Origin of the sequence: Kribbella sancticallisti (assembly GCF_039530625.1) — a bacterium.
GTDB lineage: Bacteria > Actinomycetota > Actinomycetes > Propionibacteriales > Kribbellaceae > Kribbella > Kribbella sancticallisti.
This window is the reverse complement of the sequence record NZ_BAAAOS010000056.1, coordinates 170,296-227,505: the sequence shown is the minus strand read 5'-3', so window position 1 is coordinate 227,505 and position 57,210 is coordinate 170,296. Positions and strand designations below refer to the sequence as shown.

Genomic DNA, 57,210 nt, shown 5'->3' with positions numbered 1-57,210 from the left:
TCCGTTCCGGTCGTCTCGGCGGGCTTGTCAGCGGCCTTCTCAGCAGCGACGGCGTCGGCCTTGGGGGCCTCGGCCTTCGCGGCCTGCGCGCCACCGTCACGACGGTCGTCGCGACGACCGCCACGGTCACCGCCACGGCCACCACGGTCACCGCGGTCGCCACCACCGTCACGGCGGGCCGGACGGCCACGCTGCTGCGTGGCGGCGCGGGCAGCTGCCTGCGCCTCCCGCTCGGCGCGGGTACCGGCGACGTCGCCCTTGTAGATCCAGACCTTCACGCCGATCCGGCCGAAGGTCGTACGGGCCTCGTAGAAGCCGTAGTCGATGTCGGCGCGGAGCGTGTGCAGCGGCACCCGGCCCTCGCGGTAGAACTCCGACCGCGACATCTCGGCGCCACCCAGACGACCGGAGCACTGGATCCGGATGCCCAGGGCGCCGCCACGCATGGTGGTCTGCATCGCCTTGCGCATCGCGCGGCGGAACGCCACGCGGCCGGACAGCTGCTCGGCCACGCCCTGGGCGACCAGCTGCGCGTCGACCTCGGCGTTCTTGACCTCGAGGATGTTCAGCTGCACCTGCTTGCCGGTGAGCTCCTCGAGGCTGCCACGGATCCGGTCCGCCTCGGCGCCGCGGCGACCGATGACGATGCCCGGACGGGCGGTGTGGATGTCTACCCGGACGCGGTCACGGGTGCGCTCGATCTCCACGCGGGAGATGCCGGCGCGCTCCATGCCCTTGCCCAGCAGGCGACGGATCTTGACGTCCTCGCCGACGTAGTCCTTGTAGAGCTTGTCGGCGTACCAACGGCTCTTGTGGTCCGTGCTGATGCCGAGTCGGAACCCGTGCGGGTTAACCTTCTGGCCCACTATCGGGTCTCCTTCTTCTCAGCCTTGTCGGCGGTCGCCTTCTTGGCCGGCGCCTTCTTGGCGGTGGCCTTCTTGGCCCCACCCTTCTTGGCGTCCGCCTTCTTGGCGTCGGCCTTCTTCGCCGGCTGCTCGGCCTCGACCTTCGGGCCAACCACGACGGTGATGTGGCTGGTCCGCTTGTCGATCCGGGTGGCCCGGCCCTGTGCACGCGGGCGGTGACGCTTCAGCGTCGGACCCTCGTCCACGTAGGCCTTCACCACGACCAGGTCGGTCCGGCTCAGGTGCTCGGTGCCCTCGGCGTTCGCCGCGGCGCTGTCGACGACCTTGTACACGGTCGCGGCAGCGGCCTGCGGGGCGAACTTCAGAGTGGCGAGTGCGTCGTCGACGCCCATGCCGCGCACCAGATCGACCACGCGACGCGCCTTCATCGGCGTCACGCGGACGAAGCGCGCGACCGCGAAGGCCCCGGGCTCGTCGCCCAGCAGGCTCTCGCGACGGGCACTGACGGCCCTACGCTCTTGAACGCTCATGATGTTCGAATCTCTCCGTAGGTTTCTGCTCTGCGCTTCGTCGTGACCGAGGTCAGCGACGCCGTGCCTTGCGGTCGTCCTTCTCGTGGCCCTTGAACGTCCGGGTCGGGGCGAACTCGCCGAGCTTGTGCCCGACCATCGCGTCCGTCACGAACACCGGGACGTGCTTGCGGCCGTCGTGCACCGCGAGCGTGTGGCCGATCATGTCCGGAATGATCATCGATCGGCGCGACCAGGTCTTGATGACGTTCTTGGTGCCCTTCTCGTTCTGCACCTCCACCTTCTTGAGCAGGTGGTGGTCGACGAACGGGCCCTTCTTGAGGCTGCGTGGCATTCTGTCCGGCTCCTATCAGCGCTTCTTGCCGGCCTTGCGGCGCCGGACGATCATGCGGTCGCTTTCCTTGCGGGTGCGAGTGCGACCCTCGGGCTGGCCCCACGGGGACACCGGGTGACGTCCACCCGAGGTCTTACCCTCACCACCACCGTGCGGGTGGTCGACCGGGTTCATGGCCACACCGCGGACGGTCGGGCGCTTGCCCTTCCAGCGCATCCGGCCGGCCTTGCCCCAGTTGATGTTCGACTGCTCGCCGTTGCCGACCTCACCGAGGGTGGCGCGGCAGCGCACGTCGACCATCCGGACCTCGCCCGACGGCATCCGCAGGGTGGCCATCCGGCCCTCCTTGGCGACCAGCTGAACGCTGGCACCGGCGGAGCGGGCCATCTTGGCGCCACCGCCCGGACGCAACTCGACGGCGTGCACCGTGGAGCCGACCGGGATGTTGCGCAGCGGCAGGTTGTTGCCCACCTTGATGTCGGCCGCGGGGCCGTTCTCGATGATGGTGCCCTGCTTCAGGTTGGCCGGGGCGAGGATGTAGCGCTTCTCGCCGTCGACGTAGTGCAGCAGTGCGATCCGGGCGGTGCGGTTCGGGTCGTACTCGATCTCCGCGACCTTGGCCGGCACGCCGTCCTTGTCGTACCGCTTGAAGTCGATCAGGCGGTACGCCCGCTTGTGACCGCCACCGTGGTGCCGAGTGGTGATCTTGCCGGAGTTGTTCCGGCCACCCTTCTTCGGCAGCGGGCGGAGCAGGGACTTCTCAGGGGTCGAACGGGTGAGCTCGACGAAGTCGGCCACGCTCGAGCCACGGCGGCCCGGCGTCGTCGGCTTGTATTTGCGGATACCCATTACGACTGGCCTCCGAAGATGTCGATGCGGTCGTCGCCGGACAGGCTGACGATCGCTCGCTTGGTGTCAGGACGCTTGCCCCAGCCCGTACGGGTGCGGCGACGCTTGCCCTTGCGGTTGATCGTGTTGACGGACGTGACGCGAACCTTGAACACCTTCTCGACCGCGAGCTTGATCTCGGTCTTGTTGGCGTCCGGCGCGACCTCGAACGTGTACTTCTGCTCGTCCAGCAGGCCGTAGCTCTTCTCGCTCACGACCGGCCGGATCAGCACGTCCCGCGGGTCCTTGTTGACTCCGTGGCTCATGCTTCTACCTCCTGCTCGGCTTCGGTCGACGTGGCGACAGCCTTGACGGACTTGCCCTTCGGCGTACCGGCGACGAAGGCGTCCAGCGACGCGCTGGTGAAGATCACCGCGTCGTTGCACAGCACGTCGTACGCGTTCAGCTGGTCGGCCGCGATCAGGTGCACGGTCGGCACGTTGCGCAGGCTGAGCAGCGACACGTCGTCGGTGCGCTCGACCACGATGAGCACCTTGGAGTACTCGGTGACCTCGGCGAGAACCTTCAGCGCGGACTTGGTGGACGGCGTGTCACCCTCGACGAACTTCTCGACGACGTGGACGCGACCGTCGCGGGCCCGGTCGGAGAGCGCACCGCGGAGCGCGGCGGCGATCATCTTCTTCGGGGTCCGCTGGCTGTAGTCACGCGGCGTGGGGCCGTGGACGACGCCACCACCGGTGAACTGCGGCGCGCGGGTCGAGCCCTGGCGGGCGCGGCCGGTGCCCTTCTGGCGGTAGGGCTTGGCGCCACCGCCGGACACCTCGCCGCGGCGCTTGACCTTGTGCGTGCCCTGACGGGCAGCGGCCAGCTGGGCCACGACGACCTGGTGGATCAACGGGATGTTGACCTGTACGTCGAACAACTCGGCGGGGAGCTCCGCGGAGCCCTTCTTGCTGACCTTGTCGCCCTTCACGACGACGACGTCAACGGTGCTCATTTGGTAGCTCCCTTCGCGGCGTTGCGGATCAGCACGAGGCCGCCCTTCGGACCGGGGACCGCGCCCTTGAGCAGGATCAGGCCGCGCTCGGTGTCGATCGCGTGGACCGTCACGTTCTGCGTGGTGACCTTCTCGTGGCCCATCCGGCCCGACATCTTCATTCCCTTGAAGACGCGGCCGGGGGTCGCGCAGCCGCCGATGGAACCCGGCGAGCGGTGCTTCTTGTGCACACCGTGCGTGGCGCGGAGGCCGTGGAAGCCGTGCCGCTTCATCACACCGGCGAAGCCCTTGCCCTTGCTGGTGGCGGACACGTCGACGATCTCGCCCGCGGCGAACGCCTCGGCCTTGATCTCCTGGCCGAGCGTGTACTCGCTGGCGTCGGCGGTCCGCAGCTCGAGCAGGTGGCGACGCGGGGTCACACCGGCCTTCTCGAAGTGGCCGCGCATCGGCGAGGTCACCTTGCGGGGGTCGATGTCACCGAAGGCGATCTGGACACCGTCGTAGCCGTCGCCGGCCGAGGTGCGAACCCCGGTGACGACGCACGGGCCGGCCTGGATCACGGTGACGGGGACGACTCGGTTGTTCTCGTCCCAGGTCTGGGTCATGCCGAGCTTGGTGCCCAGCAGACCGCGCGTGTTCTTGTGATTGCTCATTGGTTTCGCGTTTCCCTCAGAGCTTGATCTCGATGTCGACACCGGCCGGCAGGTCGAGACGCATCAGCGAGTCGACGGTCTTCGGCGTGGGGTCGATGATGTCGATGAGCCGCTTGTGGGTGCGCATCTCGAAGTGCTCGCGGCTGTCCTTGTACTTGTGCGGCGAGCGGATGACGCAGAACACGTTCTTTTCCGTCGGCAACGGCACCGGGCCAGCAACCTTCGCACCAGTACGCGTCACCGTGTCGACAATCTTGCGCGCCGAACTGTCGATGACCTCGTGGTCGTAGGCCTTCAGCCGGATGCGGATCTTCTGTCCCGCCATCGCTTCGCTTCGTCCTTCTCTTCGTCTTCGCTTCGTTGCTCCGACCCCCGAGGTCGGGTGTGTCGCGGACGCGGCACGCGCGTCACCACACACTTTCAACCCTGGGATGGTGATCGGGGTTCGGTCTCGGACCGGAACCTCGGCATGGCCTCCGGTCCGGCGCACCGGCCAGAAAACCTCTCTGGGGCGCGCCCCGGCAACCTCGCCTGAGCAACCTGAATATTGTGCCAGAGATCGGCATCGGAATGCCAATCGAGGTGGCTCCACGCTCGATCCGGGACCGTTCCGGAGTCACCGACCCCGACTTGCCCCGGATCTCGCGTAAAGCAGAGGTCCGCGGGGCTCAGCGTGCGAGCCCTCGCGGACCTCGTGAAATCACTTGTTGATCTTGGTGACCCGGCCGGCGCCGACGGTGCGGCCACCTTCACGGATCGCGAACTTCAGGCCCTCTTCCATGGCGATCGGCTGGATCAGCTCGACCGACATGTCGGTGTTGTCGCCCGGCATGACCATCTCGGTGCCCTCGGGCAGCGTGACGACGCCGGTGACGTCCGTGGTGCGGAAGTAGAACTGCGGGCGGTAGTTCTGGAAGAACGGCGTGTGACGGCCGCCCTCCTCCTTCGACAGGATGTAGACCGAAGCGTCGAAGTTGGTGTGCGGGGTGGTGGTGCCCGGCTTGATCACGACCATGCCGCGCTCGACGTCCTCGCGCTTGGTGCCACGAAGCAGCAGCCCGACGTTCTCGCCGGCCTCGCCGGTGTCGAGCAGCTTGCGGAACATCTCGATGCCGGTGACCGTGGTGGTCTGCTTCTCGGCACGGATGCCGATCAGGTCGACGGTCTCGTTGACCTTGACCACGCCGCGCTCGATCCGGCCGGTGATGACCGTACCGCGACCCGTGATGGTGAAGACGTCCTCCACCGGCATCAGGAACGGCTTGTCGATCTCGCGAACCGGCTGCGGGATGTAGGAGTCGACCGCGTCCATCAGCTCGATGATCGACTCGCCCCACTTGGCGTCACCCTGCAGAGCCGGGTGGGCCGCGACCTTCACGACCGGCGCGTTGTCACCGTCGAACTCCTGCTCGGAGAGCAGCTCGCGGACCTCGAGCTCGACGAGCTCCAGGATCTCCTCGTCGTCGACCATGTCGCACTTGTTCAGGGCGACGACCATCGCCGGCACGCCGACCTGACGGGCGAGCAGCACGTGCTCACGGGTCTGCGGCATCGGGCCGTCGGTGGCGGCGACGACCAGGATCGCACCGTCCATCTGGGCCGCACCGGTGATCATGTTCTTGATGTAGTCCGCGTGACCCGGGCAGTCGACGTGGGCGTAGTGCCGGGCCTCGGTCTGGTACTCGACGTGCGCGATGGAGATGGTGATACCGCGCTGACGCTCTTCCGGCGCCTTGTCGATCTGATCGAAGGCCGACGCCTCGTTGAGGTTCGGGTACTTGTCGTGCAGCACCTTGGTGATCGCCGCGGTAAGAGTGGTCTTACCGTGGTCGATGTGACCGATGGTGCCGATGTTGACGTGCGGCTTAGTCCGCTCGAACTTCGCCTTAGCCACTGGGGCCCTCCTGGGAAAATGTTGACTTACGCCGTACGCCGACGCGCTGTGGGTTGGTTGGTCCGGGGCGAGATTACTCGCCGCGGGCCTTCTTGATGATCTCTTCCGCCACGTTCTTCGGAACCTCGGCGTAGGAATCGAACTGCATCGAGTACGACGCGCGGCCCTGGGTCTTGGACCGCAGGTCACCGACATACCCGAACATCTCGGACAACGGCACCAGGGCCTTCACGGCCCGGCTGCCACCGGGGCCTTCGTCCATCGACTGGATCTGGCCGCGGCGTGAGTTGAGGTCGCCGATCACTTCACCCATGTAGTCCTCGGGCGTGATGACCTCGACCGCGAACATCGGCTCCAGGATGACCGGAGTCGCCCGGCGGGCGGCGTCCTTGAAGGCCATCGAACCGGCGATCTTGAAGGCGAGCTCGGACGAGTCGACGTCGTGGTAGGCGCCGTCTGTCAGCGTCACCTTGACGTCCACCATCGGGTAGCCGGCCAGGACGCCGAACTCCATCGCCTCCTGGGCACCCTCGTCCACCGACGGGATGTACTCCCGGGGGATGCGGCCACCGGTGACGGCGTTGACGAACTCGTAGCCACCCTCGCCGCCGGCCTCGACCGCGGTCGGCTCGATGCTGATGATCACACGCGCGAACTGACCCGAACCACCGGTCTGCTTCTTGTGCGTGTAGTCGACCTTCTCGACCTTCTTCTTGATCGTCTCGCGGTAGGCCACCTGCGGCTTGCCGACGTTGGCCTCGACGCGGAACTCGCGCTTCATCCGGTCGACCAGGATCTCCAGGTGGAGCTCACCCATACCGGCGATGATCGTCTGGCCGGTGTCCTCGTCGGTCCGGACCTGGAAGGTCGGGTCCTCGTCGGCCAGGCGCTGGATCGCGACGCCGAGCTTCTCCTGGTCGGCCTTCGACTTCGGCTCGATGGCGACCGAGATCACCGGTGCCGGGAACTGCATCGACTCGAGCACGACCGGCTTGGCCGGGTCGCACAGGGTCTCACCGGTGGTGGTGTCCTTGAGGCCCATCACGGCGACGATGTGGCCGGCGCCGACCGACGCGATCTCCTCACGCTTGTTCGCGTGCATCCGGTAGATCTTGCCGATCCGCTCCTTGCGCCCCTTGGTGGGGTTCAGGACCTGGGTGCCGGTCTCGAGCTTGCCCGAGTACACCCGGATGAAGGTCAGCTTGCCCAGGTGCGGGTCCGCGGCGATCTTGTACGCCAGCGCCGCGAACGGCTCGGACTCGTCGGGCTTGCGGGTGACGACGACCTCGGAGTCCTTGACGTCGTGGCCCTCGATGTCGGGCACGTCGAGCGGGCTCGGCAGGAAGGCGTTGATCGCGTCGAGCAGGGGCTGGACGCCCTTGTTCTTGAACGCGGTACCGGTCAGCACCGGGGTCAGCTTGCTGGCGATGGTCGCCCGCCGGATGCCCGCGACGATCTGCTCCTGGGACGGCTCCTCGCCCTCCAGGTACATCTCCATGATCTCGTCGTCGGCCTCGGCCAGCGTCTCGATCAGCTTGTCGCGCCACTCGGCGGCGATCTCGGTGTGGGTGGCCGGGATCTCCTCGACGGTGTAGTCCTCACCCATCGTGGTCTCGCCGCGCCAGGTCAGCGCGCGCATCCCGATCAGGTCGACGACGCCGATGAAGTCGGCCTCGGCCCCGATCGGCAGCTGCAGCACCAGCGGCACCGCGGCCAGCCGGTCGACGATCATGTCGACGCAGCGCATGAACTCCGCGCCGGTCCGGTCCAGCTTGTTGACGAAGCAGATCCGCGGTACGCCGTACCGGTCCGCCTGGCGCCACACGGTCTCGGACTGCGGCTCGACACCGGCGACACCGTCGAACACCGCGACGGCACCGTCGAGGACGCGCAGCGAGCGCTCCACCTCGACGGTGAAGTCGACGTGCCCGGGGGTGTCGATGATGTTGATGGTGTGGTCTTTCCAGGTGCAGGTCGTCGCGGCGGACGTGATGGTGATGCCGCGCTCCTGCTCCTGCTCCATCCAGTCCATCGTGGCGGCGCCGTCGTGGACCTCACCGATCTTGTAAGTGATACCGGTGTAGAAGAGGATCCGCTCGGTCGTCGTCGTCTTGCCGGCGTCGATGTGGGCCATGATGCCGATGTTGCGCACCATGCTCAGGTCGGTGGTGATTTGTACGGCCACCTCGGTGGTCTACCTCTCGCTTCTGTCTAGCTTCAAATAAGTGAACGCGGGGGCCCGGCTCGGGCCCCGGCTCACCAGCGGTAGTGGGCGAAAGCCTTGTTGGCTTCGGCCATCTTGTGCGTGTCCTCGCGGCGCTTCACCGACGCACCGAGACCGTTGGACGCGTCCAGGATCTCGTTCATCAGGCGCTCGGACATGGTCTTCTCGCGACGCGCACGGGAGTACGACGTGAGCCAGCGCAGGGCGAGCGTGGTCGAGCGACCGGGCTTGACCTCGATCGGCACCTGGTAGGTGGCGCCACCGACGCGGCGGCTCTTCACCTCGATGCTGGGCTTCACGTTGTCCAGGGCACGCTTCAGCGTGATCACCGGATCGGTGCCGGTCTTCGTCCGGGTGCCTTCGAGCGCCGTGTAGACGATGCTCTGGGCGATCTGCTTCTTGCCGTCCACCAGGATCTTGGAGATCAACTGGGTGACCAGCGGCGAACTGTAGACCGGGTCGATGATGACCGGCCGCTTCGGGGCGGGACCCTTGCGCGGCATTAGCTCTTCTCCTTCTTCGCGCCGTACCGGCTGCGAGCCTGCTTCCGGTTCTTCACACCCTGGGTGTCGAGCGAACCGCGGATGATCTTGTACCGGACACCCGGGAGGTCCTTCACACGACCGCCACGCACGAGCACGATCGAGTGCTCCTGCAGGTTGTGGCCGACGCCGGGGATGTAGGCGGTGACCTCGATGCCGCTGGTGAGGCGGACGCGAGCGACCTTGCGAAGCGCCGAGTTCGGCTTCTTCGGGGTGGTCGTGTAGACGCGCGTGCACACACCACGACGCTGAGGGGAACCCTTCAGGGCCGGCGTCTTGTTCTTGGACACCTTGTCCTGGCGGCCCTTGCGGACCAACTGCTGGATGGTGGGCACCGCGTAGGTCTCTTTCTGTCGTCCGGTCGGTTGCTGCGCGCCTGACCCCCGCGGTCGGGTGTGTCGCGTGGGCAAGGGCACGCCGGAGTCATAAACTTTCTGACTGTCGGCAGAAGTCCCGTGCCACGCGCGCTGTCCCGTATTACGAGGGGCACGCATGACGGGCCCAGGATGACCCGGGCACGATCGTTAAGACTAGCGGCTGCCTCAAGCACGGTCAAAACAGCCGACCATGCGCGCAGTGGGATGCAGCCGCATTGTCAGTCTACCGGATCCGCCGCGTGCTTCGAGCCGCCCCCGGTCCCGGCCGCCACCGCGATGACGGATCCGAATGTCTGATCGGTGTAAAAGTCCGCCCTGGTTCGCCTCGGCGCCGCGAAAGTGCGGCATAGTCACGCCAATCGGGTGTAACGACCCGGTAACGGGGACCGTGCCGCAACCGCCTTGCGCCCCCTGGAGCATGCATGGAGAACGACAAGCCGACGCCCGGTCCTGCCGCCCCGAGGACTACGTCGCCGGTGGCCCGCCGCGCGGCCATCGGAGCCGTCGCCGGCACCCTGGCCGCCGGCGGGCTGGCAGCCGAAGTACTGGTTCGGCCGGACTCCCTGCGCAACCGGGTCCTCGCCGCCTCCGGCGAACCCTCCCCAGCCGGTACTGCGGCCGCCCGGGCGCGGGTAGCTCAGCAGCCGAGCCTCGCGAGCTCCGGGGAGGACAGGGACTCCAGCTTCGTCGCCGGGAAGGGAACGAAGCCCACCCGGCAGCCCGGCAAACCCAAGGAGTTCGCGGGCTTCGCCGCCGCGGCCAAGGCGGGACAGGCCAGCCCTGGTCTCCTGGTGAGCAAGGCCGGGCCGTTGACGGATGCGCAGGCTCAGCGCCACCTGCTGAACCGGGTGACGTTCGGCCCTCGCCCCACCGATGTGAAGAACCTGCAGAAGCTGGGGATCGACCGCTGGCTCGCAGCCCAGTTGTCACCTACGGCCAAGGACCCCGCGGGTGATCAGGCCTGGCGCGCGCTCAAGCTGGCCGGCGCCGACCCCGCGACCATCCGGGGCTCGATCAACGAGTACTCGTGGGAGGCCATGTTCCACACGGGCATCGCGACGCTCGGCCGTCAGGTGTTCGGCAGCAGGCAGTTGTTCGAGGTGGTCGTGGACGTGTTCGCCAACCACCTGCACGTCGCGACACCGTCGGACCGGGGCTGGGACGTCGCGCCGCAGTACGCGGTGTCGGTGATCCGGCGGCACGCGTTCGGCAAGTACTCCGACATGCTGCAGGCCGCGATGCGGCACCCGGCGATGCTGCGGTACCTCGACAACGACGCCTCGACCCGCGACAGCGTGAACGAGAACCTCGGCCGCGAACTGCTCGAACTGCACACGGTCGGTGTCTCCTCCGGCTATACAGAGAAGGACGTGCGGGCCAGTGCCTATGTACTGAGTGGCCGCGGCTCGACCCGGGAGGGCAAGTTCGAGTACCTGCCTGACCGGCACCGGACCGGCAAGGTGAAGGTGCTGAGCTGGAGCGCGTCCAACAGTTCTGCCAAGGCTGGACTGGCTACTGGCGACCGCTACCTCGACTACCTGGCCAAGCACCCCGCGACGGCCAAGACCATCGCCCGCAAGCTCGTCGTGCGCTTCGTGGACGACTCTCCCCCGGCTGCGCTCGTCGACCGGCTGGCGCAGGTCTACCTCAAGAACAACACAGCGATCCTGCCGGTACTGACTGCGCTGTTCCGCAGCGGGGAGTTCTGGGACTCGCTGGGCAATAAGACCAAGCGTCCGCTGGAGGACGTGGTCAGCAGTGCACGTGCTCTGGACCTGCCGTTCGGCCCGGCGACAGCCAAGGGTCTGGAAGGTGCCTACTGGCAGCTCAACACCTTGGGCCACGCTCCCCTGGCCTGGCCGTCGCCCAACGGGTATCCGGACGTTGCCCCCGCCTGGTCCTCTGCGGGCCAGATGCTGGAGCGCTGGTCGACCCACCGCGCGCTGGCCCATGGCTGGTGGGAGGGGCTGAAGCACTCGAAGCTGCCGGCCGAGCTGCGGCCCCGCAAGGGCGACACCTACCGGGTGTGGTTCGACCGTCTCGGGGAGAGGCTGATCGGGCAGCGGCCCAACAGCCGGCAGCGCGATGCCTTGGCGACGTTCGTCGGCGCCAAGTCCACCTCCCGGGTCGACCAGGGCCGGATGGAGTGGCAGGCCGGGCACGTCGTCGCTTTGGTCCTCGACTCCCCGCAGTTCCTGGCCCGCTGAGCCCTGCTCACCTCGTTTCCTTCGTTCCGCCTTCGATCCGAACCTCGTTTTCTGGCAGGAGTTCCCCGCGATCATGAGCCGCTCCGACCAAGACATCCTCGCTACCCTGCACCCCGACTGCCCGGACTGGCGCCGACTCGGCCCGACACCTGCCGATGCCGCTCTGCGCGCTCAAGCAGCAGCTGTGACGGCTCACGCCGAGGAACGGGACGAAAGCTGGAGCCACGGATTCACCCGGCGCCGGTTGCTCGCCGGCGGGTTGGGCGTCGGCGTGGCCGCGGTATCCAACCAGTTGGTTACAACCCGGATCTCGTGGGCCGCCCCGGGCGCGGATCCCGGCGGGACGTTGATCGTGGTGTTCCTGCGGGGCGGGATGGACGGGCTGTCGGTCCTGGTGCCGGCTGACGATCCAGAGTTGCTCAAGGCTCGGCCGGACATCGCAGTACGGGCTGCGTCGCTGATCAACCTGCAGCGCGGCTTCGGGCTCCACCCGTCGCTGGCGCCGTTGCAGCCCCTGATCACCTCGGGGCGGCTGGCCGCAGTACCGGCTGTGTCTACTCCTGATCTGACTCGCAGCCACTTCCAGGCCCAGGACTGCCTGGAGCGCGGCGGAGCAGCCCGGTCGTCAGTGCAGTCAGGCTGGCTCGACCGCGTCCTCCAACAACTAGGCCCCGGTACCACGTTCCGCGGGCTGGGCATCGGCGCCCGGATGAGCCGTTCGCTGTTGGGCGGTTCCAACCCGATCATGCTGACGTCGCTGAAGAACTTCACCGTCAAGGGGATCGACGGGGTCGCGCCGCAGACTCTGGCGGCACTGACCAAGCTGTACACCGGGATCGACCATCCGCTGGGGGTCCAGGGGCTCGATGCGCTGCAGGCGTCGGCGCAGGCCCAGAGCTACGCCAAACTGGAGAAGCCGGGCAAGGAACGCGGATATCCGGATGGCGATTTCGGAGCCGCGCTCGCGACGCTGGCGCAGCTGATCAAGTCCAAGGCTGGGGTGCGAGTCGCGACGGTGGATCTGGGCGGCTGGGACATGCACACCGGCCTCGGCACGGTCGACGGCGGCGATATGACGAACTCGCTGAAGACCGTCGGAGCCGCGCTGGCCGCGTTCACGGCGGATCTCGGACCTGAGCTCGACAACACCACCCTGGTCACGATGAGCGAGTTCGGCCGCCGCGTCGGCCAGAACGCGAACAGCGGCACCGACCACGGCCACGGCGGGGTCGCGCTCGTCCTGGGCGGTGGTGTGAAGGGCGGCGTCCACGGCCGTTGGGAGGGTCTGTCCCAGAAGGTCCTCGACCAGGGCGACGTCCCCGGCACGAACGACTACCGAGACCTACTCTCCGAAGTGGTCATGCGCCGCCTCGGCCTCTCCCAGGCCCAGGCCGAGAAGGTCTTCCCCAGCTGGAAACCCACACCCCTCGGCGTGATGGCGTAGCCGGCCGGCCAGGCACCGCGGCGGCTTGAAGATGGCCGCCGCGGTGCGCTGGTGTTGCTGGTCAGGCGAGGAAGCGAACCTCGGAAATCAGACCGTCCTGAACCCGGTAGAGGGCGACCATCATGGTCTGGCCCTGGTCGGACTCGTGGGAGAACTGCTGGTCGACCACCCACTCGCCCACCAGCATCCGCTGAACGAGGGTGGTCTTGCACTGGCCGGAATCGAAGCGTGGGCGGTAGTACTCGCGCAGGGACCGGCGGCCGCGCATCACCGTGCCGTCAGCCAGTTGGAGCTGAGCGGTCGGCGAGTACAACGCCAGGAAAGCCTCGAGGTCGTGCGCCTCGTAGGCAGCGTGCTCCCGCCCGATCACCCGGGAAGCAGGCGTCTCTGCCGGAGCCGGAGCCGGTGCGGGCGCCGGGGCTGCGGTCTCGGTCGGCGTCGCCGGCTGGCTGGCGGGCACAGCCGGCGTCACCGCCTCGACAGCGGCCTCGGCAGCCGCGACGACCTCGGCAGCCACCGAGCTCACCCCAGCAGAGTTGGTAGTGGAGGCGGGGGTCGTGGATGGCTTGGTGGAGGCGGCCGCCCTCTTCGCCGGCTGACGGGGCGGGGCCGGGATGGTGGTGGCGGGGATCGGGTCGGTGGTCGTGGTGGCTGCGGGGATCGGAAGTTGGCCGGCGGGGTCCTCGCCCAGGTGGGCGATGGCCCAGTCCAGGGCCTTGGTCACCGCGGCGCGGGACTCTTCGTCGTGGTCGAGCATGTCGAAGCCGTGTTGCCCTTTCGGTACGTCGATGATGTCCAGCGCGGTGCCACCGGCGGAGACGAACTCCGCCACCGGTCCGGCGAGCTCTGCGCGCTCCCGGCCGACCCTCGTCAGCAGCACCGGCAGGTCCTTGTGTTTGCCGATCACTTCGGCGGCGGAAACCAGTTCGTCGACACCGGGCGGGGTGGCGAGGTAGGGGTAGGTCAGGGCGATGCAGCGCAGCCAGTCGGGGCGGCTGTCCAGCCACTCCCCGGCCAGCAGCCCGGCACCGGAGAAGAACCACAGCGCGACCCGGTCCGGATCGATCTGCGGGTCGGCTCGCAGCAGGCCGACAGCGGCCTCCACCTCGTCCGCCGCGGCGGTCAGTTGGTCGAACCCGCGGATGAGGCTGTGGTCGACCGTGACGGCCACCAGGCCCCGCTGAGCGACCGCTGTGGCATAGCCCCGGTAGACCGGCCAGTCCCGAGGCCGCACCTCGAGGTCGGCAGGTCCCGGACCCCCGTGGATGAAGAGGATCGCGCCCGTCCGCGCCGTGCTCGCCGGCCGGTGGAAGTCCACGTGACCGACCCGGTCGACATGCTGCTCAGCGTCCTGCTCGACGTCCAGCACGAACGGCTGCAGGTAGGGCGGGAGATCCGGCATAGGCGTCATCTTCGCGCATCCCGCCGACACTTGTCCGGCGACCCCTCGCAACACTCCGCAGCGACTCGACCACTCTGGGCGTGTCGTTCGTCGAGCGGACCTCACAACCCCTACGAGGCCGTCGATCCGGCCTCCCGCACCCTCGTTGCTGCAGGCAACAAGGGAGTGATCGGAGCGGATTCGGGCCCGGGACGGGCGGGTGAGGGCGGCTCTTGTCAGGCGGAGCGGGACGCGGCGATCGACCGGCTCAGGAGCTCGGCCAGTGCCTCGCGGTCGACGTCCGCGAGGCGCTTCAGGTAGAGACACGAGACGGCGGTCCGGTGCGGACCGAGGCGAGCCAGCAGCTCGTCGTACCCGTCGAAGCCCTCACCGACGTACAGCGTCAACGACTGCTTGCGGGGCGAGTAGCCGATGTCGAACCAGTCCAGTTCGCGGCCGCTCTCGTAGACCAGGTGGCGTTCGCCGAAGCCGACGATCGACGGGCCCCACATCGCCGGTTCGCAGCCGGCCAGCTCGGTCAGCAGCGTGTTCAGCTCGCGGGCGTCCGACTGCCGCGGTTCGGGGACCGAGGCGAGGAACTCCTCGACGGAGGCGTCGGTCCGGGTGGTCTTGTTCTCGGGCATGGGCTCATCGTGCCCGCAAAGCCGCGAGGGCGGCACCCCCTGGTGGGAGTGCCGCCCTCGGCGGGTTGGTGCGGACTTCAGTTCTTGTACGAACCCAGGTCGAAGTCGTCGAGCGGGACCGACTGACCCGCGGACGGGCCGAAGTCGTAGTCGTACGACTCGTAGCCGACCATCGAGTACATCGCGGCCTTCGCCTCCTCGGTGGGCTCCACCCGGATGTTGCGGTACCGGTCCATGCCGGTACCCGCCGGGATCAGCTTTCCGATGATGACGTTCTCCTTCAGGCCCACCAGCGAGTCGCTCTTGCCGTGGATCGCGGCCTCGGTGAGGACGCGGGTCGTCTCCTGGAAGGAGGCGGCCGACAGCCACGACTCGGTCGCGAGCGACGCCTTGGTGATACCCATCAGGACCGGACGTCCGGACGCCGGCGTACCGCCCTCGGCAACCACCCGACGGTTCTCCGCCTCGAACATCAGGCGGTCCGCCAGCTCGCCCGGCAGCAGGTTCGCCTCGCCGGACTCGATCACCGTGACCCGGCGCAGCATCTGCCGGACGATGATCTCGATGTGCTTGTCGTGGATGGCCACACCCTGCGACCGGTACACCTCCTGGACCTCGTCCACCAGGTGCTCCTGCGCCTTGCGGACACCCAGGATCCGCAGAACCTCCTGCGGGTCCGGCGTACCCTGCGTCAGCTGCTGACCGACCTCGACGTGCTGACCTTCCTCGATCAGCAGGCGGCCACGCTTGGACACCGGGTAGGCGACCTCCTCGGAACCGTCGTCCGGGGTGAGCACCAGCTTCCGGGTCTTGTCCGTGTCCTCGATCGAGATCCGGCCCGCGGCCTCGGCGATCGGCGCCTTGCCCTTGGGCTGGCGAGCCTCGAAGAGCTCGACCACACGCGGCAGACCGTGGGTGATGTCATCACCCGCGACACCACCGGTGTGGAAGGTACGCATGGTCAGCTGCGTACCGGGCTCACCGATGGACTGCGCCGCGATGATGCCGACGGCCTCACCGATGTCGACCGGCTTGCCGGTCGCCAGCGAACGGCCGTAGCACTTCGCGCAGGTACCGGTCTTGGCGTCACAGGTCAGCACGGAGCGGACCTTGACCTCCTCGACCCCGGCGGCGACGAGAGCGGCGATGGACACGTCGCCCAGGTCGCTGCCCGCGGTCAGGACGACCTTGCCGTCCGCGCCGGCCACGTCCGTGGCCAGGGTGCGGGCGTACGCGCTCGTCTCGACGTTCTCCGCGTGGACGACCTTGCCGTCCGGACCCGGCTCGCCGATCTTCTTCGGCAGGCCGCGCTCGGTGCCGCAGTCCTCCTCGCGGATGATGACGTCCTGCGACACGTCCACCAGACGACGGGTCAGGTACCCGGAGTCGGCGGTCCGCAGCGCGGTGTCGGCAAGACCCTTTCGCGCACCGTGGGTGGCGATGAAGTACTCGACCACCGACAGGCCCTCGCGGAAGTTGGACTTGATCGGCCGGGCGATGATCTCGCCCTTCGGGTTGGCCACCAGACCACGCATACCGGCGATCTGCCGGATCTGCATCATGTTGCCTCGCGCACCCGAGTGGACCATCATCCAGATCGGGTTGGCCTTGGCGAAGTTCTCCTCCATCGCCTTGCCGACCTCGGCGTTCGCGCCGGTCCAGATCTCGATCAGTTCCTGCCGCCGCTCGGACGAGGTGATCAGACCCCGCTCGAACTGCTTCTGGACCTTCTCGGCCTGCGACTCGTAGCGAGCCATGATCTCGGGCTTGCTCGGCGGCGTGCTGAAGTCGTCGATCGACACCGTGACACCCGACCGGGTGGCCCAGCGGAAACCGAGGTCCTTCAGCGCGTCCAGGCAGTTCGCCACCTGGACCTTGGAGTAGCGCTCGGCCAGGTCGTTGACGATCGAGCCCAGCTGCTTCTTGCCGACCTCGGCGTCCACGAAGGTGTAGTCGCTCGGCAGCGCCTCGTTGAACAGGGCGCGACCCAGCGTCGTCTCCAGCGAGAACCCGCCGTCCGGACGCTCGGTCGAACCGTCCGGCGCGCCGGCCTCGGTCAGCCGGAGCGTGATCTTCGCCTGCAGCGACAGCTCGTTGCGGTCGAAGGCCATCAGCGCCTCGGCCAGCGAGCTGAACGCGCGACCCTCACCGAGGGCGCCTTCCTTCAGCATGGTCAGGAAGTAGATGCCGATGATCATGTCCTGGGTCGGCATCGTGACCGGACGGCCGTCAGCAGGCTTCAGGATGTTGTTCGTCGACAGCATCAGGATCCGCGCCTCGGCCTGGGCCTCGGCCGACAGCGGCAGGTGCACCGCCATCTGGTCACCGTCGAAGTCCGCGTTGAACGCGGAGCAGACGAGCGGGTGGATCTGGATCGCCTTGCCCTCGATCAGCTGCGGCTCGAACGCCTGGATACCCAGCCGGTGCAGGGTGGGCGCACGGTTCAGCAGCACCGGGTGCTCGGTGATGACCTCTTCCAGCACGTCCCAGACCTGGGCGCGCTGACGCTCGACCATCCGCTTGGCGGACTTGATGTTCTGCGCGTGGTTGAGGTCGACCAGCCGCTTCATCACGAACGGCTTGAACAGCTCCAGCGCCATCGCCTTCGGCAGACCGCACTGGTGCAGCTTCAGCTGCGGGCCGACCACGATGACGGACCGGCCGGAGTAGTCGACGCGCTTGCCCAGCAGGTTCTGACGGAACCGGCCCTGCTTGCCCTTGAGCATGTCGGACAGCGACTTCAGCGGCCGGTTGCCCGGGCCGGTGACCGGACGGCCACGACGGCCGTTGTCGAACAGCGCGTCGACGGCCTCCTGCAGCATCCGCTTCTCGTTGTTGACGATGATCTCCGGCGCGCCCAGGTCGAGCAGTCGCTTGAGCCGGTTGTTCCGGTTGATCACCCGGCGGTACAGGTCGTTCAGGTCGGAGGTGGCGAACCGGCCACCGTCGAGCTGGACCATCGGCCGCAAATCCGGCGGGATCACCGGAACGCAGTCGAGCACCATGCCCATCGGGCTGTTGTTGGTGGCCAGGAACGCGGTGACGACCTTGAGCCGCTTCAGGGCGCGGGTCTTGCGCTGGCCCTTGCCGGTCTTGATGGTCTCCCGCAGGCTGTCCGCCTCGGCCTTGAGGTCGAAGGTCTGCAGCCGCCGCTGGATCGCGGCGGCACCCATCGCGCCCTCGAAGTACTTGCCGAACCGCTCCTTCATGGCGCGGTACAGGATCTCGTCGCCCTCCAGGTCCTGGACCTTGAGGTTCTTGAACCGGCTCCAGACCTCGTCGAGGCGGTCGATCTCGCGCTGCGCACGGTCGCGCAACTGCTTGACCTCACGCTCGGCGCCTTCCTTCACCTTGCGGCGAACGTCGGCCTTCGCGCCCTCGGCCTCGAGCTGGGCGAGGTCCTCCTCGAGCTTCTTCATCCGGGTCTCGATGTCGTTGTCGCGCCGGCCCTCGAGCTGCTTGCGCTCGACGTCGGTCCGGCCCTCCAGCGACGACAGGTCGCGGTGCCGCGCCTCGTCGTCGACATCGGTGATCATGTACGCCGCGAAGTAGATGACCTTCTCGAGGTCCTTCGGGGCGAGGTCGAGCAGGTAGCCGAGTCGCGACGGGACACCCTTGAAGTACCAGATGTGGGTGACCGGCGCGGCCAGCTCGATGTGGCCCATCCGCTCGCGGCGCACCTTGGAGCGGGTGACCTCGACGCCACACCGCTCGCAGATGATGCCCTTGAAGCGAACGCGCTTGTACTTACCGCAGTAGCACTCCCAGTCCCGGGTGGGACCGAAGATCTTCTCGCAGAACAGACCGTCACGCTCGGGCTTGAGCGTCCGGTAGTTGATCGTCTCGGGCTTCTTGACCTCGCCGTGCGACCACTGGCGGATCTCATCCGCGGTCGCCAGGCCGATCCGAAGCTCGTCGAAGAAGTTCACGTCGAGCACGATGTGTTATCTCCCGATTGCTGTTGTCATCTGGGGAGCGACCCCCAGACCCCCGCAGGGGTTGGTCTGAGTGAGTTGGTTGTTGATCTCAAGCGGCAACCCGCTCAGACCTCTTCGACACTGTTCGGCTCGCGCCGGGACAAGTCGATTCCCAGTTCCTCCGCAGCGCGGAAGACATCCTCTTCGCTGTCGCGCATCTCGACCCGGCTTCCGTCGGACGAGAGCACCTCAACGTTCAGACACAGGGACTGCATTTCCTTGACGAGAACCTTGAAGGACTCCGGGATACCCGGCTCCGGGATGTTCTCGCCCTTGACGATCGCTTCGTACACCTTGACGCGACCGACAACGTCATCGGACTTGATCGTGAGCAGTTCCTGCAGCGCGAAGGCGGCACCGTAGGCCTCCAGGGCCCACACCTCCATCTCGCCGAACCGCTGACCACCGAACTGCGCCTTACCACCCAGCGGCTGCTGCGTGATCATCGAGTACGGACCGGTCGAGCGGGCGTGGATCTTGTCGTCCACCAGGTGGTGCAGCTTCAGCATGTACATGTAACCGACGCCGACCGGCTGCGGGAAAGGCTCACCCGAGCGGCCGTCGAACAGGTTGGCCTTGCCGGTGCTGTCGACCATCCGGTCGCCGTCGCGGTTCGGCAGGGTCGAGCCGAGCAGGCCGGTGACCTCTTCCTCACGCGCACCGTCGAAGACCGGGGTGGCGACGTTCGTGAACGGCTCGGCTTCGCCGGCGCCGATCTTGATCAGCCGCTGGGCCCACTCTTCCTTGCTGTCCGGGTCGACCTTCCAGCCGCGGCTGGCGACCCAGCCGAGGTGGGTCTCGAGCACCTGACCGACGTTCATCCGGCCGGGCACGCCCAGCGGGTTCAGGATGATGTCGACCTGGGTGCCGTCCTCCATGAACGGCATGTCCTCGACCGGCAGGATCTTCGAGATGACGCCCTTGTTGCCGTGGCGTCCGGCGAGCTTGTCACCGACGGAGATCTTGCGCTTCTGCGCGACGTAGACGCGGACCAACTGGTTCACGCCCGGCGGCAGTTCGTCGCCGTTGTCGCGGTCGAAGACGCGGACCCCGATGACGGTTCCGTTCTCACCGTGCGGCACCTTCAGCGAGGTGTCGCGCACCTCACGGGCCTTCTCACCGAAGATCGCGCGCAGCAGCCGCTCCTCCGGGGTCAGCTCGGTCTCGCCCTTGGGCGTGACCTTCCCGACCAGGATGTCACCGGTGGTGACCTCGGCGCCGATCCGGATGATGCCCCGCTCGTCCAGGTCCGCCAGCATCTCGTCGGAGACGTTGGGGATGTCGCGGGTGATCTCCTCCGGGCCCAGCTTGGTGTCGCGAGCGTCGACCTCGTGCTCCTCGATGTGGATCGAGGTCAGCAGGTCCTGCTGCACGACGCGCTGGCTGAGGATGATCGCGTCCTCGTAGTTGTGACCCTCCCACGGCATGAACGCCACCAGCAGGTTCCGGCCGAGGGCCATCTCGCCCTCGTCGGTGCACGGACCGTCGGCCAGCGGCGAGCCGACCTCGACCCGGGCGCCGGCGTCGACCAGCGGACGCTGGTTGATGCAGGTGCCCTGGTTCGACCGACGGAACTTCTGCAGCCGGTAGGTCTGGTACGTGCCGTCGTCGGCGGCGACCTCGATCAGGTCGGCCGAGACCTCCTTGATCACACCCGCCTTCTCCGACACCAGCACGTCACCGGCGTCGACAGCTCCGCGGAACTCCATGCCGGTACCGACCAGGGGGGCGTCCGCGGTGATCAGCGGAACGGCCTGGCGCTGCATGTTGGAGCCCATCAGGGCGCGGTTGGCGTCGTCGTGCTCGAGGAACGGGATCATCGCCGTCGCGACCGACACCATCTGGCGCGGCGAGACGTCCATGTAGTCCACGTCGTCGACCAGCACGAGCTCGACCTCACCGTGGCGCCGGCGAACCAGCACCCGGTCCTCGGCGAACACGTCGTCGTCGGTCAGTGCCGCGTTGGCCTGAGCGATGACGAACCGGTCCTCCTCGTCCGCGGTCAGGTAGTCGACCTGGTCGGTGACCCGGCCGTCGACGACCTTGCGGTACGGCGTCTCGACGAAGCCGAACGGGTTCACCCGGCCGTAGGTGGCCAGCGACCCGATCAGGCCGATGTTCGGGCCTTCCGGGGTCTCGATCGGGCACATCCGGCCGTAGTGGGACGGGTGCACGTCACGAACCTCGAAGCCGGCCCGCTCACGCGACAGACCACCCGGGCCGAGCGCCGACAGGCGGCGCTTGTGGGTCAGACCCGCGATCGGGTTGGTCTGGTCCATGAACTGCGACAGCTGGGAGGTGCCGAAGAACTCCTTCAGCGCCGCCACCACCGGGCGGATGTTGATCAGGGTCTGGGGCGTGATCGCCTCGACGTCCTGGGTCGTCATCCGCTCGCGAACCACCCGCTCCATCCGGGCCAGGCCGGTGCGGAGCTGGTTCTGGATCAGTTCGCCGACCGTGCGCAGACGGCGGTTGCCGAAGTGGTCGATGTCGTCCTCTTCGACGACGATCTCGCCCTGCGGCGCGTCCAGCTCGGTCTTGCCCTCGTGCAGCGCGACCAGGTACTTGATCGTCGCGACGATGTCGTTGATCGTCAGAACCGCGGTGTCGTGCGTCTCGTCACGGCCGAGCTTCTTGTTGATCTTGTACCGGCCGACCTTGGCCAGGTCGTAGCGCTTGCCGTTGAAGTAGTAGTTGTCCAGCAGCGCCTGGGCAGCCTCGCGCGTCGGCGGTTCGCCGGGGCGCAGCTTGCGGTAGATGTCGAGCAGCGCGTCGTCCTGCCCGGAGGTGTGGTCCTTCTCCAGGGTGAGGCGGATCGACTCGTACTCGCCGAACTCCTCGAGGATCTGCGCGTCGGTCCAGCCGAGCGCCTTGAGCAGCACGGTGACGTTCTGCTTGCGCTTGCGGTCCAGCCGCACGCCCACCATGTCGCGCTTGTCGACCTCGAACTCCAGCCACGCGCCGCGCGACGGGATGATCTTGGCGGTGAAGATGTCCTTGTCCGACGTCTTGTCCGGCGTGCGCTCGAAGTACACACCGGGCGAGCGAACCAGCTGGGACACGACGACACGCTCGGTGCCGTTGATCACGAACGTGCCCTTGCGCGTCATCAACGGGAAGTCACCCATGAAGACGGTCTGGCTCTTGATCTCGCCGGTCTCGTTGTTCATGAACTCGGCGGTGACGAACAGCGGCGCCGAGTAGGTGACGTCACGCTCCTTGCACTCGTCGACCGTGTTCTTCGGGGGCTCGAACCGGTGGTCGCGGAACGACAGCGACATGGTGCCGCTGAAGTCCTCGATCGGGGAGATCTCTTCGAAGATCTCCTCGAGGCCGGACGGGGAGGACAGATCGGTCCGTCCCTCCGCCTCGGCGGCGGCCACCCTGGCCTGCCAGGTTTCGTTTCCGACCAACCAGTCGAAACTGTCCACCTGCAGCGCAAGGAGATCCGGAACCTCGAGAGGCTCGGAGATCTTTGCGAAGGAGATGCGGCGTGGTGAGCCGGAAACGTCGGTAATGCTGTCGGACTGGGGGTTGCGCGAGGCGACCAAGGGGCGTCCTTCCACGGGCTCGCAGAAATCACTTCGGTGCTGGGAGCGCACGCCAAACGACCCTAGTCAAGTTTTGAGCCGAACCAGGGTGCGGTTAAAGGCAGCGCAAAGCAATAGGCTACCCGATCAGGGCAAGCCTGTCCAATGGGGTCCGACACTATGCCGTCGGACCACCCACTCCGTCAAGGATCGACCCGGGTTCTCCAGCGGGCAGATCACCCGCGAGCCACCCGGCACATCCTGTCCGGAGTCACAAAGAGACTACAGTCCGGCGATCTCCTGGACCAGCCATTGGCCCCCGTTTCGGACCATCGTGAATCGGGTCCGGTTCAGGTCGACCCGGGGCCTACCCTCCGTGATCGTGCTGGTGGTGGTCTGGTTGACGAAGATGATCAGCGTGACCCGGTCGGCGTCGCCGTCGCGGACACCGACCTCGCGGACCTCGGCGCGGACCGTGGCCTTGGTCTTGGTGGCCAGTTCGCCGGCCACCTTGGCGGTCTCGTCGAACTTGCCGGCGAAGTCCGGCGTCATCGTCGCCCGGGCCGCGGCGAAGCTCTTGTCCAGCGTGCGGTAGTCGTAGCTGAGCGCGGTTTCGGCGGCCTTCCGGCCGGCCGTCGCCGCCTGCTCGCGAGCGTCCTCGGCCTCCCTGCCCTTCAGCGCCTTGACCCCGAGGATCCCCGCCAAGGCCAGGATCAGCACCAGCAGCACCCCGAGCGTCGCGGTCAGCAGTACTCCGGTCCGCTGCGACCGGCTCGCGGGCACCTCGGACGAGGTCTCGGCCGTCGGCTCGACCCTCTCCGACTCGCCAGATTCCTCACGCTCGGTAACGGACGGCTCGTCGACATCCACCACCGGAGCCGCCTCTGACGCCTCCGGTGTGGCCTGAGTCACCTCAGCTGACTCCTCAGTAACGTCCGGAGACGACGTGAGATCGGCCGGCCGGCGGTCCGCAGTACGGCGTTGGCCGGCGATTCTGGGGCGATTCGGGCGGGCCATCAGCCGACCACCTGGAAGTCGGCGGTCAGCCAGCGGTCCTGTTCGTTGACCAGGTCGAGCTTGATCCGGTAGCGCCGCTCGACGCCGTCCTTGGAGGCGGTGTTCGTCACCACCGCGTTCACGATCACCAGCACCTGGGCCGAGTCCTTGTCGTTCGAGACCACGGCGGCCTCCTTCACGTCGCCCTTGGAGGTCGCCTGGTTCTCCGCCACCGACGCCTTGATCGTGTTCGTGCTGGCGGTGAACTCCTCCTTGAACTGGCCGGTGGAGTGGTCGAGCACCCGCTTGGTGTCGGCGTCCCAGGTCTTGTAGTCGTACGTCGTGAAGTCCAGCGCGAGCTGCCGGGCGGCCTGCATGGCGGCCGCGCGGTCCTCGTTCTTGGTGCTCTGGCGGCGCAGCGCGACGACGGACAGGGTCGCCGCGACCAGCGCGACGAGCACGAGCACGCTCAGCGCCCACGCCAGGATCAGGGGGCCTCGCCGGGAGGAGGTGGGAGTCACTTGCTGGTCACCGGTCCGAGGATGAGGGCCTTCCAGGAATCCTTGCCGAGGTACTCCGCCTGGCCGCCGGTCGAGCCGAGCACCAGTTCGGGCATGCCGCCGGTGCCGCCCGCGGCCCCGGTGATCGGGTCGTACCCGACGCCGTAGCCGACTCGGTTCGCCGTGCGGGACGACGGGGCCGGCTTGTTCTGGGAGCCGCGGACGTTGGTGCCGGACGACGGCGACGCAGTACAGGCCGCTTTGGTGTTGGCGGGCTTGTTCGTGGTGTCCTGCGGGACCCGCTTGTCGGTGCCGTTGTAGCCGGCCCGACAGGCAGGTGGGCTGAAGCCGAGCACCAGGCCGAAGTGGGCGTCGTAGTGCCCGGTCCCCGGATCCTTCGCCGGTACTACGTACCCGCCCATCGACACCGCCGGGTACACCACCAGCAACTGCTCGACGGCATCCAGCCGGACCGCGGTTATCTCGCTCACCGTCAGCAGGTTACCGAGCAGCACCGCGATGTCCGCGCGGTTCTCCTGGATCAGCGCCGTCACCTGCTGGGAGGCGGCCGAGCCGTTGTCGATCACGGAGCGCAGGTTCGTGTCGGAGCTGACCAGGGTGTCGGACAGCAGCGCCAGGTTCTTCGCCCAGGTCTTGATCGCGTCCCCGCTGGCGACCTGGGTGGCCAGCACGGTGTTGCCGTCGTTGATCAGCTTGATCGTCTGCAGGATGTTCGCGTCCGCGTCGTTGATCAGCGACCCCGAGCTGTCGATGATCTTCTGCAGGTCCGTACCTCGGCCGCGCAGCGCGTCGCCGAGTTCCTTGACCGTGGTCCGCAGGCTGTTCTTGTCGACCGAGTTCACCAGCTGGTCCAGGTTCAGCAGCAGCTCGGTGGTGTCGATCGGGATCGCGGTGTTCTCCCGGGAGATCTTCGAGCGGTCCTTCAGGTAGGGACCGCCGTCGCGCCGCGGCTGCAGATCGACGTACTGCTCGCCGATCGCCGACCGGTTCGCGACCACGGCCAGCAGGTCGCTCGGGATCTTCACCTTCTTGTCGATGTCGAGGTCCACCTCGACGCCGTCGGGGAGCAGCTCGAGCTCGCCGACCCGGCCGACCGGCTGACCGCGGTACGTCACCTCGGCGCCGGAGAAGATGCCGCCGGACTCCGCGAAGCTGGCGCTGACCGTGTAGTCGTCGTCGAACAGCAGCTTGTCGATCTGGGCGTATTTGCCGCCCACGTAGGCGACACCGATGACGGTGATCAGCAGGAACACCATCAGCTGGAGCCGGACCGTTCTGGTGATCACTTGGCCACCCCCGGCATCAGGACCTTCGCCAGCTCCGGGTCGAACGCGGGCCGGTTCAGTGTCTGCGTACAGACGGGCTGGCCGAGCAGCGTGATGCAACTGGTCGCCGTCCCGGTCGGGACCGGCAGCGGCGGCAGCAGGCCGGTGGAGCCCTTGGTCGGGATCGCCGGCAGGCTGACTTGGGGAGGCGCGAGGGTGAGCCCGGTGTCTGGCAGATTCAGCGCGAGGATGCCCTCGAGCGCCTTCCTGGTGTTGACGTCCAGGGTGATGTTCAGATTGGTGAAGTCACCCTTCACGGCCTTCGCCGCGGCATCCGGGAACGGGTAGGTGAGCAGCAGCTCGAGCGACTTCGGCAGGTTCTCCCCCGCCTCGGCCAGCTTGGTCAGCAGCGGGTAGAGGGACCGCAGGTTGGCCACCAGGTCCTTCTGGGAGGCGGTGATCACCCGGGTCGCGGTGTTGCCCAGGGTGGCCAGCGCCTGCAGCGTCTTGACCAGCGCGGCCCGCTGCTTGTCCAGGGTGGCGATCGACTTCGGCAGCGAGTCGATCGCGGTCGCCAGCGTCGCCTTCTGCGCGTTCAGCTTCTTCGCCAGCCCGTCGAGCGCGGTGATCGCGGTGACGATCTGCTGCTTGTTCTTGTCCAGGGTGCCGACGAACGTGTTCAGCTGGGTCAGCACGCTGCGGATGGCCGGCTCGTTGCCGGTCAGGGCCTTGTTCAGCTCCTGGGTGATGATCTGCAACTGGGCCACGCCGCCGCCGTTCAGCAGCAGCGAGAGTGCCGACAGCACCTGCTCCACCTCGACGTTGCTGGTGGTCCGCGACAGCGGGATCAGCTCGCCGTTCTCCAGCTTGCCGCGCGGCTTCTCGCTCCCGGACGGCGGCGCCAGCGAGACGAACTTCTCGCCGAGCAGGCTGGTCTGGCGGATCGTGGCGCGGGCGTTGTCGGGCAGTTCCAGGCTCTTCGGCAGCTTCACCCGGACCTTGGCGACGTAGCCCTCCAGCCAGACCTTCTCGACCGTGCCGACGGTGACGTCGTCCACCTTCACGGTGGACTTCGGGACCAGGTCCAGCACGTCGGAGAACTCGACGGTGATCGTGTACGCCGGGCCCTTGATCTTGGCGCCGCCCGGCAACGGCAGCGAGTACACGCTGAAGTCGCAGCCGGACAGCAGGGTGGCCATCGCGGCCACGCCGGCCACGAACGCAGTACGGCGGCGCGTCATCGGGTGCCTCCCGGGACCAGGCCGCCGAGGGTCTCGTCGACATTGTCGGGGCTCGGCAGCTTCGGCTTCGGGGCAGGCGCCCACGGAGTACCGGCTGGTCCGCCCGAGCCGGTGATGTCGCTCAGCAGCGGCAGCTTCGGCAGGGCGTCGAAGACTGGCTTGAGCGCGGAGCAGTTGGAGATCGGCTGCTTTGCCTGCAGCAGCAACGCGCAGATGAACCTCGCCGGGTCGTCCAGTTGGGCCAGGTTGACCCGCTGGTCCAACGTCCCGTACTGCGGGTTGTAGACGCGGGCCAGGTTCCCCAGGCCGAGCGGCGCGGTGTCCATGATCTCGGCCAGCGCCGCCTTCTCCTTGACCAGGATCTGGGAGATGTCGGTGGCGCTGGAGATGGTGGTCTTCAGCAGCGCGCGGTTGTCCTTGACGAACGTCGCGACCTCGCCCAGCGCCGTGGCCAGCGTCGACAACGCCAGCGCCAGGTCCTTGCGTTCGCCGGCCAGCGTGGTCGAGGTGGCGGCGAAGTTGGTGTTGAACTGCTTCACCAGGGTGTCGTTCGCGGCCAGCGCGGACACGAACGTCTGCAACTGCCGGACCGTGCTGAACAGGCTCTTGGAGTTGCCCGAGAGCGTCTGGGTCAGCGTCGACACGTCGGTGATGGTCTGGTTCAGCTTGGCGCCCTGGCCGTTCAGGTTCGCCGCGGACACGTCCAGCAGCCGCGACAACGCGCCCTGGTCGTTCGCGCCCTTCGGGCCGAGCGCGACGGACAGGTCGTTCAGGCTCTGGTAGATCTGGTCCAGCTCCAGCGGTACGGCGGTCCGGTCCAGCGGGATCTCCGCGCCGTCGGCCATCACGTCACCCTTGGAGTAGGCCGGGGTGAGCTGGAGGTAGCGGTCGGCCACGATCGACGGCGAGGCGATCACCGCCTTCGCGGTCGCGGGGACCTTGTGCTTGGCCTCCCACCAGAACTTCACCCGGACCGCCCGCCCGGCCGGCGTGACGCTCTCGATCTCGCCGACCTTGATCCCCAGGATCCGCACGTCCGAGCCCGGGTAGACGCTGACCGCGCGCGGGAAGTACGCCGTCGCCGAGACCCGCTCGGGGTTCGGCCACAGCGAGACGACGCTGACGGCGAGCACCACCAGGACGACGCCGATCGCGATCAGCCGGGACACCGAAGCCGGCTTCATCGGCCACCTGCCAGGATCGGCGGCAGCCCCGGAATCGGTACCGCGGGCAGTGGGATCTCCGGGACCGGCACCAGGTTCTCCACGTAGGTGTCGAACCATGGCCCGGTGCCGAGCGTGTTGGTGAAGACCCGGGCGTACGGCGCGAGGCCGCGGATGCTGGCGTCCAGGGCGTTCTGGTTCTTCAGCAGGACGGCGAGCACCGCGTTCACCTTCTGCAGGGTCGGGGTCAGGTCCTTGCGGTTCTCCCGGACCAGCGCGGTGATCTGCGCGGACAGCTTCTGCGTCGACACCAGCAGTTGGTGGATCAGCGCGCGCCGGGCCTGCACTGCCTGGAAGACGGTGTTGCCGTCCTTCATCAGCTTGACCAACTGCTGGTTGCGGTCGGCCAGGATCTTGGTGACCGTGTCGGAGTGCTGGAGCAGCTTCTTCAGCTCCTCGTCGCGCTTGGCCACGTTCCGCGACAGCCGGGACAGGCCGGTCAGCGACGCCCGCACCTCTTCGGGGGTGTTCTTGAAGGTCGTGGACAACGTGTCGAGCGCCCGGGCCAGCTGGGCCGTGTCGATCCGCTCGGTCGTGTTGGCGAGATCGGTGAACGCGTCGACCACGTCGTACGCCGAGACGGTCCGGTCCAGCGGGATCTCCGCGCCTTCCTTCAGCTCGCCGCCACCCGCCGGGTTCAGCTTCAGGTACTTCTGCCCGAGCAGCGTCTTGATCTTCATCTCGGCGCCGGTCTTCTCGCCGAGCCTCACCCCGCGGTCGACGACGAAGTCGACCCGGACGTGGGTGCCCTCGAGCTCGACCTTGCGGACCTGGCCGACCCGCACCCCGGCGACCCGGATCTCGTCGTTCGGCTTCAGCCCGCCGGCCTCGGAGAACTGCGCGGAGTACTTCGTCCCGCCACCGATCAGCGGCAGGTCCTGCGCCTTGAAGGCGGCCAGCATGACCAGCCCGATCACCGTCAGGCCGATCACCCCGATGGTGACCTGGTTCTGCTCGCGGAAAGGTTTCACTGCTGCTGACACCTCGCCGAGTTGTTGCCGTAGGAGAGCGGGATCCGGGTGCCCAGGGGCAGGGTCACGTTGCCGTCGAAGCCGCAGAGGAAGAAGTTGAACCAGGACCCGTACGACGCCGTCCGGGTCATCGTGTTCAGCTTGTCCGGCATGTTCTGCAGCGTCTTCACCCAGATCCCCTGGGTGTCGTCCAGCGTGGTGGAGACCTGCCGGAGCCGGTCCAGGTCCGCCTTCAGCGGCACCCGGGTCTGCTGCAGCAGGCCGGCTGTCTTGGTGTTCAGCGAGTTGATCGAGCCGAGCGAGCCGAGGATCGGGTTGATGTCCTGGCTCAGCCCGGTGATGAACCGCTGCAGGTTCACCAGCAGGGCGGAGAAGTTCTGCTGCCGCTGCGAGACGATCTGCAGGGTCGAGGTGAGGTTGGTGATCAGGTCGCCGATCACCTGGTCCGCGTCGGCCAGCGTGGTGGTCAGCGAGGCGGTCCGGGCCAGCAGGCTCTCGATCGTGCCGCCCTCGCCCTGCAGCACCTTGATCACCTCGAAGGCGAACTGGTTCACGTCCGCCGGGGTGAGTGCGGTGAACAGCGGCTTGAACCCGTTGAAGAGCACCGACAGGTCCAGCGCGGGCGCCGTACGGTCCTTGTCGATGACGCCGTTCGCCTTCATCCGGGTGCCGCCGCCGACGCCCTCGGTGAGCGCGATGTAGCGGTTGCCGACCAGGTTCCGGTAGCGCATCGTCGCCCGGGTCGAGGTGTCGACGACCTGGTCGGAGTCGACGCTGAAGGTGACCATCGCCAGGGTGTCCTGGTGGATGGCGATCTTGTCGACCTGCCCGACCTTGACCCCCGCGATCCGGATGTCGTCACCCTTGTTCAGCCCGACCACGTCGGTGAAGACGGCCCGGTACTTCGTCGTCGCGGCGAAGCTGATGTTGCCGATGGTGACGGCCAGCAGCGCGGTCGCGATGGTGGTGACCACCACGAAGATCGCCAGCCGCACGGTGTCCATCGAGGTCTTCTTGTCCAGCAGCTTCACTTCAGGTTCACCTGCCCTCCGCGGACCAGCGGGCCGATCATCAGCGTGGCCAGATCCGGTACTTCGCCGGCCGGGATCCCCATCACCGGTCCCGCGAAGGAGTCGATCACCGTCTGCTCGGCCGGGGTGCCGGCGCCGCCGGTGTCCAGCGCGAAGCCGGGGGCCGACCTGTTCAGCTGCAGGTTCAGCGGGAACCGCTCATTCTTGTTGTGGTCGCCGATCACGCCGTCCTCACCGGTGATGTACGGCGCCGGGTTCTCCTGGGTGTACGGACCCGGCTTCGCCCCCGGGTGGCTGTAGTTCTTACCGACGCAGGTGGGCCCGCGCTTGTCCAGGTACTTCGGCGTCTCGTTCGGCTGGTAGGGCGTCGGCTGGTTGGTGATCAGCTCGAGGTTGATGTTCAGCGCCCCGTTGCGGAACGTGTCGTTCAGGATCGGCGCGGTGTCCGTCATCACCTTCAGGAAGCACGGGAACTGCGGTGAGTACCGCTCCAGCAGGTCCAGCACCGGCCGGCTCACCTCGCCGAGGCGGATCACCCGGTCCTCGTTCTGCTTCAGGAAGGTGTTGCCGGTGCTCGACAGCGCCTGCACGTCGACGAAGAACTTCTGCAACTGCTGCTCCTTCTCCACCACCGTGTTGCCGGTGATGGTCAGGTTGCGCAGCGCCCGGACCAGGTCGGGGGTGGCGTCGCCGTAGATCTGCGAGACCTTGGTCAGCTTGGTCAGGGCCGCGATCAGGTTCGGCACGTTCGGGTTCAGCTTCTTCAGGTAGCCGTCGAGCTGGGTCAGCGTCTCGGCGATCTCGGTGCCGCGTCCCTCCAGCGCCGTCGCCAGCGCGTTCAGGGTCGCGTTCAGATCAGCCGGGTCGACCGCCTGCAGCAGTGGCAGCGCGTCGTTCAGTACCTTCTCGATCTCGATGCCGACCGCCGTCTTGTCCCGCGAGATCACGTCGCCGGCCCGGATCGCCCGGCCCGCCTTGCCCTCGGGCGGCACCAGCGCGACGTACTTCTCGCCGAACAGCGTCTTCGGCAGGATCCGCGCGCTGACCTGGCTGGAGATCTCCTTCACCTGATCCGGCTTCAGGGACAGGTTCACCGTCGCGGTGGAGCCGTCGGTGGAGACGCTGCGGACCTCGCCGACGATGATGCCGCGCAGCTTCACGTCCGCGTGCCGGTTCAGCTGCAGGCCGATGTGGCTCGTCTGCAGCTTCACCTCGACCGTGTCGGTGAAGACCTTGGCGTAGAAGGCGTAGGTCAGCCAGAGCAGGAAGCAGACCAACCCGATGAAGGCAGTACCGAGCACTCGTCTGGTCACGAGGCCTCCCGGCGTGGAATCAATACAGTCATCGCGCTACCCCGCCAGCCTGACCGTGGTCGTCGTACCCCAGATGGCCATCGACAGCAGCAGGTCGACGACGTTGATCACCACGATGGACGTCCGTACTGCGCGCCCGACCGCGACGCCCACTCCGGCCGGACCACCGGTCGCGTGGTAGCCGTGGTAGCAGTGCACGAGGATCACCAGGACGGAGAAGACGAGCACCTTCCCGAACGACCAGAGCACGTCTCCTGGTGGAAGGAAGAGATGGAAGTAATGGTCGTAGGTGCCCGTACTCTGCCCGTAGAAGGTGGTCACGGTCAGCCGGGTGGCGAAGTACGAGGAGAGCAGGCCGACGACGTACAGCGGGACGACCGCGATCAGGCCGGCGATGATCCGGGTGGTGACCAGGAACGGCAGCGACGGGATCGCCATCACCTCGAGCGCGTCGATCTCCTCGCTGATCCGCATCGCGCCCAGTTGCGCGGTGAAGCCGCAGCCGACCGTCGCGGCCAGCGCGATCCCGGCGATCAGCGGGCCGATCTCGCGGGTGTTGATGTAGGCGCTGACGAAGCCGGCGAAGGCCGACGTCCCGATCTGGTTCAGCGCCGAGTAGCCCTGCAGGCCGACCTCGGTGCCGGTGAAGAAGGCCAGGAAGGTGATCACGCCGACGGTGCCGCCGATGACGGCCAGCGCACCGGTGCCGAGCGTCACCTCGGCCAGCAGCCGCAGGATCTCGCGGCGGTAGCGGGTGATCGACTTGCCCGACCAGGCCAGGGCCTTGATGTAGAAGGCGAGTTGCTCCCCCAGCCGGTCCAAGGAGTGCAGCGGCTTCTTGATCAAGACGTCGAGGGCAGACTGTGTTGTCACGTCAGGCCCCCTTCGGCGGAACGAGCTGGAAGTAGATCGCCGTCATCGCGAAGTTCGCGACGAACAGCAGCATGAAGGTGATCACCACGGACTGGTTCACCGCGTCGCCGACGCCCTTCGGGCCGCCGCCCGCGTTCATCCCCTTGTACGAGGCGACCACCGCGGCGATGAAGCCGAACACCAGCGCCTTCGCCTGGCCCTGCCACAGGTCGGGCAGGTGGGCGAGCGCGGTGAAGGAGGCTATATAACTACCGGGCGTGCCGTCCTGCAGGACCACGTTGAACACGTAGCCGCCCATCACGCCGACCACGCTGACGAAACCGTTCAGGAAGAAGGCGACCAGCATGGTGGCCAGCACCCGCGGCACCACCAGCCGCTGGATCGGGTCGATGCCGAGCACCATCATCGCGTCGAGCTCTTCGCGGATCTTCCGCGCGCCAAGGTCGGCACAGATGGCCGAGCCGCCGGCGCCCGCGATCAGCAGCGCGGTGGCGATCGGCGACGCCTCCCGGACCACCGCCAGGACGGCCGCGGACCCGGTGAAGGCCTGCGCGCCGAACTGCTTGATCAGCCCGCCGACCTGGAGCGCGATCACCGCGCCGAACGGGATCGCGACCAGCGCGGTCGGGATGATCGTCACGCTGGCCACGAACCAGGCCTGCTGCAGGAACTCGCGCAACTGGAACGGCCGCCGGACCGAGGCCCGCGCGGTATCAAGCGCGAAGGCAAACAACGAGCCGGCGTGCTTCAGCGGGGCGGTCGCCGAAACGGTCACGGGGCCTCCCGGTCTACCGGAGTGACGAGGGAAGACCGGGAGTCGAGGCCCCGTGACCGGCCGCGCGGCAGCGCGGCATTCAGCACAGTCATGTAGCCCCCACCACATCGCCGGCGAAGGAGCCGGGGGGTGGCGTCACGCCGTTGTCCTCGCACCATTGGCCCGGCGGGCGCTGGGTCGGCCGGAGCAGCCCGCTGCTGGGCAGTTGCTGGATCGGGATCGGCGGCAGCGGCGGCAGTTCCTGGTCGGCCTCGGCGGCCAGTTCGTCGGCGTCCTTCTCCTCCGACATGCCGATCGGGCCGATCCGCTGCGCGTTCAGGAACTGGCGGACCACCGGCTCCTCGCTGGACAGCAGCATCTCCCGCGGGCCGAACATGGCCAGGTGCCGGTGGTACAGCAGGCCGATGTTGTCCGGCACGGTGCGCGCGGTGTTGATGTCGTGGGTGACGATCAGGCAGGTCGCCTGGGTCATCTCGTTCAGGTCGATGATCAACTGGTTCAGGAACGCGGTCCGGACCGGGTCGAGGCCGGAGTCGGGCTCGTCGAAGAGCAGGATCTCCGGCTCCAGCACCAGCGCGCGGGCCAGGCCGGCCCGCTTGCGCATCCCGCCGGAGATCTCCCCCGGCAGCTTCTTCTCGGCACCGACCAGGCCGACCATCTCCATCTTCTCCATCACGATGGAGCGGACCTCGGCCTCGGACTTGCGGGTGTGCTCGCGCAGCGGGAAGGCGACGTTGTCGTAGAGGTTCATCGAGCCGAACATCGCGCCGTCCTGGAACAGCACGCCGAACAGCTTGCGGACCTCGTAGAGCCGGCGCTCGGAGCAGGTGGCGATGTCGACGCCCTCGATGTGCACGTGGCCCTTGTCCGGCTTGAGCAGGCCGATCAAAGTCTTCAGGAATACGGACTTCCCGGTACCGGAAGGGCCCAGCATGACGCAGATCTCACCGGCGGGCAGCGTCAGGGACACGTCGCCCCAGATCAACTGGCTTCCGAAGGACTTCGTCAGTCCCTCGACACGGACCTCTACGCCCACCGGTCCTCCTCACGGGTTCGTCGTGCAGCCCCGACCGACGTGCTTTCGTCAGTTCAACGAGGGCGCGGTTGCCTAGGTTACGCACGAGTACCTTTTTGCGTAACCCCTGTATGTCAAGTGTTGGATGACCGATTCGTCACGCTGTGGTCACGCGTTGATCACTTTCCGTACGGAGGGTCACAGACCAGTGCGGCCGAGGACTGTCGGCAGGTCGGCCAGCAGACTAGCTTCGGAAGGGTGGCTCGACGAAAGGGGATGGGCAGATGAGCATCGAGCGACGGACTTTCCTCAGAGGCGGCATGGCGGTCGCGGGGGGTGTCCTGGCGGCCGGCCCGTTCGAGGGCTTCGTGGCCCGGCAGGCGCTGGCGGACCCGAAGGGCAACGCGCCGTTCCGGGCGCTGCGGGCGATCCCGGACCAGCGCGACGGCAAGGTCAGACTGCACCTGCCGGAGGGATTCAACTACCGGTCCTTCCACGACACGGAGTTCCCGGTCGTACTCCGTGACGGCACCCAGTTGCCCGGCCGGCACGACGGCATGGGCGCGTTCCGCGGCCGCAACGGCACCGTCCGGCTGGTCCGCAACCACGAAGTGAACAACCCGGGCACCCCGTTCGGCCCCGGTACGCCGTACGACTCCCGGGCGCAGAGTGGGACGACCACCATCGAGGTGACGCCGACGGGCGAGGTGGTCGACTCCTACACCAGCCTGAACGGCACGATGATGAACTGCAGCGGCGGCGTGATGCCGTGGGGCAGTTGGATCACCTGCGAGGAAACGGTGAACGGGCCCGACGTCGGGCCGGACTTCACCGGTGCGCCGAACGTGTCGCTGACCCAGCCGCACGGGTTCGTCTTCGAGGTACCGGCCGTCGGTCAGTCGGACCGGCAGCCGATCACCCGGGCCGGCCGCTTCGCGCACGAGGCGGTCGCGTTCGACCCGGTCGACGGATTCCTCTACCTGACCGAGGACAACTTCGCCTTCCCCTCCGGGTTCTATCGCTACCGCCCGGCCAAAAACCCGATGCGGACCGGCCGGATGGACAACAAGGGCCGGTTGCAGATGCTCGCGGTGAAGGGGCGCCCGAACCTGAACCTGGCCGCCGAACAGCCGCGGCGGGCGACGTACGACGTGCGCTGGGTCGACATCGACGACCCCGCGCCGCGCTTCCCGTACACGCCGGGACAGACCGCGCCGACGACGAACGACCAGGCGCTGGTGTACGTCGGTGACCAGGGCAGATCGCAGGGCGCGGCGTACTTCTCCCGGCTGGAGGGGCAGGTCTACGACAAGAACATCGTGTACTTCTGCTCCACCCAGGGCGGTGGCGCGGCCGAAACCGGACCTGACTCCGTCAACGGCTACGGCAACGGCTTCGGCCAGGTCTGGGCGTACCACACCCGCGCCCGGAAGCTGCAGCTCATCTACCAGTCGCCGAACCGATCGACGCTGGACTTCCCGGACAACGTGACGACCAGCCCGCGCGGCACCCTGGTGCTCTGCGAGGACAACACCGAGGACAACTACCTGCGCGGCCTGTCGCGCGGCGGCCAACTCTGGGACATCGCCTTGAACCGGCTGACCAGCAGCACCGGGGTGGACCGGTCCGGCGACGAGTTCGCCGGCTCGACCTTCAGCCCGGACGGTCGCACCCTGTTCGTCAACATCCAGGCCAGCCGCGGCATGTCCTTCGCCATCTGGGGCCCATGGCACCGGATCGGCGTCTGACCGGCGAGGAGGATCTCCTCGTCTGGCTGCACGACGACGCGACAGCTGCGAAGGTCGTCAGCGACCTGACCGAACTCGAACCACTCGCAGCCGTCGCAGTCGTCGTACTGGCTGTTCTCCTCGTTCTGCGCCGCTGGGCGGACATGCTGTTCTTCACTGCCGGGGTCGGTGTCGTGTGGGCAGTGAATCCGCTGCTGAAGGAACTCGTCGGGCGGTCGCGGCCGGACCTGTGGCCGCTGCCGCCGGAGGTGTCCGAGTACAGCTTTCCGAGCGGTCATGCGGCGAACACGGCGGCTCTTGCCGGCGCCGTGGCGCTGATCCTGCGACGGCGCTTCTGGGCGGCCCTCGGCGCAGGCTTGCTGCTGGTCGTCGGACTGTCGCAACTGGTGCTCGGACGGCATTATCCGAGCGACATCCTGGCCGGCTGGTGCTGGGCGCTGGCCTGGGTCTCCATCCTCCGGCACCTGCTCCGGAACATGCCGCGGAACGTGACGAAGGGCGGCCCTGGGTAGGACCGCCCTTCGGCGTACTGCTTGGTTGTGCGGCTCAGGCCGCACGGGTCACTTCAGGGTGACGGTGGCGCCGGCGCCCTCGAGGGCCTCCTTGGCCTTCTCCGCGGCAGCCTTGTCGACCTTCTCCAGGATGGCCTTCGGCGCACCCTCGACGAGGTCCTTGGCCTCCTTCAGGCCGAGGCTCGTGAGACCGCGCACCTCCTTGATGACCTGGATCTTCTTGTCGCCGGCCGACTCCAGGACGACGTCGAACTCGTCCTGCTCGACAGCCTCTTCGGCCGGGGCGCCGGGGGCACCCGCGGCGGCGGCGACTGCGACGGGAGCGGCGGCGGTGACGCCGAACTCCTCCTCGAAGGCCTTCACGAACTCAGAGAGCTCGAGCAGGGTGAGGTCCTTGAACTGGCCGAGCAGCTCTTCGGTGCTGAGCTTCGCCATTTTGGCGGTCCTTCCGTAAGTGTGTTGCTAGGTGATCACTGATTGGGGTGTTGCGTGAGTGGATCGGGTCAGCTGTCGGCTGACGCGGTCTCCTCGGTGCTCGCCTCGGCAGGTGCGTCGGCGGCATCTTGTACCGTCTCCGCAGCCGGAGCCTCGTCCGCCACGGGGGCGTCGCCGGCCGGCAGCTTGTCCTGCAGCGCCGCGAACAGGCGCGCGGCCTGCGACAGCGGAGCAGCGAACAACGACACCGCTTGCTGCGGGGCCGCCTTCATCGCACCTGCGAGCTTCGAGAGGAGAACCTCACGCGACTCCAGGTCAGCGAGCTTGTTGATCTCGTCAGAGTTGAGTGCCTTGCCGTCCAGCACACCACCCTTGATGACGAGAAGGGGATTGGCCTTGGCGAAGTCACGCAGCCCCTTGGCCGCGACCACCGGGTCGCCCTTGATGAAGGCGATGGCCGACGGACCCTGCAGCAGCGAGTCGAACGACTCCACTCCCGCGTCCTTGGCCGCGATCTGGGTCAGCGTGTTCTTCACCACGGCGTAGTTCACGTCGTCACCGAGCGTAGTGCGCAACTGCCGCAACTGCGCCACGGTGAGTCCGCGGTACTCGGTCAGCACGGCGCCGTTGGAGCTCTTGAAGTTCTCAGTGAGCTCTGCGACGGCGGCTGCCTTGTCCGGCCTCGCCATGGGTCTCCTTCCGCCCTGCTTGTGACACAGGGTTGGGCTTCGTTCGCCGCACCGGCCAGGACCCTCAACATCGAAAACGCCCCTGCGCAGGCGCAAGGGCGTGAAGAAACTACTCTCACTTACTTGTCACCTGCGCGGGCCGCCCACGAACTTGTGGGACCTTCAGTTGCTCCGGGAGCAACGACCAGCGGTCTTCGGCAGCCTCAAGAGTAACCGCCGGTGACGCCGCCACCAAATCGGTTACTCCGGCAGGTGTGGACGCGGCGGGATCCAGTGGTTCATCGCGATCGCCGCGGCCCAGCCGGTGAGGCCCATGAACAGTACCGCGGGCCCGAGGCTGGACAGGGCTGTCACCGCTGCGACGAGGAAGGGACCGCCCGCGTTGCCGGTGTCGGCGAAGAGGCGGAAGGCGCCGAGGAACTGGGCCCGGCCGCCCGGCGGTGAGGCGTCGGCGCCGAGCGTCATGATGATGCCGGCCCCGAGGCCGTTGCCGACTCCCATCAGCAAGGCGACCGCGGTCAGCATGGTGACCGAGTGGGTCAGCGGCAGGAGCAGGTGCGCGAGGCCGAGCACGAGCATGGACGGTACTGCGACCCACTTGCGGCCGAGCCGGTCCATCACCGAGCCGGCCGGATAGAAGAGCAGCATGTCCACCGCGCCGGAGACGCCGAAGATGATGCTGGTGGTCTGCGCGTCGAGGCCGATGTGCTCGGCCCAGAGCGGGATCACCACCTGCCTGGACGCCCGTACGGCGCCGACGAGGAGCGCGCCGACGCCTAGCGTTCGCAGTACGGGGAGGTGGTCGCGGATCACGGCGGCGGTGGACTGCATGACCACCGGGTTGGCCGCGCGGCTTCGGCGTACGGACTCGAGGTCGGGCAGGCTGAGCAGGACCACGCAGGCGAGCACCGCAGCGACGAGGTGGACCCAGTACGCGCCGTCGGTGCCGAGGAACTTCATCGCGAAGGCGCCCAGGAACGGGCCGATGAAGGAGCCGATCCGCTGGACGCCTCCGAGGGTTGAAAGCGCCCTGGCTCGCATCCGCAGCGGGACTGCCTCGCTCAGGTAGGCCTGCCGTGCCAAGCCCCAGACGGCTCCGGCGACACCGGTCAGGCCGATCGCGATGGCCAGGCCCCAGACGGTCGGGACGACCAGGCAGGCGGCCAGCGCGAGCGAGACCAGGACCGTGGCGAGCAGCATCGCGCGGCGCTCGCCGATCTTGGCGGTGAGCGAGCCGGCCGGGATGTCGCCGATGACCTGGCCGACCCCGGCCGCGGCGACGACCAAACTGGCGACCGCGATCGGGGCGCCGAGTTCGAGCGCGGACAGGGCGACAACGGGAGCGATCGCCCCCTGGCCGATGCCGTAGAGCAGCGCCGGCAGATAGACCGAGGGAGCGATCTTCCAGAGACTGACCGGGTCTGTCATCCCGGCTATCGTGCCACTCTCAACTACATGGTGAGACGGCGGTCCCGGCTGTCAGGACAGGACGGCGAGGGCGTCGATCTCGACCAGCATCGACTCCAGCGGCAGGCCGGTGAAGACGGTGGTGCGCGACGGCAGGACGCCGCTCGGGGTGCGGGTGCCGACGAACTCGGCGTACACGTCGTTCATCGCGACGAAGTCGTCCCGGGTGGTGAGATAGACGCGCAGCATCACCACGTCGTCGAAGGTCGCGCCGCCGGCCTTGAGGATCGCCTCGATGTTCTGCAGCACCCGGGTGGTCTGCGCCTTGACGTCACCCTCGAAGACGAACTGGCCGCTCTCCGGGTCGACCGAGCCCTGGCCGGACACCTGCAGGATGTTCCCCTTGCGGACTCCCTGGGAGAACATCGGCATCGGCGCCGGGGCGTCGGGGGTGGAGACGACGGTCTTGTCGGACATTCGAGGTTCCTCTCGATCAGTGGTAGTCGGCGCCGATGGCGGCCGTGGTGGCGAGCAGGTCGGGCAGCAACTCCAGCACCTGCTCATAGTTGAGCAGAACGTCCGGCACGGAGACGGAGACGGCCCCGACCACCCGGCCGGAACGCTCGGCGATCGGTGCGCCGATGCAGTTGATGAACGACTCGTGCTCGGCCCGGTCATGTGCCCAGCCCTGCTGGCGGACCAGGTCAAGCTCATCGCGCAGTTCGTCCGGACCGGAGATCGTGTTCGGCGTGAACTGGTGGTACTCGATGCTGGTCAGCAGGGCCTCCCGCTGCCGCTTCGGCTGGGCCGCCAGCAGCACCTTGCCGACAGCGGTGCAGTGCAGCGCCGCCGGTACGCCGATCTGCGAGTACATCCGGACCGACTGCACGCTGTCGAGCTTGTCGATGTAGATGACCTGCCCGTTCTCGTACGCCGCCAGGTGCACGGTCTGCCCGGTCTTCTGGTTCAGCCGGCGCAGATGCGGCGCAGCAACAGCCCGTACTACGTGCTGCTCGCGCGCGGCATCGGCCAAGGAGAACAGGCGCGACCCCAACCGGTACCTGTGCGACTCATCCCGTCGCACGAAGCGCTCGGCCTCCATCGTCCGCAGCAGACGCAGGACTGTCGTCTTGTGCACGTCCAGCTCGGTCGCGAGCTGGTCCAGCGAGCGGTCACCCTCGCCGAGACTCACCAGGATCTGCAGGGCTCTCGCCAGGCTCTGGCTCACACCGCACCTCCCACCAGCGCTGGTGATTCGATACCGGTCGGGCCTACGCGCGTGCCGGCCCAGTCGTCTTCCGAGCAATCGAGCAGGATCTGCCGGACTGCCGCTTCAGGTGGCGTCGCGTGGTCGTCGGGCACGACCAGCACCGCCGCTGCGCTCAGGTGTCCGAGCCGCAGCCGCTGCACCATCGGCAGTCCTTGCAAGGTCGCTGCCAGGTAGCCGGCGGCGAAGGCGTCTCCAGCTCCTACCGGTTCCACCACCTCGACACTTAGCGCGGGAACCTCTGTCTGGCGACCGTCCGGCTCCATTGCGAGCGCTACGTGGGCATCGGACTTCACCACGAGCGTCGCCCGTGGACCGAGGAGTTCGCGCAGTTTGGCCGGGTCGCTGGTGCCGGCGAACAGCATCGCCTCGTCGGCGCCGATCAGCACGACATCGGCCGCGCGCAGCAGGCGCCACAGTGGAGCCGGGTCGAGGTCACGCCACAACGCTGGTCGCCAGTTGAGGTCGACGCTCAGGGTGAGGCCGAGCGTGTCTCGCAGCGCGGCCAGTCGATCCAGCAGGTCGACCGCGGTCGTCGAGATGGCCGCGGTGATGCCGGTGGTGTGCACCAACTCGGCGCCGACCAGGCGGTTCCGCACAGCCGGACGGTCGAGGAAGGCCGCATCCATCGCGGCGGCAGCCGAGCCGGAGCGGTAATAGTGCATCCTCGTGCGCCCGGCGATGGTGTGCTTCACATACAGCCCGGTCGGCCTGGTCGGGTCGTCCTCAACTCCGCCGACCTCGACGCCGCGGCTCTCCAGATCGCGCAGGACGTGGCGACCGAATCCGTCGGCTCCGAGTCGCGATACCCAACTGGTGGGGATCCCGAGCGCGGACAGCCCGCCCGCGACGTTGCACTCCGCACCGCCGACCGAGCGGCGGAAGGTCTCGACATCCTCGAGCGGGGCACCGGTATCCGCGGCGAGCATGATCATCGCCTCCCCGATGCAGACCGCGCGGGGCACCAGGTCGACCATGGGCAGTCCCTCTCCGGCCGTTGCGTTGACGAAGTTCTGCCGCGATGCTACAACCGATACGTCAACATACGCAACGACAGTTGCATTATATGCAATCCTGCGCCTCCGGGGGACTCTCATGTCAGCTTCGTACGATGCCGCCGCCGTTGCCGCTCTGGCGGGCGAGCCGGCGACCTGGCAGGACAAGGCACTGCCGCCCGCGTTCTGGGGCCGGACGGTGACCGAGATCCTGGCGGACCAGCCGCGCCTGTCCCAACTGCCCACTCCCCTCCTCACGCTCTCCGGCCCGGGCCTGCGACACAACGTCGCCACCATGGCCAGCTGGTGCACCAAGCACGGAGTAGAGCTCGCACCCCACGGCAAGACGACGATGGCCCCGGCGCTTTGGGCGATGCAGCTCGAGGCCGGTTCGTGGGCGATCACCCTCGCGAACGCCTTCCAGCTCGGCGTCGCCCGGGCCTATGGAGTGAGCCGGGTCATCGTCGCCAACTCGGTCATCTCCCCGCTGCAGCTGCGCTGGATCGCGGACGAGCTCGCGGCCGACCCGTCGTTCGAGGTGCTGGTCTGGGCGGACTCGGTCCGCACGGTCGAACTGATGGAGGCGGCCCGCTCCGCCTACGTGACCCCCGGCGCGCGGCGGCTCGACGTACTGGTGGAGGTCGGTGGAGCCGATGGGCGGACCGGGGCGCGGGATGCCGAGAGCGCGCTGGCGGTCGCGACCCAGATCCTGGAGTCAACCACGCTGCGGTTGGCGGGGGTCGCCGGTTACGAAGGCGCCATCGCGCACGGTGCGGACGAGGCCGGGCTCGAGCACGTCCGGTCGTACCTCGACGTGCTCGCCGCCGTCCACACCCGCCTGCAGGAGGACAACTCGTACGACGCCGACGTAGTACCGGTGGTCAGCGCCGGTGGCAGCGCGTACTTCGAGCAGGTGGCGCAGGTGCTCGCGCCGCTCGGCGAGAACGGGGCGAGGGTGGTGCTGCGGTCTGGTGCCTACATCGCTCACGACGACGGGTACTACCGGGAGGTCTCTCCGCTTGGCTCGGTACCGCGAACCGATGGCGACCGGCTGGTTCCGGCCATGCATGGCTGGGTGCGGATCACCTCGCAACCTGAAGCGGGGTTGGCGATCTTCGATGCGGGCAAGCGCGATCTTCCCTTCGACGAGGGGTTGCCCGAGCCTCAGCTGCTCCGGCCGCGGGCGGCCGGCGAGACGGTGAGCAAGGTCGAGGGGATGACGGTCACGAAGGTCAACGATCAGCACGGGTTCCTGCGGTTCTCTCCCGACGGGGTGGCGCCGTTGGTGATCGGGGACGAGTTGCGGGTCGGGCTGTCGCATCCGTGCACGGCGTTCGACAAGTGGGGATTGATTCCGGTCATCGACGATCCGGAGGCCGACGATCCGGTCGTGGTCGATCTGGTGCGGACCTTCTTCTGATGAGTTCGAGATGACAGATCTGCTGATCACCGGCGCCACTGTGATCGACGGCACCGGCTCGCCCGGCGTGCTTGCGGACGTGCTGGTCGAGGACGGGCGGATCTCCGGCATCCACCCGCCCGGCGCCGCAAGCTACGCGGGGCGGATGATCGCGGCGGATGGGCTGGTGCTGGCGCCGGGGTTCATCGACATGCATGCGCACTCGGATCTGCAGATCCTGGCGAATCCGGACCACACGGCCAAGGTCAGCCAGGGCGTCACGCTGGAGGTGCTCGGCCAGGACGGTCTGTCGTTCGCGCCGATCGACGACACCACCCGGACCGCCGTACGGCGCCAGATCGCCGGGTGGAACGGGGAGCCCGACGACTTCGACTTCTCCTGGTCCACCGTCGCCGGGTATCTCGACCGGCTCGACCAGGGGATCGCCTGCAACGCGGCGTACCTGGTCCCGCAAGGGACGCTGCGAATGATGGTCGTCGGTACGGCGAACCGCCCGGCGACCACGGCCGAGCTCGCCGAGATGAAGCGGCTGCTCGCGGAGGGACTCGCCCAGGGCGCGGCCGGGATGAGCAGCGGTCTGACCTACACGCCCGGCATGTTCGCCGACACCGCCGAACTGGTCGAACTGTGCGAGATCGTGGCGGAGTACGGCGGCTACTACAGCCCGCACCAGCGGTCCTACGGCAAGGGCGCGCTGGAAGCGTACGGCGAGATGGTCGAGGTGGCCCGGCGGTCCGGGTGCGCCCTGCATCTGACCCACGCGACGATGAACTTCGAGCCGAACAAGGGCCGCGGCGTCGACCTGCTGGCGATGATCGATGAGGCGCTCGCGGCCGGCGTCGACATCACCACCGACACTTATCCATATTCGCCGGGGGCAACGACACTGTCGGCGATCCTGCCGAGCTGGACCGCCGAGGGCGGCGCGGACGCGCTGCTCGCCAGGCTGGCCAACCCGGCGGACCGCGAGCGGATCACCTACGAACTGGAGCAGGTCGGCACCGACGGCTGCCACGGCTGCGTCACGGACTGGAACACCATCGAGATCGGTGGCGTGCGGAACGAGGCGCTGAGCGGCGCGGTCGGCAACACCGTCGCGGCGATCGCGACCGGGATCGGGAAACCACCGTCGTGGGTGTTCTTCGACCTCCTGATCCGGGACAACCTCGCCACCACGATCCTTCAGCACGTCGGCCATGAGGAGAACGTGCGGGCGATCATGAAGCACCCGACCCACACGGGCGGTTCGGACGCGATCCTGGTCGGCAGCAAACCCCATCCGCGCGCTTGGGGCACCTTCCCGCGCTACCTCTCGCACTATGTCCGAGAGTTGGGTGTGCTCGAGCTTGCCGACTGCATTCACCACCTGACCGGCCGTCCCGCGCGCCGGCTTCGGCTGGCCGATCGAGGGCTGATCCGCGAGGGGTATCACGCGGATCTCGTGCTCTTCGATCCCGGCGCCGTGCGTGACACCGCCACGTTCGACAACCCACGCCAGCAGGCCGAGGGGATCCCCTGGGTTCTCGTCGGTGGCGTCCCCGTGATCGAGGACGGGCGGCGCACCGACGCACTGCCCGGCCGCGCGATCCGCCGTACCCCACTGGAAGGAAACTAGATGTCCACCCTCGACCTGCTCCGCCAGGACCGCGTCCTCAGCGTCGTCCGCGCGCCCGTGATCGACGACGCGCGCGACCTGTGCTCCGCGTTGGTTGCCGGCGGCATTCATGTGATCGAGTTGACGTTCACCACCCCGGATCTGCCGCGGCACCTCGAGCGCGCTGCTTCCGGTGACACCGGGGCCGTGGTGGGCGCAGGGACGGTGCAGACCGCCGCGCAGGCCAAGGCGGCGGTGGATGCCGGCGCCCAGTTCCTGGTCACGCCCGGCCAGGGCCCCGAGGCGGCGCCGATCGTGGCCGCCGCCCATGGTGCGGGGATCCCCATCGTGCTGGGCGCGTTCACACCGTCCGAGGTGATGACCGCGGTGGCGCTCGGCTCCGACGCGGTGAAGATCTTCCCCGCCCACCACCTGGGCCCGAAATACCTGAAGGACCTCGCCGGCCCGTTCCCCGGCGTACCGCTGGTGCCTTCGGGTGGAGTGAACGCCAACAACGCCCGCCAGTTCCTGGAGGCTGGTGCCTTGGCAGTCAGCGCCGGCACCGACGTCGTCTCCCCCGCCGACGTCGCGGCCGCCCGCTGGTCCGAAATCACCACCAAGGCCACTACCTTCAGCACCGCCCTTACCTGAACGCCCTCCCCAACTACTGGCCGATCAGCTCCAGCACCGGCCCCTCGTGGAGCGCGGAGTAGACCCGATCGCGCAACTGGTTCGCCTCCGCGTCGGTGAGGGTCCGATCGAGCGGGCGGAGGACCAGCCTGACCAGCACATTGCGCTGGCCCGGTTCGAGTCGGAGCCGGGCCCGCGCCGTTTCGGGCAGGTCGTCGTACGGAGTCTCACCCCGTACTTCGACCGACTCGGCCGCGTCGGCATCGGCGCCCAGAACCTGCCTGACCCGATCACCGAGCGCCTCGGCGGAGATGTCGACCTCCGCGCCGACCACCACCGACAAATCCCGCCGTACCGCGGGCATCGCCGACACTTCCTTGTACGGCGTCAGATCCCGCATCTGCGCCGCCACCCGCGGATCCGTTGACCGGAGCAACCGAATGTCGCGGATCCCCTTGCGCAGCATGAGCAACCGGTCGAGCCCCGGGCCCATCGCGAGACCCGTCCAGCTCTCGTCGAGTCCGGCCATCCGCGGGACGTGCGGCGCCGCGACCCCGCACTCGCCGATCTCGATCCACTGGTCTTCGAGCAGGACGTCGATCTGCCGGCCGTGGATCGTGTACGGATGGACCGCCGGCACCGTGCGGTAGGTCTGCCCGGGCAGCACCGTGTCGACCAGCCGGGCGATCATCCCTTCGAGCTCGGTCTCCCCGAGCGTGACGTTGCGGCTGATCCGCCACAGATCCAGCTGGTGCGGAGTACCGGTGTGCTGCCAGTCGACGGAGTCCCTCCGGTAGCAGATCCCCGCGCACACCATCAGCACGTCGGAGGCGCCGGATCCGGCCAGCTCGCGAAGCGCCGGCGGAATCATCGCCGACGTGTGGCTGCGCAGTACCTCGCCGGCCGAGGCGTACCGCGTGTACCTGGCCTCGCGGGTGACCGCGCCGGCGGCGTACCCGAGATTGTCGTAGTTGTCGGCCAAGGAGACGACGGGGTGGTCCCGTCTGGTCCAGATCTCGGTGTACGGCCAGGCCTGGCCGAGCGCAGTACGGAGTTGGTCGACGATGAGCTGGATCGCGTGCGGTCCCTGGGCGGGATCGCTGAGGTCGCGCAGGGCGAGGGCGGCGTGCAGTTCTTCGGCAGTGAGTACAGACATGAGTTCTCTCCTGGGAGCAGCTGGGTCGAGGGTCAAGACACCCCGACCGGCCGCGGTCACCTCAGGAGAGAGCGCAGCAGCAGCTCACCCCGTCGGCACCACTGTGCCGGCCGGGGCGCGGAAATCGCTGCCCATACTGCTTCACGACGCCAACTTTACCTCGGGATGGCAGGATCAGGTTTTATGCGATGGATCGACGGTCTGGAAGCGGCTGCCGCCGAGAAGCTGCCGGAGCCGGTACACCGGTACTTCCGGCAGGGTTCCGCGGGCGGGATCAGCGTCGGCGAGGCCACCGCGGCCTGGAACGCGTACCGGTTCCGCCCGCGGGTGCTGACGGATGTGTCGACGGTCGACATCTCGACCACCGTGCTCGGGACGCCGGTCGACGGACCGGTGCTGGTGGCACCGACCACCCTGCAGCGACAGGCCGACCCGGGCGGCGAGGCGGCCATGGCGGCAGGCGTCGCCGCGGCGAACTCGGTGATCGGAATCTCCAGCAACGCCGGTACCACGTTCGCCGACATCGGTGCGGCGGGGGCTCCCTGGTGGCTGCAGATCTACGTGGTCAAGAACCGCGACGTGACTCTGCGGATGCTCGACGCGGCGGTCGCGGCCGGCGCGCGGGCCGTCGTACTGACTGCTGATACGCCGGTGGTCGGGCGCAAGGAGGATGACGGGCCGACCATCTGGGAGGTGATCCAGCCGGGTCATCTGCTGGCGAACCTCGACGAGGGCGAGTACGCCGTCGAGGACCTCGGCAAGGCGGACAACCTGACCCCGGACGTGATCGGCTGGCTCGCCGAGCGCACCGGACTCCCGGTCCTGGTGAAGGGCGTCCTGCGTGGCGACGACGCCAAGCGCTGCGCCGACGCGGGCGCCGCCGGGATCATCGTCTCCAACCACGGCGGCCGCCAACTGGACGGCGCCATCCCGACCGCCCGGGCTCTGCCTGAGGTGGCGGAGGCCCTCGCCGGAACCCCGACCGAGATCTACGTCGACGGCGGAATCCGCCGCGGCGAGCACGTCCTCACCGCTCTGGCACTAGGCGCCCGCGCCGTCTTCGTAGGCCGCCCCGCCCTCTGGGCCCTCACCGTAGACAGCTCCGCCGGCGTCACCCGCCTACTCACCGACCTCGGCGAAGAACTGACCCACGCCATGCGCCTGGTCGGCTCCCCTACCATCGCAGACCTCACCCCAGATCTCATCACCCGCTGACCAACCCCCAGCAACGACAGCTGACAAGCCCGAAGGGCCCCGGTCTGGTGACCGGGGCCCTTCGGGTGTCTTGCGGGTGCTGCTGGAAGAAGCGAGGCTCAGGCCTCGGCGTTCTCCTCGAGGAGGTTGCGGGTGGCGTTCGGGTCTACCTGGACGCCCGGCCCCATCGTCGTCGAGAAGACGGTCTTCTTGATGTAGCGACCCTTCGAGCTGGAGGGCTTCAGCCGGAGAATCTCCTCCAGTGCGGCGCTGTAGTTCTCCACCAGCTGGGCCTCGTCGAAGGAGACCTTGCCGATGATGAAGTGCAGGTTCGCGTGCCGGTCGACCCGGAACTCGATCTTGCCGCCCTTGATGTCGGTGACAGCCTTCGTCACGTCCGGGGTGACCGTACCGGTCTTCGGGTTCGGCATCAGACCACGCGGGCCGAGCACGCGGCCCAGCCGGCCGACCTTGCCCATCAGGTCGGGGGTGGCGACGACGGCGTCGAAGTCGAGCCAGCCGTCCGTCACCTTCTTGATCATGTCGTCGTCACCGACGAAGTCGGCGCCGGCGGCCAGGGCGGCCTCGGCCTTCTCACCGGTGGCGAAGACGAGGACCCGTGCCGTCTTGCCGGTGCCGTGCGGAAGGTTGACGGTGCCGCGCACCATCTGGTCAGCCTTGCGGGGGTCGACCCCGAGGCGCATCGCGACGTCGATGGTCGAGTTGAACTTCTTGCCGGTCGCACCCTGCTTGGCGAAACGGATCGCCTCCAGCGGGGAGTACAGGTGGTCGAAGTCGATCTTCTCCGCGATCGCGCGGTAGCTCTTGCTGCGCTGTGCCATGTCCAGTCTCCTGTTTGCGGACGGTGCTCATCGTCCGTTGTGGTCGTCGGGCGGTCGCTCGATCGCCCTCCCACACCTGCCGGCCCACGCTGTGCGGGCCTGGTGTGACTACTACTTCTCTACGACAACGCCCATCGAGCGGGCGGTGCCCTCGATGATCTTCATCGCGGCGTCGATGTCCCGGGCGTTCAGGTCCGGCATCTTGGTGGTGGCGATCTCGCGGACCTGGTCCTTGGTGATCTTGCCGACCTTGTCCTTCTGCGGGACGGCCGAACCCTTCTGCAGACCGGCGGCCTTCTTGATCATCTCCGGCGCCGGCGGCGTCTTGGTGACGAAGGTGAAGGAACGGTCTTCGTAGATGGTGATCTCGACCGGCACGACGTTGCCACGCATGGATTCCGTCTGGGCGTTGTACGCCTTGCAGAACTCCATGATGTTGACGCCGTGCGGACCGAGCGCGGTACCGACCGGCGGGGCCGGAGTCGCGGCGCCGGCCTGGAGCTGCACCTTCACGAGGGCAGCGATCTTCTTCTTGGGAGGCATTCTCTCGGGTCCTTAGACTTTCTGGATCTGGCTGAAGCTGAGTTCCACCGGGGTCTCCCGGCCGAAGATCTCCACCAGCGCCTTGATCCGCTGGGCGTCGGCATTGATCTCCGTGATCGTGGCGTGCAGGGTCGCGAACGGCCCGTCGACCACCATGACCGAGTCGCCCACACCGAAGTCGGCGACCTCGACCTTCTTCTTGGCCGCGGTCTTGGTGGGTGCGGCACCGGTCTCGGCAGCCGCCGCCTCGGCCGCCGCCACGACGGCCGGAGCGAGCATCTTCTCGACCTCTTCGAGGCTGAGCGGCACGGGCTTCTGGCTGTTCCCGACGAAGCCGGTCACCGACGGCGTGTGCCGCACGGTCGACCAGGACTCGTCCGTCAGGTCCATCCGGACCAGCACGTAACCGGGGAGCACGGTGCGCTTGACCATCCGGCGCTGCCCGTTCTTGATCTCGGCGACCTCTTCGGTCGGCACGACGATCTCGAAGATGTAGTCCTCCATGTTCAGGGAGTTGATCCGGTTCTCCAGGTTGCCCTTGACCCGGTTCTCCATCCCTGAGTACGTGTGCACCACGTACCAGTCGCCGATCTGGGAGCGCAGCGTGCTGCGCAGTTCCTCCAGCGGGTCGCCCGGCTCCTCCGGCTCGACCTCCTCGGCTGGTTCGTCGTCCTCGTCCGGTCCGTCGACCGCCGCCTCGGCGTCGGTCGGGCCGGACTCCTCGGCCTCGTCGCTCGCGTAGACGACCTCGTCGTCCTCGGCGTCGGCCTCGGTGCTGTCGGTCGCGGCGGTCTCGTCGGCCAGTTCGCCGGCGGCGTCGTCGACGTCGGCCGCGGTCACGACCTCGGCCTCCTCGGCGGCGTCGGCGGATGCCACGACCACCACCGGCTCGTCGTCGGAGTCGTCCTCGTCGGCCGCGCCGTCCTCCGCCTCGTCGTCGGCGGCGTACTCGCTGTCCGCGGCCACCGGCACGTCGTCGTCCTCGTCGTCGGCCTCGACCTCGAGGTCCTTGAACAGGTCGTCGTCGTCATCGTCGTCGTCGGAGTCGTCGAAGCCCAAGTCGAGATCGATGTCGTCGTCGGAGTCAGCGGATACGTCGAACTCGTCCTCCACGTCGAGGACCTCGTCGTCGCGCTGGTCGGACACGTTGTACTCCGTCATCTGTGCATCGGGTGGTGGAACCGGTGAGCTCCGGCAGCTGGTTCGGTGGGCGGCCGGTGGATCAGCCGAAGATCTTGAACATCGCCCAGCCGAAGGCGAGGTCGAGCACCGACACGATCGCGATGACGAACACCACGAAGGTCAGGACGACCACGAAGTAGGTGGAAAGCTGCTTGCGGGTCGGCCAGACGACCTTGCGGAGCTCGGCAACCACCTGGCGGTAGAAGCGCAGCAGGCGGTTGCCCGACTTGCTCTCCGCAGGCTTGCCGGCGCCGGACGGTGCCGGGGTGCGCGTCTCCGTCACGACCTACCTCTTTCGCTAGCGGCGGCCTGACCGACCCGTCGCCGGTCAGGATTTGCAGGGCACGAGGGACTTGAACCCCCAACCTTCGGTTTTGGAGACCGATGCTCTGCCAGTTGAGCTAGTGCCCTCTGCAAAGTTCCAGACGCCGCTGGACCTGATCTCGGGCATGCCGAGTCAGGGCCATCTACGCCCGGACTAGAAGAGTGTACGGGGTCGGGGCCACCTGGTCGAACTGAGCCCCAGGGCGCTCCGGCTCCCCGCCACGGCTGCCGCCGGACGTCGTACTGCGGGCAGAACCTTACCGTCTCCACTCCCCCACCAACGTGGGGGGCTCCGGGACAGTTCCACCTCACCTGGTGATACCGAGATGTCACCCGGAGGGGACCAGTGCCAGGATGGTGGCCATGGTCTCCCGCATCTCCGCACGTATCGGTGCTATCAGTGAATCGGCCACCCTCGCTGTCGACGCGAAGGCGAAGGCCCTCAAGGCGGCCGGCCGGCCGGTGATCGGCTTCGGCGCCGGCGAACCGGACTTCCCGACGCCGGACTACATCGTCGAGGCGGCCGTCGAGGCCGCCCGCGATCCCAAGAACCACCGCTACAGCCCGGCAGGTGGTCTGCCCGAGCTGAAGCAGGCCATCGTCGACAAGACGAAGCGGGACTCCGGCTACGAGATCGAGCCGAGCCAGGTCCTGGTGACCAACGGCGGCAAGCACGCGGTCTACAACACCTTCGCGACGCTGCTCGACCCGGGCGACGAGGTGCTGCTGCCGGCGCCGTACTGGACCACCTACCCGGAGACGATCCAGCTGGCCGGCGGCGTGCCGGTCGAGGTGCTGGCCGACGAGAGCCAGAACTACCTGGTCACCGTGGAGCAGCTCGAGGCGGCCCGGACCGAGAAGACGAAGGCGCTGCTGTTCTGCTCGCCGTCCAACCCGACCGGCGCGGTGGACACCCCGGAGGCGGTCGAGGCGATCGGCCGCTGGGCGCTGGAGCACGGCATCTGGGTGATCACCGACGAGATCTACGAGCACCTCACCTACGGCGACACCAAGTCCACCTCGCTGCCGGTCGCGGTACCGGAGCTGGCCGACCGGACCGTCGTACTGAACGGCGTCGCCAAGACGTACGCGATGACCGGCTGGCGGGTCGGCTGGATGATCGGCCCGAAGGACGTCATCAAGGCCGCCACCAACCTGCAGTCGCACCAGACCTCGAACGTCTGCAACGTCGCCCAGAGGGCCGCGATCGCCGCGCTGACCGGTGACCTGAGCGCCGTCGACGAGATGAAGGTGGCCTTCGACCGCCGTCGCAAGACGATGGTGCAGATGCTGAACGAGATCCCCGGCGTCGAGTGCCCGGAGCCGACCGGCGCGTTCTACGCCTACCCGTCGGTCAAGGGCGTGCTCGGCCGCGAGATCAACGGCCGGACCGCCAACACCTCGACCGAGCTCGCCGGGATCATCCTGGACGAGGCCGAGGTCGCGGTCGTCCCCGGTGAGGCGTTCGGCGCCCCGGGCTACCTGCGGCTGTCCTACGCCCTCGGCGACGCCGACCTCACCGAAGGCGTCTCCCGGATCGCCAAGCTGCTGAGCTGAATCGGCCTGTCGACGGATCGCCCGGTTTCTTCGAACGGGCGATCTGTCGGTAACCTTCTGTAATGACGGATCGGGACCTGCGGCTGCTGCCGAAGACCCACCTGCACCTGCACTTCTCCGGCTCGATGCGGCACCTCACCCTGGTCGAGCTGGCCGACAAGCACGGGGTCCGGCTGCCGGACGCCCTGCGCACCGAGTGGCCGCCGGACCTGTCCGCCGCCGACGAGCGCGGCTGGTTCCGCTTCCAGCGGCTGTACGACATCGCCCGCTCCGTACTGCGCACCGAGGACGACGTGCGCCGGCTGGTCCGCGAAGCGGCCGAGGACGACCGCGCGGACGGGTCGCGCTGGCTCGAGATCCAGGTGGATCCGTCGGGGTACGCGAACCGCTTCCACGGGATCACCGAGTTCACCGATCTGGTCCTCGACGCCGCCCGGGACGCCTCCGCCTCGACCGGGATCTCGGTCCAGGTCGTGATCGCCGCGAACCGCACCCGCCATCCGCTGGACGCCCGGACCTTGGCGCGGCTGGCGGCGCAGTACGTGGGGCGGGGTGTGGTCGGGTTCGGCCTGTCGAACGACGAGCGCCGCGGCACTACGTCCGAGTTCGCGCCGGCTTTCCGGATCGCGCGGCACGCGGGGCTGCTGGCCGCACCGCATGGCGGGGAGCTGTGCGGTCCCGCGACCGTGCGGACCTGCCTCGACGAGCTCGGAGCCGGCCGGATCGGCCACGGTGTTCGGTCTGTTGAAGACCCCGACCTTCTCAAGCGGGTGGTCGACGCTCAGGTCGCCCTGGAGGTCTGCCCGGCCTCCAACGTCTCCCTTGGCGTCTACGAGCGCCCCGAGGACGTCCCGCTCCGCCAACTCTACGAAGCAGGCGCCCGAATCGCCCTCGGCGCCGACGACCCCCTACTCTTCGGCTCCCGCCTGGCCGAGCAGTACGAAGCAGCCCGCTCGGTGCACGCTTTCACCGACCCAGAACTAGCCGACCTGGCCCGGGGTTCAGTACTCGCCTCCACCGCACCCCCCGAAGTACAGAAGAGCCTCCTTGCGGAAATCGACGCTTGGCTCGGAGTGCCCGCCTCGGCGCCCGTGCCGACACCGGCACCTACGGGCTGAACCAACCCTGCGTAGGTGGTGGCGTGAGGCGCGGGGTGGAGGATTGCGCGGGCTCTGGCTGCGGCCTTACTTTGCGTAGATGACGCTGACCAAGATCTTGTTGCCTGAGGACGAAATGCCGACGCGCTGGTACAACGTCCTGCACGATCTGCCGACTCCGCCGCCGCCGGTGTTGCACCCGGGGACCGGGCAGCCCATTGGGCCCGACGACCTGGCTCCTCTGTTCCCAATGGACCTGATCATGCAAGAGGTGTCGCAGGAGCAGTACATCGACATCCCGGGCGAGGTGCTCGACGTCTACCGGCTGTGGCGGCCCAGCCCGCTGTACCGGGCGCACCGGCTGGAGAAGGCGCTCGATACGCCGGCACGGATCTACTACAAGTACGAAGGCGTCTCCCCGGCCGGCTCGCACAAGCCGAACACGGCCGTGCCGCAGGCCTACTACAACGCGAAGGCCGGCATCCGGAAGCTGACCACCGAGACCGGCGCGGGCCAGTGGGGAACCGCCCTCGCGTTCGCGTGCGCGCAGTACGGGCTGGAGTGCGAGGTCTGGCAGGTGCGGGCGTCGTACGACCAGAAGCCGTACCGGCGGGCGATGATGGAGGTGTTCGGGGCGACCGTGCACCCGAGCCCGTCGGACCTGACCGAGTCCGGCCGGAAGATCCTTGCCGAGAGCCCCGACTCGACCGGGTCGCTCGGCATCGCGATCTCCGAGGCGGTCGAGATGGCCGTGCAGGACCCGACCGTGCACTACGCGCTCGGCAGCGTGCTGAACCATGTGCTGATGCACCAGACGATCATCGGCGAGGAAGCCCTGATCCAGCTCGCGATGGTCGGCGAGACCCCCGACATCCTGGTCGGCTGCACCGGCGGCGGCTCGAACTTCGGCGGACTCGCCTTCCCGTTCCTGCGGGAGAAGTGGGCCGGGCGGATGGCGCCGGTCATCCGGGCGGTGGAGCCGGAGGCCTGCCCGTCGCTGACGCAGGGTACGTACGCGTACGACTTCGGCGACACCCTCGGGATGACGCCGCTGATGAAGATGCACACGCTCGGGCACGACTTCGTCCCGGACCCGATCCACTCGGGCGGCCTGCGGTACCACGGGATGAGCCCGCTGGTCAGCCACCTCTACGAGACCGGCGAGATCGAGGCGATCGCCAAGCCGCAGACGGAGTGCTTCGCGGCCGGCATCCTGTTCGCCCGCTCCGAGGGCATCGTCCCGGCCCCCGAGCCGACCCACGCCCTCGCCGCGGCCGTCGAGGAAGCGCAGCGCTGCAAGGAGTCCGGCGAGGAGAAGGTCATCCTGACGGCGCTCTGCGGCCACGGCCACCTCGACCTGGCCGCGTACGACGCCTACCTGTCCGGCTCGGTCTCCGACCGCGCCTGGGACGACGCCGACCTTCAGGCCTCGGTAGCCAAGGCGCTGGAGCGGCTCCCCGCGATCGGCTAACGCCCGCGCTTCCACCAAGGCTTGGGCCGTTTCGGCACGGCAGCCAGCCAGTCCTCCGGGACGGCCCAGCCCTTGGCGGCGATGGCATCGAAGTACCGCGCTTTGAGGCTGTCCGGCAGCCAGTAGGTGGCCCGTTCCCTGTTGACGACCTCGAAGTACGTCGTCCGCCTGCCCTTGCTCCAGACCGATGCCGCAATAGAACAGTAGGACAGCCGGGTGAAATCCCACCGCGCCTGCTCATCACTGACGTCGAAGGCCCGCTCGGCCAGAGTCAACAACCGCTTAGGCGGCTCAGGCTCCCCTTCGATGTCCTCGATCAGCCCCTGCACAACTGCCCGGTCATCCGTCAACTCATCCGGCAGCAGCAGCCCCCGCGGATCCAGCACCGTGTCACCAAGCCACGGCAACCCGACCTCGAGGAACACCTCCAGCAGCGCCAACGCCTCCTCGGCCCGCCCGAAATTGCGCAACTCAGCCCGCAGAGTAGTCACTGCCTCTTCAGCCACACTGCACCCTATTGACCCCCCACCGGGGCAGAAAACCGGGGCATTCCGGGGCAGCTTGGGGCAGGTCATCCACAGCGGCGGTTTTCGTGGTCGCAGGGCGTGTTCGCGCCCCTACAGTTGCCGCCATGCCGGAGACCAACGGATTGCTGCGAGCCGCACGAGAGCGAACGCCGTCGCGGCGCGCCCCGGGCGAGCACATGTCCCGCACGGAGCTCGCGGACGCCGTCTGCACCTGGTTGTGGGAGACCACGGCAATGAAGTACGAGCTGGACGGGCACTACATCGCCAAGCTGGAACGCGGTGCCGTCCGCTGGCCCGGCGCGGCCTATCGGTCCGGGCTGCGCTACATCCTGAACGTTGCCAATGACAACGAGCTGGGGTTCGTGCCGCCGGGGACGGCGGGCGGGGACGCCGAGCTGACCACGTCCTCGACCTACGGGATGGAGGACGACGTGATCGAGGCCGGCGACGAGTCGATCGCGCTGCTCGCGCTGGCCGAGGAGTCCAACGTCGGCGACCTGACTGTCGAACAGCTGCACGCGGACATCCAGCGGATCACCCAGAACTACCTGAAGGTGCCGACCCGGCCGTTGTTCCTCCGCAGCCGGTCGATCCGCGATCGCGCGTTCAAGCTACTGGCCGGCCGCCAGCCGCCCAGCCAGACCCGCGACCTGTACGCCGCGGCCGGCTGGGCTCTGACCCTGCTCGGCTGGATCTCGGTGGATCTCGGCCGGCCGGACGTCGCCGAGAGTCACACCAGGACGGCCTGGGCCTGCGCTGAGGCGGCCGATGCCGACGAGCTGCGCGCCTGGGTCCGTGCCACCCAGCACACGGCCGCCTTCTGGCAGGACGACTACGCCCGGGCCGCGGACTACGCGCAGGACGGACTCCAGTACGCCGCCGGCACGTCCGCCGTGTTCCTCTCCAGTGCAGCGGCGATGGACCTGGCTCGGCTTGGCGACTCCGATGAGGCCCGCCGGCTGCTGAAGCTCGCCATGAGTACTCCGATCCGGCCGGAGCAGTCGCAACTCGGCGGCCCGTTCCTCTGCACGGTGGAGCGCGCCGAAGGACTCTGGTCCGACACGCACCTGAACCTCGGCGAGCCACTGCAGACCCTCGAGCACGCCGACCGGGGAGTGGCCCTGTTCGAGGCCGCGCCGCACGCGCAGCGCAACTATGGCTCCGAGCGGATGGTGCGGCTGCAGCAGGTGCGTGCGCGGCTGGAGCTCAACGAGTTGGACGGCGCCATCGACGCCCTCGACGCCGTCCTGGGTACGCCGCCGGAGTACCGGGTGCATCCGCTGATCCACCGGATGAGCGAGGTGGCCGCCTTGGTCCGCACCGGTCCCTTCGGCAAGGAACCGAAGGCGCGTGCGATGCACGAGCGCATCCGCGCCTTCACCCAACGGCCGACAACGGTCAGATGAGCTGGGAGAAAGGGAAGCCGATGTTCGATGAAGTTCGCAACCACTGGGTCTGGCGGCCAGGATGGCGGCCGGGCAGGTCCTTCTACACCTGGCACATCACCTTCGCCGACCAGCCCGCCGCCGTTGCACTCGCAGCGGAGTACCAGGCAACTATCGACGCTCTGCCGGGCATCACCCCGGTCCCACCACGCTGGCTGCACCTCACGATGCAGGGCGTCGGTTTCGCCGACCGGGTGCAGATCTTCGACCTGGACGGCATCGCCGAGGCCACCCGGGCCCGGCTCCGCGAAGTCCAGGCGTTCGCGGTGGACCTCGGGCCTGCCGTGATCGACGCCGAGAGCATCCAGCTACCCGCTACCCCGGCCGAGCCGCTGCAACGCCTTCGCGACGTCCTCCGCCTGTCGATCAGCGACGTCTGGGGCCCCAGCTCGGTCCCAGAACTCCCCGAACTCCGCCCTCACATCTCCCTCGGCTACTGGAACACCCCCGCACCCGCCGCACCCCTCCGAGACCACCTGACCCAGGCCCCCGCCCCCACCACCACGGTCCACATCACCGCCATAGACCTCATCAACCTGCACCGCGACCACGAGCTCTACGAATGGACCACCGTCACCCGCTGCCCTCTCGCGTAAGCCGCCATTCTCCGGGGCATCCCGGGGCAGCTGATGTGCCCCGGGATGCCCCGCGGCGCGATCGTCGCCTGCTCGGATTGTTGAGCCTGCTGGTCGGCTGAGGTCAGAGGCTGCAGTTGATGAGGACTGGCTCGTTGACGAGGACGATGCCGAAGGCCTGGTGGACCTGGTTGCGGACGTGAGCGGCCAGGGCCAGGAGTTCCTTCGAGGTGGCGTTGCCTCGGTTGGTGAGGGCGAGGGTGTGCTTGGAGGAGACGGCCGCGTTGCCGATGGCGAAACCCTTCGCGATGCCGGCGTGTTCGATCAGCCAAGCGGCGCTGGTCTTCACCCGGCCGTCGGGCTGCGGCCACTGCGGCGCACCAGCCGGTACTTCGGCTGTGGTGTCGAGCAGCGGGTTCGTGAAGAACGAGCCGGCGCTCCACGTGTCGTGGTCGGCCTCGTCCAGGACCATTCCCTTGCTCCTGCGCAGGCCGAGCACTGCCTCGCGGACGTCGGTCATCGGAGCCCGCGAGCCGGGTTCGACGTCGAGCACGCGGGCCAGTTCGGCGTACCCGATCGGGGCGGACAGGTTCCCCAGCCGCAACTGGAACGCGACCTCCAGTACTGCGTACCGCGCCGGGTCGGCCTTGAACCGGGAGTTCCGGTAGCTGAACCCGCAGTTGGCGGCGAAGATCGTCCGGACGGCGTTGTCGACCCGGTCCCAGACGCGGACGGAGGCGATCGTCTCGGCCACCTCGTGCCCGTAGGCGCCCACGTTCTGCACCGGTGTGGAACCGGTCAGGCCGGGGATGCCGGACATCGACTCGAGGCCGACCCACTCCTCGGCGATCGCGCGCTGGACGACGGCGTCCCAGTCCTCGCCGGCCTGGACGTGGATCATCGCGCCGGAGCAGGCGTCGGCGTCGA

At 68.0% G+C, this 57,210-nt stretch carries 53 protein-coding genes and 1 tRNA gene (2 of these 54 cut by a window edge); 13 read left to right on the top strand and 41 right to left on the bottom strand.

Features of this window, described 5'->3' with window-relative positions; genetic code table 11:
* The 12 genes from rpsC to rpsL form a co-directional block, all read right to left on the bottom strand.
* On the bottom strand, window positions 1–866 hold the 5' portion of the coding sequence (rpsC, locus tag ABD255_RS35875; protein WP_344221246.1) for a 30S ribosomal protein S3. 7 nt of this gene lie to the left of the window's left edge; 866 of the gene's 873 nt are visible here — the first part of the coding sequence; it begins with the start codon at window positions 864–866; its stop codon lies beyond the left edge, outside the window.
* Window positions 866–1,396, bottom strand: a complete 531-nt coding sequence (gene rplV / locus ABD255_RS35870; RefSeq protein ID WP_344221245.1) for a 50S ribosomal protein L22 — start codon at window positions 1,394–1,396, stop codon at window positions 866–868. The genes rpsC and rplV overlap by 1 nt, the downstream gene beginning before the upstream one ends.
* A 52-nt stretch (window positions 1,397–1,448) precedes the next feature.
* The gene (gene rpsS / locus ABD255_RS35865) at window positions 1,449–1,730 is read right to left on the bottom strand and encodes a 30S ribosomal protein S19 (protein WP_020388105.1); all 282 of its coding nucleotides are present in this window, start codon (window positions 1,728–1,730) and stop codon (window positions 1,449–1,451) included.
* A gap of 15 nt (window positions 1,731–1,745) precedes the next feature.
* Window positions 1,746–2,579, bottom strand: a complete 834-nt coding sequence (gene rplB / locus ABD255_RS35860) for a 50S ribosomal protein L2 (RefSeq protein ID WP_344221244.1) — start codon at window positions 2,577–2,579, stop codon at window positions 1,746–1,748.
* A complete protein-coding gene (gene rplW, locus ABD255_RS35855; RefSeq protein ID WP_344221243.1) occupies window positions 2,579–2,884 on the bottom strand; it encodes a 50S ribosomal protein L23 in 306 nt (101 codons plus the stop codon). Before rplW ends, rplB begins: the two co-directional genes overlap by 1 nt.
* Window positions 2,881–3,576, bottom strand: a complete 696-nt coding sequence (rplD, locus tag ABD255_RS35850; RefSeq protein ID WP_344221242.1) for a 50S ribosomal protein L4 — start codon at window positions 3,574–3,576, stop codon at window positions 2,881–2,883. The genes rplW and rplD overlap by 4 nt, the downstream gene beginning before the upstream one ends.
* On the bottom strand, window positions 3,573–4,229 hold the full coding sequence (gene rplC / locus ABD255_RS35845; RefSeq protein WP_344221241.1) for a 50S ribosomal protein L3: 657 nt from the start codon (window positions 4,227–4,229) through the stop codon (window positions 3,573–3,575). The genes rplD and rplC overlap by 4 nt, the downstream gene beginning before the upstream one ends.
* A gap of 16 nt (window positions 4,230–4,245) precedes the next feature.
* Window positions 4,246–4,554 (bottom strand): 30S ribosomal protein S10, encoded by a 309-nt coding sequence (rpsJ, locus tag ABD255_RS35840; protein WP_012923688.1) that lies wholly within the window; start codon window positions 4,552–4,554, stop codon window positions 4,246–4,248.
* A gap of 375 nt (window positions 4,555–4,929) precedes the next feature.
* A complete protein-coding gene (tuf, locus tag ABD255_RS35835; protein WP_344221240.1) occupies window positions 4,930–6,123 on the bottom strand; it encodes an elongation factor Tu in 1,194 nt (397 codons plus the stop codon).
* A gap of 73 nt (window positions 6,124–6,196) precedes the next feature.
* The gene (gene fusA / locus ABD255_RS35830; RefSeq protein ID WP_344221239.1) at window positions 6,197–8,308 is read right to left on the bottom strand and encodes an elongation factor G; all 2,112 of its coding nucleotides are present in this window, start codon (window positions 8,306–8,308) and stop codon (window positions 6,197–6,199) included.
* A gap of 71 nt (window positions 8,309–8,379) precedes the next feature.
* Window positions 8,380–8,850, bottom strand: coding sequence for a 30S ribosomal protein S7 (gene rpsG, locus ABD255_RS35825; RefSeq protein ID WP_112243231.1), 471 nt, complete (start codon window positions 8,848–8,850; stop codon window positions 8,380–8,382).
* Window positions 8,850–9,224: a 30S ribosomal protein S12 gene (rpsL, locus tag ABD255_RS35820; protein ID WP_012923692.1), complete on the bottom strand. Its 375-nt coding sequence runs from the start codon at window positions 9,222–9,224 to the stop codon at window positions 8,850–8,852. Before rpsL ends, rpsG begins: the two co-directional genes overlap by 1 nt.
* A gap of 464 nt (window positions 9,225–9,688) precedes the next feature.
* On the opposite strand from rpsL, the gene ABD255_RS35815 reads away from it, so the two are divergent.
* Window positions 9,689–11,473 (top strand): DUF1800 domain-containing protein, encoded by a 1,785-nt coding sequence (locus ABD255_RS35815; RefSeq protein ID WP_344221238.1) that lies wholly within the window; start codon window positions 9,689–9,691, stop codon window positions 11,471–11,473.
* Between the two features lie 73 nt (window positions 11,474–11,546).
* Window positions 11,547–12,917 (top strand): DUF1501 domain-containing protein, encoded by a 1,371-nt coding sequence (locus tag ABD255_RS35810; RefSeq protein ID WP_344221237.1) that lies wholly within the window; start codon window positions 11,547–11,549, stop codon window positions 12,915–12,917.
* A gap of 61 nt (window positions 12,918–12,978) precedes the next feature.
* Here the strand turns inward: ABD255_RS35810 and ABD255_RS35805 are convergent, their stop codons facing one another.
* From ABD255_RS35805 to ABD255_RS35735, 15 genes are all read right to left on the bottom strand, one after another.
* A complete protein-coding gene (locus ABD255_RS35805) occupies window positions 12,979–14,319 on the bottom strand; it encodes a nuclear transport factor 2 family protein (RefSeq protein ID WP_344221236.1) in 1,341 nt (446 codons plus the stop codon).
* 215 nt (window positions 14,320–14,534) lie between these two features.
* Window positions 14,535–14,942: a DUF1801 domain-containing protein gene (locus ABD255_RS35800; protein WP_344221235.1), complete on the bottom strand. Its 408-nt coding sequence runs from the start codon at window positions 14,940–14,942 to the stop codon at window positions 14,535–14,537.
* A gap of 77 nt (window positions 14,943–15,019) precedes the next feature.
* A complete protein-coding gene (locus tag ABD255_RS35795) occupies window positions 15,020–18,880 on the bottom strand; it encodes a DNA-directed RNA polymerase subunit beta' (RefSeq protein ID WP_344221234.1) in 3,861 nt (1,286 codons plus the stop codon).
* Window positions 18,881–18,984: 104 nt separating this feature from the next.
* Complete coding sequence (gene rpoB, locus ABD255_RS35790) at window positions 18,985–22,470, bottom strand: DNA-directed RNA polymerase subunit beta (protein WP_344221233.1); 3,486 nt, start codon at window positions 22,468–22,470, stop codon at window positions 18,985–18,987.
* Window positions 22,471–22,731: 261 nt separating this feature from the next.
* Window positions 22,732–23,361, bottom strand: a complete 630-nt coding sequence (locus ABD255_RS35785; RefSeq protein ID WP_344221232.1) for a hypothetical protein — start codon at window positions 23,359–23,361, stop codon at window positions 22,732–22,734.
* A 104-nt stretch (window positions 23,362–23,465) separates the two neighbouring features.
* On the bottom strand, window positions 23,466–23,966 hold the full coding sequence (locus tag ABD255_RS35780; protein WP_344221231.1) for a hypothetical protein: 501 nt from the start codon (window positions 23,964–23,966) through the stop codon (window positions 23,466–23,468).
* Window positions 23,963–25,252: an MCE family protein gene (locus tag ABD255_RS35775; protein ID WP_344221230.1), complete on the bottom strand. Its 1,290-nt coding sequence runs from the start codon at window positions 25,250–25,252 to the stop codon at window positions 23,963–23,965. The genes ABD255_RS35780 and ABD255_RS35775 overlap by 4 nt, the downstream gene beginning before the upstream one ends.
* Window positions 25,249–26,472, bottom strand: coding sequence for an MCE family protein (locus ABD255_RS35770; RefSeq protein ID WP_344221229.1), 1,224 nt, complete (start codon window positions 26,470–26,472; stop codon window positions 25,249–25,251). Before ABD255_RS35770 ends, ABD255_RS35775 begins: the two co-directional genes overlap by 4 nt.
* Window positions 26,469–27,656 carry an MCE family protein gene (locus ABD255_RS35765; protein ID WP_344221228.1) on the bottom strand — a complete coding sequence of 396 codons (1,188 nt, stop codon included), beginning with the start codon at window positions 27,654–27,656 and terminating at the stop codon, window positions 26,469–26,471. Before ABD255_RS35765 ends, ABD255_RS35770 begins: the two co-directional genes overlap by 4 nt.
* Window positions 27,653–28,666 carry an MCE family protein gene (locus ABD255_RS35760; RefSeq protein ID WP_344221227.1) on the bottom strand — a complete coding sequence of 338 codons (1,014 nt, stop codon included), beginning with the start codon at window positions 28,664–28,666 and terminating at the stop codon, window positions 27,653–27,655. Before ABD255_RS35760 ends, ABD255_RS35765 begins: the two co-directional genes overlap by 4 nt.
* Entirely contained in the window at window positions 28,663–29,697 is a 1,035-nt protein-coding gene (locus tag ABD255_RS35755) for an MCE family protein (RefSeq protein WP_344221226.1), read from the bottom strand. Before ABD255_RS35755 ends, ABD255_RS35760 begins: the two co-directional genes overlap by 4 nt.
* Window positions 29,694–31,010: an MCE family protein gene (locus ABD255_RS35750; RefSeq protein WP_344221225.1), complete on the bottom strand. Its 1,317-nt coding sequence runs from the start codon at window positions 31,008–31,010 to the stop codon at window positions 29,694–29,696. Before ABD255_RS35750 ends, ABD255_RS35755 begins: the two co-directional genes overlap by 4 nt.
* Window positions 31,011–31,046: 36 nt before the next feature.
* Window positions 31,047–31,883, bottom strand: a complete 837-nt coding sequence (locus ABD255_RS35745; RefSeq protein ID WP_344221224.1) for an MlaE family ABC transporter permease — start codon at window positions 31,881–31,883, stop codon at window positions 31,047–31,049.
* A gap of 1 nt (window position 31,884) precedes the next feature.
* The gene (locus ABD255_RS35740) at window positions 31,885–32,658 is read right to left on the bottom strand and encodes an MlaE family ABC transporter permease (protein WP_344221223.1); all 774 of its coding nucleotides are present in this window, start codon (window positions 32,656–32,658) and stop codon (window positions 31,885–31,887) included.
* An 88-nt stretch (window positions 32,659–32,746) separates the two neighbouring features.
* Window positions 32,747–33,694 carry an ABC transporter ATP-binding protein gene (locus ABD255_RS35735; RefSeq protein ID WP_344221222.1) on the bottom strand — a complete coding sequence of 316 codons (948 nt, stop codon included), beginning with the start codon at window positions 33,692–33,694 and terminating at the stop codon, window positions 32,747–32,749.
* Between the two features lie 263 nt (window positions 33,695–33,957).
* On the opposite strand from ABD255_RS35735, the gene ABD255_RS35730 reads away from it, so the two are divergent.
* Entirely contained in the window at window positions 33,958–35,421 is a 1,464-nt protein-coding gene (locus ABD255_RS35730; RefSeq protein ID WP_344221221.1) for a PhoX family protein, read from the top strand.
* Window positions 35,400–35,933, top strand: coding sequence for a phosphatase PAP2 family protein (locus tag ABD255_RS35725; protein ID WP_344221220.1), 534 nt, complete (start codon window positions 35,400–35,402; stop codon window positions 35,931–35,933). Before ABD255_RS35730 ends, ABD255_RS35725 begins: the two co-directional genes overlap by 22 nt.
* Before the next feature lie 48 nt (window positions 35,934–35,981).
* Here the strand turns inward: ABD255_RS35725 and rplL are convergent, their stop codons facing one another.
* The 6 genes from rplL to ABD255_RS35695 all read right to left on the bottom strand — a co-directional run bounded on the left by rplL (window position 35,982) and on the right by ABD255_RS35695 (window position 40,708).
* On the bottom strand, window positions 35,982–36,368 hold the full coding sequence (rplL, locus tag ABD255_RS35720) for a 50S ribosomal protein L7/L12 (RefSeq protein ID WP_344221219.1): 387 nt from the start codon (window positions 36,366–36,368) through the stop codon (window positions 35,982–35,984).
* A gap of 68 nt (window positions 36,369–36,436) precedes the next feature.
* A complete protein-coding gene (rplJ, locus tag ABD255_RS35715) occupies window positions 36,437–37,057 on the bottom strand; it encodes a 50S ribosomal protein L10 (RefSeq protein WP_344221218.1) in 621 nt (206 codons plus the stop codon).
* Window positions 37,058–37,297: 240 nt separating this feature from the next.
* Window positions 37,298–38,485, bottom strand: a complete 1,188-nt coding sequence (locus ABD255_RS35710) for an MFS transporter (protein WP_344221217.1) — start codon at window positions 38,483–38,485, stop codon at window positions 37,298–37,300.
* A gap of 51 nt (window positions 38,486–38,536) precedes the next feature.
* Entirely contained in the window at window positions 38,537–38,941 is a 405-nt protein-coding gene (locus ABD255_RS35705) for a RidA family protein (protein WP_344221215.1), read from the bottom strand.
* Between the two features lie 16 nt (window positions 38,942–38,957).
* Entirely contained in the window at window positions 38,958–39,692 is a 735-nt protein-coding gene (locus ABD255_RS35700) for an IclR family transcriptional regulator (RefSeq protein ID WP_344221214.1), read from the bottom strand.
* A complete protein-coding gene (locus tag ABD255_RS35695) occupies window positions 39,689–40,708 on the bottom strand; it encodes a sugar kinase (RefSeq protein ID WP_344221213.1) in 1,020 nt (339 codons plus the stop codon). The genes ABD255_RS35700 and ABD255_RS35695 overlap by 4 nt, the downstream gene beginning before the upstream one ends.
* Window positions 40,709–40,826: 118 nt before the next feature.
* Here ABD255_RS35695 and ABD255_RS35690 point away from each other — a divergent pair, with 118 nt between their 5' ends.
* From ABD255_RS35690 to ABD255_RS35680, 3 genes are read left to right on the top strand one after another with little or no spacing between them, the layout of a single operon-like run.
* Window positions 40,827–42,146: a type III PLP-dependent enzyme domain-containing protein gene (locus tag ABD255_RS35690; RefSeq protein ID WP_344221212.1), complete on the top strand. Its 1,320-nt coding sequence runs from the start codon at window positions 40,827–40,829 to the stop codon at window positions 42,144–42,146.
* A 10-nt stretch (window positions 42,147–42,156) separates the two neighbouring features.
* The gene (locus tag ABD255_RS35685; RefSeq protein ID WP_344221211.1) at window positions 42,157–43,761 is read left to right on the top strand and encodes an N-acyl-D-amino-acid deacylase family protein; all 1,605 of its coding nucleotides are present in this window, start codon (window positions 42,157–42,159) and stop codon (window positions 43,759–43,761) included.
* The gene (locus tag ABD255_RS35680; protein ID WP_344221210.1) at window positions 43,762–44,391 is read left to right on the top strand and encodes a bifunctional 4-hydroxy-2-oxoglutarate aldolase/2-dehydro-3-deoxy-phosphogluconate aldolase; all 630 of its coding nucleotides are present in this window, start codon (window positions 43,762–43,764) and stop codon (window positions 44,389–44,391) included.
* Between the two features lie 13 nt (window positions 44,392–44,404).
* Here ABD255_RS35680 and srmL read toward each other — a convergent pair whose 3' ends face one another.
* Window positions 44,405–45,526 carry a PheS-related mystery ligase SrmL gene (gene srmL / locus ABD255_RS35675; RefSeq protein ID WP_344221209.1) on the bottom strand — a complete coding sequence of 374 codons (1,122 nt, stop codon included), beginning with the start codon at window positions 45,524–45,526 and terminating at the stop codon, window positions 44,405–44,407.
* Between the two features lie 183 nt (window positions 45,527–45,709).
* Between srmL and ABD255_RS35670 the strand changes: the two genes are divergently transcribed.
* On the top strand, window positions 45,710–46,741 hold the full coding sequence (locus tag ABD255_RS35670) for an alpha-hydroxy acid oxidase (RefSeq protein ID WP_344221207.1): 1,032 nt from the start codon (window positions 45,710–45,712) through the stop codon (window positions 46,739–46,741).
* A 98-nt stretch (window positions 46,742–46,839) separates the two neighbouring features.
* On the opposite strand, the gene rplA is transcribed toward ABD255_RS35670, so the two are convergent.
* The 5 genes from rplA to ABD255_RS35645 all read right to left on the bottom strand — a co-directional run bounded on the left by rplA (window position 46,840) and on the right by ABD255_RS35645 (window position 49,698).
* Entirely contained in the window at window positions 46,840–47,562 is a 723-nt protein-coding gene (rplA, locus tag ABD255_RS35665) for a 50S ribosomal protein L1 (RefSeq protein ID WP_344221206.1), read from the bottom strand.
* A 111-nt stretch (window positions 47,563–47,673) separates the two neighbouring features.
* The gene (gene rplK / locus ABD255_RS35660) at window positions 47,674–48,105 is read right to left on the bottom strand and encodes a 50S ribosomal protein L11 (protein WP_344110968.1); all 432 of its coding nucleotides are present in this window, start codon (window positions 48,103–48,105) and stop codon (window positions 47,674–47,676) included.
* A gap of 12 nt (window positions 48,106–48,117) precedes the next feature.
* Entirely contained in the window at window positions 48,118–49,071 is a 954-nt protein-coding gene (gene nusG, locus ABD255_RS35655) for a transcription termination/antitermination protein NusG (RefSeq protein WP_425554627.1), read from the bottom strand.
* A 256-nt stretch (window positions 49,072–49,327) separates the two neighbouring features.
* Window positions 49,328–49,570: a preprotein translocase subunit SecE gene (gene secE / locus ABD255_RS35650; RefSeq protein ID WP_020388149.1), complete on the bottom strand. Its 243-nt coding sequence runs from the start codon at window positions 49,568–49,570 to the stop codon at window positions 49,328–49,330.
* A 55-nt stretch (window positions 49,571–49,625) separates the two neighbouring features.
* Window positions 49,626–49,698: transfer RNA gene (locus ABD255_RS35645), tRNA-Trp, on the bottom strand.
* Window positions 49,699–49,974: 276 nt separating this feature from the next.
* On the opposite strand from ABD255_RS35645, the gene ABD255_RS35640 reads away from it, so the two are divergent.
* The 3 genes from ABD255_RS35640 to ABD255_RS35630 all read left to right on the top strand — a co-directional run bounded on the left by ABD255_RS35640 (window position 49,975) and on the right by ABD255_RS35630 (window position 53,736).
* Window positions 49,975–51,168, top strand: coding sequence for a pyridoxal phosphate-dependent aminotransferase (locus tag ABD255_RS35640; RefSeq protein ID WP_344221204.1), 1,194 nt, complete (start codon window positions 49,975–49,977; stop codon window positions 51,166–51,168).
* 62 nt (window positions 51,169–51,230) lie between these two features.
* Window positions 51,231–52,286, top strand: coding sequence for an adenosine deaminase (locus ABD255_RS35635; RefSeq protein ID WP_344221203.1), 1,056 nt, complete (start codon window positions 51,231–51,233; stop codon window positions 52,284–52,286).
* A gap of 79 nt (window positions 52,287–52,365) precedes the next feature.
* Complete coding sequence (locus ABD255_RS35630; protein ID WP_344221202.1) at window positions 52,366–53,736, top strand: TrpB-like pyridoxal phosphate-dependent enzyme; 1,371 nt, start codon at window positions 52,366–52,368, stop codon at window positions 53,734–53,736.
* Here the strand turns inward: ABD255_RS35630 and ABD255_RS35625 are convergent.
* Window positions 53,733–54,227, bottom strand: a complete 495-nt coding sequence (locus ABD255_RS35625) for a hypothetical protein (protein ID WP_344221201.1) — start codon at window positions 54,225–54,227, stop codon at window positions 53,733–53,735. The genes ABD255_RS35630 and ABD255_RS35625 overlap by 4 nt on opposite strands.
* 140 nt (window positions 54,228–54,367) lie before the next feature.
* Between ABD255_RS35625 and ABD255_RS35620 the strand changes: the two genes are divergently transcribed.
* Together ABD255_RS35620 and ABD255_RS35615 are read left to right on the top strand one after the other, a co-directional pair.
* Window positions 54,368–55,669: an NsdA family TPR-like regulatory protein gene (locus ABD255_RS35620; RefSeq protein WP_344221200.1), complete on the top strand. Its 1,302-nt coding sequence runs from the start codon at window positions 54,368–54,370 to the stop codon at window positions 55,667–55,669.
* 20 nt (window positions 55,670–55,689) lie between these two features.
* A complete protein-coding gene (locus tag ABD255_RS35615) occupies window positions 55,690–56,304 on the top strand; it encodes a 2'-5' RNA ligase family protein (protein ID WP_344221199.1) in 615 nt (204 codons plus the stop codon).
* 103 nt (window positions 56,305–56,407) lie between these two features.
* Here ABD255_RS35615 and ABD255_RS35610 read toward each other — a convergent pair whose 3' ends face one another.
* Window positions 56,408–57,210, bottom strand: the 3' portion of a protein-coding gene (locus ABD255_RS35610; protein WP_344221198.1) for a UDP-N-acetylmuramate dehydrogenase. Its footprint extends 247 nt past the window's final position; the window shows 803 of its 1,050 coding nt (coding positions 248–1,050); its start codon lies beyond the right edge, outside the window — the gene reads right to left on this strand; it ends in the stop codon at window positions 56,408–56,410.

Bases quoted from the DNA above. Each gene is read 5' to 3' on its own strand.
- ABD255_RS35815 (WP_344221238.1), top strand. From the start codon at position 9,689: ATGGAGAACGACAAGCCGACGCCCGGTCCTGCCGCCCCGAGGACTACG.
- rplA (WP_344221206.1), bottom strand. From the start codon at position 47,562: ATGGCACAGCGCAGCAAGAGCTACCGCGCGATCGCGGAGAAGATCGAC.
- ABD255_RS35705 (WP_344221215.1), bottom strand. From the start codon at position 38,941: ATGTCCGACAAGACCGTCGTCTCCACCCCCGACGCCCCGGCGCCGATG.
- ABD255_RS35805 (WP_344221236.1), bottom strand. From the start codon at position 14,319: ATGCCGGATCTCCCGCCCTACCTGCAGCCGTTCGTGCTGGACGTCGAG.
- ABD255_RS35620 (WP_344221200.1), top strand. From the start codon at position 54,368: ATGCCGGAGACCAACGGATTGCTGCGAGCCGCACGAGAGCGAACGCCG.
- ABD255_RS35730 (WP_344221221.1), top strand. From the start codon at position 33,958: ATGAGCATCGAGCGACGGACTTTCCTCAGAGGCGGCATGGCGGTCGCG.
- ABD255_RS35690 (WP_344221212.1), top strand. From the start codon at position 40,827: ATGTCAGCTTCGTACGATGCCGCCGCCGTTGCCGCTCTGGCGGGCGAG.
- ABD255_RS35800 (WP_344221235.1), bottom strand. From the start codon at position 14,942: ATGCCCGAGAACAAGACCACCCGGACCGACGCCTCCGTCGAGGAGTTC.
- rpsJ (WP_012923688.1), bottom strand. From the start codon at position 4,554: ATGGCGGGACAGAAGATCCGCATCCGGCTGAAGGCCTACGACCACGAG.
- ABD255_RS35695 (WP_344221213.1), bottom strand. From the start codon at position 40,708: ATGGTCGACCTGGTGCCCCGCGCGGTCTGCATCGGGGAGGCGATGATC.
- rplL (WP_344221219.1), bottom strand. From the start codon at position 36,368: ATGGCGAAGCTCAGCACCGAAGAGCTGCTCGGCCAGTTCAAGGACCTC.
- rplD (WP_344221242.1), bottom strand. From the start codon at position 3,576: ATGAGCACCGTTGACGTCGTCGTCGTGAAGGGCGACAAGGTCAGCAAG.
- rpsG (WP_112243231.1), bottom strand. From the start codon at position 8,850: ATGCCGCGCAAGGGTCCCGCCCCGAAGCGGCCGGTCATCATCGACCCG.
- rplK (WP_344110968.1), bottom strand. From the start codon at position 48,105: ATGCCTCCCAAGAAGAAGATCGCTGCCCTCGTGAAGGTGCAGCTCCAG.
- srmL (WP_344221209.1), bottom strand. From the start codon at position 45,526: ATGTCTGTACTCACTGCCGAAGAACTGCACGCCGCCCTCGCCCTGCGC.
- rplB (WP_344221244.1), bottom strand. From the start codon at position 2,579: ATGGGTATCCGCAAATACAAGCCGACGACGCCGGGCCGCCGTGGCTCG.
- ABD255_RS35810 (WP_344221237.1), top strand. From the start codon at position 11,547: ATGAGCCGCTCCGACCAAGACATCCTCGCTACCCTGCACCCCGACTGC.
- ABD255_RS35640 (WP_344221204.1), top strand. From the start codon at position 49,975: ATGGTCTCCCGCATCTCCGCACGTATCGGTGCTATCAGTGAATCGGCC.
- rplW (WP_344221243.1), bottom strand. From the start codon at position 2,884: ATGAGCCACGGAGTCAACAAGGACCCGCGGGACGTGCTGATCCGGCCG.
- ABD255_RS35765 (WP_344221228.1), bottom strand. From the start codon at position 27,656: ATGAAGCCGGCTTCGGTGTCCCGGCTGATCGCGATCGGCGTCGTCCTG.
- ABD255_RS35635 (WP_344221203.1), top strand. From the start codon at position 51,231: ATGACGGATCGGGACCTGCGGCTGCTGCCGAAGACCCACCTGCACCTG.
- ABD255_RS35725 (WP_344221220.1), top strand. From the start codon at position 35,400: ATGGCACCGGATCGGCGTCTGACCGGCGAGGAGGATCTCCTCGTCTGG.
- ABD255_RS35770 (WP_344221229.1), bottom strand. From the start codon at position 26,472: ATGACGCGCCGCCGTACTGCGTTCGTGGCCGGCGTGGCCGCGATGGCC.
- rplJ (WP_344221218.1), bottom strand. From the start codon at position 37,057: ATGGCGAGGCCGGACAAGGCAGCCGCCGTCGCAGAGCTCACTGAGAAC.
- ABD255_RS35710 (WP_344221217.1), bottom strand. From the start codon at position 38,485: ATGACAGACCCGGTCAGTCTCTGGAAGATCGCTCCCTCGGTCTATCTG.
- ABD255_RS35630 (WP_344221202.1), top strand. From the start codon at position 52,366: ATGACGCTGACCAAGATCTTGTTGCCTGAGGACGAAATGCCGACGCGC.
- ABD255_RS35680 (WP_344221210.1), top strand. From the start codon at position 43,762: ATGTCCACCCTCGACCTGCTCCGCCAGGACCGCGTCCTCAGCGTCGTC.
- rplC (WP_344221241.1), bottom strand. From the start codon at position 4,229: ATGAGCAATCACAAGAACACGCGCGGTCTGCTGGGCACCAAGCTCGGC.
- rpsS (WP_020388105.1), bottom strand. From the start codon at position 1,730: ATGCCACGCAGCCTCAAGAAGGGCCCGTTCGTCGACCACCACCTGCTC.
- rplV (WP_344221245.1), bottom strand. From the start codon at position 1,396: ATGAGCGTTCAAGAGCGTAGGGCCGTCAGTGCCCGTCGCGAGAGCCTG.
- ABD255_RS35670 (WP_344221207.1), top strand. From the start codon at position 45,710: ATGCGATGGATCGACGGTCTGGAAGCGGCTGCCGCCGAGAAGCTGCCG.
- ABD255_RS35685 (WP_344221211.1), top strand. From the start codon at position 42,157: ATGACAGATCTGCTGATCACCGGCGCCACTGTGATCGACGGCACCGGC.
- ABD255_RS35615 (WP_344221199.1), top strand. From the start codon at position 55,690: ATGTTCGATGAAGTTCGCAACCACTGGGTCTGGCGGCCAGGATGGCGG.